This is a genomic window from Nostoc cycadae WK-1 (assembly GCF_002897135.1).
In the GTDB taxonomy this organism is placed as follows: Bacteria; Cyanobacteriota; Cyanobacteriia; order Cyanobacteriales; family Nostocaceae; genus Nostoc_B.
The window spans coordinates 242,606-300,276 of record NZ_DF978421.1; the positions used below are offsets into that span (position 1 = coordinate 242,606).

The window sequence follows — 57,671 nt, forward strand, 5'->3', positions numbered from 1 at the left end:
CAGCAAAATTTCCTTGGTGGACTACTAGTAAACGGTAATCTCTCCGTAGAAAAACTGAGTAACCAAGAAAAAGCGCAAGTACAACCCAGCAATGACAACGCGCGAATAGAATTTAACTTACCGCCAAATCAAACCACTATCCAACTACAACAGGAATTACCACCCCTAGCCACACCAAAATTAATCATAGACGGTACTAGCCAACCGAATTACGATGCTTCCCGTTCTGCAACGGCGGAAATTGCCATTCCTCAACCAATAATAGCTATCACCCCCGCCACCAACCAAGAGATATTACGTGGTTTTACGGTAGTTGCTGATAATGTGCAGATTCGCGGTTTAAGTATCTACGGTTTCCGTTTCCTGAACCAAGGCGCAACCTTAACCACACCGCCAGCCGATATTTTTATTTCCCATCGCTTACCGCCTCCTAATACCAAACAGCAACAACCACCAAACAGTAACTTTCCTTTTGGAGACAAAGACATTCCACCCAAAGGCGTGGTAATTGAAAATAACTGGTTAGGCATTACTCCAGATGAGAAAATGCCAGAGAGAACCTCAGCTTTTGGTGTCTACCTTTTCAACAGCACCGCGACAAAAATTCGCCGTAACCGTATTTCTTACCATGAAGGTAGTGCAATTATTACTTCTGTACGTGCTGAAAATACTTTAATAGCAGAAAACATCATTGTTGGAAATGGCATAGCCGGAATGCCTGACGCTGTGAGGTTAGAAGGTATAATTGCCAATTCCCAACTGCAAGGAAATTTGATTTGCGGTAATGATGGGGCTGGTGTTTATTTATTCAAGCCCACAGGTAACGTCAAAATTCATGATAACCGCATCACCTTTAACGGGAGACGTTTGCGCCGCGCCGCAGTTTACTTAATGGGTAACGCAAATCAAGTCAGCGATAACGAAATTCGCCACCAAACAGGGCCGGGAGTAGCAGTGACAGCATTTGGTACTCATGGTACTTTTGGTAGTGCGATCGCTAACATCATTCAAAATAATCAATTTAGCGACTTAGAAGGTTTAAGTATTGACCTCAACACCCAGCAAAGGCTAGACATCAGCGACTTTCAACGGGGAGATGGCCCCAACCCCAAACGCAACAGTCCCAACCGCAGACTCGAAACAGCTAACGGTGCGGTGAATGCACCAGAATTTGCCAGTTCTCAGTTATTGCTAGTGAATGGTCAAGCCTTAATTAGCGGTCAAGCCGACCCTGGTACTCAAGTGCAAATATATCGCGTCCAGGGAGAAGAGAAATATGGCCCCTTGAGTGAACCACTCACAACATTAACCGTCGATGAAAAAGGTAACTTTAGCGGTAGTTTAGCAGGTTTGCGGGCTGGGGATAAGATAAGTGCGATCGCCACCCATCCCAAATACGGTACATCCGAACCAGCCTACAACGCAATCATCACAGACCCATCTCAGGGAAATTACTCTCCCTCTCCCGTAAAAAATTCCCCACCGCCCAAATGTGTCAGCGCACCCCAACCTCCTGAACCACACCCACAACCTGGACCAAAACCAGAACCCATCCGGCTGAAAGTTCCGCGCATCATTCACTTTGCTTTAGATAAAGACTTCATCAGCCAAGAAAGCACTTTAGTGCTAAATCAAGTTGCCCAAGTCTTACAACAATATCCCTTCATTGTCATTGAAATTGAAGGCCATACTGATATTCGCGCCAGTGATGCCTACAACTTAGACCTAGGTAAACGCCGCGCCATGTCCGCTAGAAACTACTTACTCAAACAAGGCATTACCGCCGAAAGAATGACCATTCGCACCTTTGGCGAAAAACAACGCAGAACCTCCGGTAACACCGTCATCGATACAGCCAGAGATAGACGAGTAGAAATAATTTTCCAAGATACCAGAGGGTTAAAAATCATCCTTGAAGAACAAGAAAAAGACTTACAAATAGAACCTACTTCTTAACTCTCATTCCTCCGTGACCTCTGTGCTACGCCAGTGACGCTCGCAGACTCGCTACCGCTTCGCTAACGCTCAAGTCGGGAAACCCGCCCACGCGACTGGCTCCTCTGTGGTTCGTATTTCTTTGTGTCCTTTGCGGTTTATTTATTCAAAATGCTAAAACCCCACCATTCTCACAACCATCTTCTAAAACTAATCCGTAGCGTCACCCTCATCCTCACTACCCTCAGCTATCAAAGCCTAATATTACTCACCCAAACACCAGCCATAGCCCAATTTGCACCCCGCTTATGTGCCACCCCCGGTAAAGACGGCCCCAGCAGCTTAGGTGGCATCATCAATACTTACTACGCTGGTGCGACAAATACAACCGTTGCCGCAGGCTCAACCTCCATTCCTGTCGGCGCAATTAACCCCAACGGTTCTACCACTCCCATTGCTGCTGGTGACTTATTGTTAATTATCCAAATGCAAGGCGCAGATATTGATGCCAGCAACACTGATAGTTACGGTAATGGAGTTTCTGGTGGTGGTAACAATAGTAATGTCTCCCTTGCTCCCGTAACCACAGGCGCTAGTGGGAACCTCAACAATGCCAACTTCACAGCAGGTAATTACGAATACGTTGTCGCTACTGGGCCAATAGCTGGTGGTTCCATCCCCATTCAAGGCACAAATGGCGGAGGATTAATTAATTCCTACAGTAATACCCCATTTGGTACTCAAGGACAAAGAACCTATCAAGTAATTCGTGTACCGCAATATTCTAGTGCCACTATGAGTTCTAGCCTCACCGCCGCGCCGTGGAATGGGGCGACAGGAGGAATTTTAATTTATGACGTTGCAGGCAATTTGAATTTAGCAAGCGCCACTGTAGATGTGAGTGGTATTGGTTTCCGTGGCGGTGCAGGTCGTCAGTTAACTGGTACTACTGGTCTCCTCCGTACAGATTATGTAACTTCATCCACTAGTGATGCCAACGGTTCCAAAGGAGAAGGTACTGCTGGCACACCCCGCTATGTACTTAACTCAGCCACCATCTCAGCTACTGATAATGGTGTTGAAGGCTATCCTGGTGGGAGTTACGGCCGTGGCGCACCTGGTAACGCTGGCGGTGGTAGCACCGATGGTCAACCAATCAACAACAGACACAATTCCGGTGGTGGTGGTGGTAGTAACGGCGGTACTGGTGGTCTAGGCGGTCGTTCGTGGACATCTGGAGTATATGTTGGTGGTTTTGGTGGTGCTAGTTTTCCTGCTAACAGTAATCGGGTTGTTTTAGGTGGCGGCGGTGGTGCTGGTACCACAAATCAGGCAACTAGTGCAACTACAGGTGTTCCGACTAATGGTATTGCTAGTAGTGGCGCTAATGGTGGCGGTATGGTGTTAATTCGCACAGCTAGTGTCAGTGGTAGCGGGACTATCAATGCAAACGGAGCCACTGCTTTTGATGTGCGTCAAGATGGCACTGGTGGCGGTGGTGCTGGTGGTAGCGTGATGGTGACATCTGCAAATAATAACCTTGCGGGTTTAACTGTGAATGCTAGAGGTGGTAATGGTGGCAACGTTAAATACAGCAATGCTGCTGAACCTTTTGGTGGCGCTCATGGCCCTGGCGGTGGCGGCGGTGGCGGGGTTGTTTTTACTAGTGCTGGTGCTAATGTTAACGTTACAGGTGGGCAAAGTGGCACAGCGAAAGACCCCATTGATCCTGTAGACCCTTACTTTGGTGCTACCGCAGGTGCAGGTGGTATCAGCCAAGCTGTTGGCGCTGTCCCTGGGGCAAATTCTGGTGCAGAATGCGTCCCCCAACTGACTATTACTAAAACCACCAGTACACCAGGGCCAATTATCAAGCCAGGTAAGGCAACTTATACCATCACTGTGGCCAATGCGGCTAACCGAGCAACTGCTACCAATATTGATATTACCGATCCTTTGCCGAGCGGTTTTAGTTTTGATGGCTCTGTTACTCCTACTGTGACATTGAATGGCGGTGCAACACGCACTAGTGTGACTAACCCAGCTACTGGCGCAACGACGCTGAATTTTGGCAGCTTCAACATTCCCGGTGGCGCAAGTGTGCAAATTACCTTTACTACAGATGTTGCTGCGACTGTGCCTGATGGAGTGTACAACAATGGTGCTACTGCAACTTATCTTGACCCTACCCGAACAATAGCAAATGGTACAACCAGCGTCACTTACGACCCAGCAACAGTAGGAGAGGAAGTAGCTGTAGGTTCTGCTGCACCAACTCCCATTCTCAGGTTGCGTGGTGTGAAACGAATTACCAATGTTGTGAGAAATGGTTTGCCTTTGAGCGGTGTTAACTTTGGTATTTTTATTGATGATCCTAATGACCAAAACGATAACGCTCCAGGTTGGTCTCAACTTTCCCCAGTAGGCATTATTAATCTGAGTTCGCAATTCACCTTACAAAGTGGCGATGAAGTTGAATATACAATTTACTTTCTAGCAGACGGCAACCAAGCAATACAAAATGCAAGATTCTGTGACCCTATCCCCACTGGGACAACATTTCTCAGCAACAGCTTTGGTTCAGCTAGTGGAATTTTAGTAAATCTAGCTAATACCACTACATCCAGAACTAATGCTGCTGATGGCGATAATGGTAGCTTTTTCTCGCCTTTAGCTCCTTTAAGTGCTAATAATGTATGTCCTAATCAAACTAATCCCACAGGTGCAGTAGTTGTGAATTTTGGTACTCTCAACTATACAGCAGGTAGTAATTTCGGGTTTGTACGCTTCCGTGTCCGAGTAGATTAATAGAATAAATCTACCTACATCCTGTATCCCGTCAAAATTTCTACTGATGGAGATAGGATTTACTACAGATTTGAATTATGGGAGTAATTTCCGTCTGTGTCTTTACAATTTATTAATGTCCCCTCTGCTAATTCTCAACCTCCGGTTGGCTTAATTGTCGCTTTGCACGGTTGGGGTGCGAATGCTGAGGATGTCGCATCTTTATTGCCTTATTTTCAATTACCGAATTACCAGTTTGTTTTTCCCAATGCACCTTATCCCCATCCTTATTCTTCTGTGGGTAAGGCGTGGTATGAGTTGCGAAATGAGAATATGTATCTGGGTTTAGCTGAAAGTCGGCAATTACTCACTGACTTTTTGGAATCTTTAGAAAGCAGCACTGGTGTACCTTTATCGCGGACGATTTTGTGTGGGTTTTCTCAAGGTGGGGCGATGACTTTAGAAGTGGGGTTAAAGTTACCTTTAGCTGGTTTAACGGTAATGAGTGGCTATTTACATCCTGATGCTGTACCGACGGGTAAAAAGGAAATTCCGCCGACTTTGGTTATGCACGGTACTCAAGATGAAGTTGTGCCATTACAAGCAGCCATCAGAACCCGGGAAACTTTGCAGTCTCTGGGTTTTGCCTTAGATTACCTGGAATTTGAGGCGGGACATGAAATTAATCTGCAAATGTTAGAGGCGTTACGAAATTTTGTTTTAAAGACAATTGGGTAGCCTTAAATACAATTTTTTTACAATTATGGTAAAAATCATGCAAATTTTTACGAAACAAATGCCGTCTAATGAGTAATATAGATTGGGTGGTTGCGTCAAGCGCAACTTTACCCAAGCTGGATGCAAATGCTGCATAAGGGAGGGGCGAGCATTATGAAGACTGTAGGCATTTCCAGAACAGAAATTGCTGCCATGACCGCAGCAGATGTGGAAGACTTAGCTACGCGTCTGGAACTTGATAATTATAGCAATGCTTTTGAAGGTTTGAACGATTGGCATCTACTCCGAGCGATCGCCTTTCAGCGTCCAGAATTAGTGGAACCCTATATCTACCTCTTAGATTTAGAACCTTACGATGAAGCTTAGATGAAGTATTAAGTATAAAGTATGAAGTATGAAATTAATTTCAGGCTTCATCTTTTTTTTCTGATGTCTAATCTTCAATCTCCAAGTGAAAATCGCAACAAAAGGGTTCTTATTTGTGTAGGCGGCGGTATCGCCGCCTATAAAGTTTGTGAGGTTGTTTCGACGCTGTTTAAAAGCGGGGTAGAAGTTCGCGTAATTCTCACCCGTTCAGCGCAAGAGTTTATTACACCTTTAACTTTAGCGACTCTCTCCCGTCACCCTGCCTATACAGATGATGATTTTTGGCAACCAACTCACTCTCGTCCGTTGCACATTGAGTTGGGAGAATGGGCTGATTTAATCGTAATTGCGCCTTTAACAGCGAATACATTAGCTAAGTTAACCTACGGAATGGCTGATAATTTGCTGACGAATACGGTGTTAGCTTCAACTTGTCCTGTATTGTTAGCGCCTGCAATGAATACGGATATGTGGGAACAGTTGACGGTGCAACGCAATTGGCAGCAATTGTTAACAGATAGCCGTTATCATGGGATGAGTACAGCATCGGGGTTACTGGCGTGCGATCGCATCGGTGCTGGTAGAATGGCGGAACCATTAGAAATTGTCACTCGCATTCAATCTTTATTACATACTGGCGGTAAGCGAGATTTAGTCGGTAAACACATATTAATTAGTGCTGGGGGAACGCGAGAGTATCTCGACCCAGTAAGATTTATTGGTAATCCTTCTACGGGTAAAATGGGTTTGGCTTTAGCACAAGCCGCCTTGCATCGTGGCGCAAATGTGACTTTAGTGCATGGTGTAGCTAATTGGGATGTACCTTTGGGTGTGCAAGCTATACCTGTAATTTCAGCGGAGGAAATGCAGCAGGTAATGTTGGAATACTTACCAAATGCTGATGTGATTGTGATGTCGGCAGCTGTGGCTGATGTCAAGCCTAAATATTATAGTACCGAGAAATTGCCCAAGCGATCGCTCCCCCAAGCTTTACCTCTAGAACCTGTACCTGATATCGTTGCCCAACTAGGACAACTCAAACAACCACATCAATTATTAATTGGCTTCGCTGCACAGACTGGAGATATCATTACTCCAGCAAAGGAGAAGTTGCAGACGAAGAAATTAGATGTGATTGTTGCTAATCCCATCGATCAGCCTGATAGTGGTTTTGGAAGTAATAATAATCAAGCCATATTTTTAGATGGGCATAATCATCAATTAGAAATTGCCCATTGTTCTAAATTAGAAATGGCGCATCATCTGTTTAATTTTGTGATGAGTCGAAATGCTTGATGATGTTTCTCCAATCAATAATGGAGAAGAAGAATTTTTATGCCTCACGCAAAGGCGCGAAGAGTTAGAGAAGGTTTGCTTGTTTAGTAGACAGTTATTTCTTCGCGTGAATTACTTGCAAACTCCCGCCTGCATATAATTGTTTCTTCTCTATTTTGAAGCCAATTTCCTGTAATAACTCTGGTAAATCGGTTTTGATTAACTCCCAAGCTGTTTCTGTTTCAAACAATAGTAAAAAAACTGAGACACCAGGCCAAAATATGGGATTATTCGGAGCATGAAAATCTACTAATGTAAACACACCGCCTGGTTTCAGCACTCGATATACTTCTTGAATAATTTGTCGTAATTGTTCAGCGTGCATTTCATGTAAAGCCGCACTAGTATGTACCACATCAAAAGAATTCTCGGCAAAGGGCATATTTTCAGCAAAAGCTTCTATATATGAGGCTTCTGGGACATTTTGCTTTGCCCTTTGCAAAGATTTTGGTGAGGCATCTAATCCTGTTACATTTTGTGAATATTTCACTAAAAATTGTGTAGATTGCCCACTACCACAACATAAATCTAATACCTGAGTATCTGAATTAATTGTTAAGCCTTGTAAGGCAAGTTGGCGAAAACGGGTTTCACCACCGACGCTGATAGCAGCTACGCGGGAAATAGCATCATACAACCATTGATAGCGGTAACTTAAATCACGTAAAATTGTGGCCATTGCATCTTTCCTGACTATTAAGCTTTATATTTAATAAAGATATATTGTTAACATTAGTAAAAAATCTGAAAAGGTTGGGGGAAAATAACTGCTATGGGTCGTGTAGGCGTTTTATTACTCAATCTCGGTGGCCCCGATAAGTTAGAGGATGTCGGGCCATTTTTGTACAATTTATTTTCTGATCCCGAAATCATTCGCCTACCATTTCGCTGGTTGCAAAGACCCCTAGCGTGGTTCATTGCCTCGCGGCGTGTGAAAACTTCTCAAGAAAATTATAAACAAATTGGTGGTGGTTCTCCCTTACGGCGAATTACAGAAGCGCAAGGAGAAGCTTTAAAAGAACAGTTGAGTGATTTAGGGCAAGAAGCTAACATCTACGTAGGTATGCGTTATTGGCATCCTTATACAGAAGAAGCGATCGCCCTGCTAACTCAAGATGATATCGATAAACTGGTCATTCTGCCTCTTTATCCACAATTTTCCATTAGTACTAGTGGTTCTAGTTTCCGGTTATTAGAAAAACTTTGGCAAGAAGACCCAAAACTACAACGTCTTGAATACACTGTTATTCCTTCCTGGTACAAACAACCAAATTACCTACGAGCGATGGCGGATCTTATCGTTCAGGAAATAGACCAATGTCCTAATCCTGATGAGGTACATATCTTCTTTAGCGCTCACGGTGTACCTAAAAGCTACGTTGAAGAAGCAGGCGACCCCTATCAGCAAGAAATTGAGGAATGCACATATTTAATTATGCAGACCCTCAATCGTCCTAATGCTCACACTTTGGCTTATCAAAGCCGTGTCGGCCCGGTAGAATGGCTGCAACCCTATACTGAAGATGCGCTGAAAGAATTAGGCGTACAAGGCGTTAAAGATATCGTGGTTGTACCCATCAGTTTTGTCTCCGAACACATCGAGACACTGCAAGAAATTGACATTGAATATCGAGAAATTGCGGAAGAAGCCGGAATTCACAACTTCCGTCGCGCACCTGCACCGAATACTCATCCAGTGTTTATTAGAGCCTTGGCTGATTTAGTTGTTGAAGCACTGGAACAACCTAATTTCAAGCTGTCACAAGCAGCCCAGATGAAAAAAAGGGTGAAGATGTACCCACCAGAAAGTTGGGAATGGGGTATGACTACCAGTGCAGAAGTCTGGAATGGTCGAATTGCCATGTTAGGGTTTATTGCTTTAATTATTGAGTTAGTGACGGGTCATGGCTTATTACACATGATTGGACTGTTGCAATAAAACAGGGGCCAGGGGCTAGAGACTAGGGACGATAAAGTAGTATTTTTTCAGTAAATTTCACAATGAATTTATGAAAGTCTTTTAATCCCTAAACCCCATTCCCTACTCACCACTCTCTACTTACTATGTTTAAAACATTAGTTTTCTACGGTTCCTACAGGAGCGATCGCCAAGGCATCAAAGCTGCTAGATTTATCATTGATCAACTCCAGCAAAGAAATCATGAGGTAATTTTTGTCGATGCTATGGAGTATGACTTTGGCATCTTAGATAGGATGTACAAGGAGTATGCTCAAGGTCAGGCTCCGGCAAAAATGGCAGAATTGGCAGAACATATCCGCACAGCCGACGGTTTTGTCGTGATTACTGGAGAATACAATCATTCCATTCAGCCAGGATTGAGTAATCTGATGGATCATTATCTTGAAGAATACTATTTCCGTCCAGCGGGTATTGTCTCCTACTCAGCTGGTGGCTTTGGCGGTGTACGCGCCGCTATACAGTTACGCTCGTTTCTAGCAGAGATGGGAATGGTTACTATTTCCACCATGTTTGCTATCTCCAAAATTGGCGACTCTTTAGATGAATCAGGTACTCCACAAGAAGCGAGTTTGACTAAGCGAGTTGGTCAATTTTTAAAGGAATTGGAGTGGTACGAAGAAGCATTGCAACGCCAACGAAAAGAAAAAGGCACTCCGTTCTAATCCAGTTATTTTAACTATCTATTTTCAAACCAAGCTTCTAAATCAGTAGTGGTTGTAAAATCTAGCAAAGCCTCGCCTAAATCTTCTAACTCCGCAGATGATAAGCCTTGAATTTGTGCTTGCAATTGCGGTTTAACTTCACCTAGACGGGAGTTAAGTTGGCGTAAAATCAGCTTTGCTTCACCTTGCTGTATTCCTTGTCTCATCCAACTGGTAACGATTTGCATAACTCTTTCCTCCTGCTGTGGTTCAATACTAGCAAGTTGCTCTTGAAATATTCTTTCTTCTTGAGCATTCAAATCGAGATATGTATCAATAAACCCTGATATCAATTGTACTTGTGCTGGGTTGAGTTCTAAGTTCGCCAGCAATTGTAAGGACGTTAGTTTTACTATTGGGCGTTCTTGAATATTCATCCGCATTTTAGCTATCAAAGCACTAGCAACAGGATTTCTTTGATTGAGAAAGTCTTGCCATCTTAATTGATTTAATTGCACAACGTCATAATTAAATTCCAGCACCTTTTTGTTGGGAAAATCAATACGGTATGAATTTGGTTCTGGTGTCAGTGGTGTGTCATGGGAATAAATGACTATAGGATATATAGGTAGAGCATATTTTTCATGCAGTCGAGCGAAGTAGGTAAACATTCGCTGATTAAAATTAGTTTGTGAATAAGATTGATGTTCAGTGTGGATGATGAATAAAGTATTTTGATTTCTAAATGTAACTTTAGCGGCTACATCGAGTATTTTACGCTCTCCCTCAGTCACATCTGTAAATACTTCTTGTGGTAAAAACTCGATAGAATCTCGCTCCCAATAAGCACTGACATCGGGAAAAAATAACTCGATAAATTCAGGGAAGAAGTTAGAAAGAAGTTCTTTAAATAAACGATCATGGTCAATCATCGAGAAATTCAGTCCTGAGTACAAACCATTGCTACTTTAATTACCTGACGCGCTTTCATCTCCTGAAAAACTTGTTCTAAATCCTTTAAAGGTCGCCTTTCACTGATGAGTAATTCTAAAGGTATTTTGCGACTGGCTATCATTGCAAGTGCCGATCGCACATATTTAGGTGTGTTGTGAAATACGCCTTTTAATGTGAGTTCGCTGTAGTGCAATTGTTCTGTATTCACGGTAATGGTCGTATCTCTGGGACAGCCGCCGAATAAGTTGACTGTTGCACCCGGACGGGCGCAGGCGATCGCAGTTTCCCATACACTAGGTACACCAGTGGCTTCAATCACCACATCTGCACCCCAGCCTTGGGTAAGTTCTTTCACCACACCAGGAATATCAGTCATTTGATGATAGTTAAATGTCTGTGTTGCGCCGAGTTTTTGACCAATTTCTAGCCTGTGGTCATTTCCGCCCCAGAGTATTACTTCAGCTGTATCAGCTAATGCGGCGACAAACATTAAACCAATCGCCCCATCTCCCAACACAACTACTTTATCTTTGGGTTTGATATGGGAACGGGCGACACCATGTAATACACAAGCTAATGGTTCTGTCATCGCCGCCAACTCTAAGGGCAATTCATCAGGAAGATGCAATAAATTATGCTTGACTATGGGTGCAGGAATTTTGAGATATTCGGCAAATGTGCCATTATTCCAAGTTAAATTCGGACATAGGGAATACTCTTGACGTTGACAAAAAAAGCATTTTATGCAGGGGGCAGAGTTATTCGCCACGACGCGATCGCCTACTTGCCAATCGTTGACACCTGCACCCACCGCTACAATCACTCCAGCGGCTTCATGACCAAACAATGTGGGTGGTTTCAACATCTTGGCATGACCACCACGCCGCCACACTTTCAAATCTGTACCGCAAGTTGTCGCTGCACCCACTTGAATGACAACTTCACCAGCTGCTGGTGTGGGGTCAGCGACTTGCTCTAACCGTAAATCTTCCTGGCCATAAAGTAATGCTGCTAACAAGGCTTGTGACCCAATTCAAAAGCTCCACCTGATTTTATCAGGTGGAGACTTACATACTAAAATAGCCAAGCTTGTTTTACTTTTGAATTCTGACTTTTGAATTCTTTTGCAGCCACAAGACTTAAGTATTGATTTTTGGTGGTGTCAGCACTCCTGTATTCCGGGTTTCTCCATTATTTAAGCGATTAACTGTTAACAGCGGTACTTCTTGTCGGCACGACAGGCAAAACCAATATAGTTCACCATGACGGACATGACGCAGTAGGGAACCACCGCAACATGGGCAATTGTTGGCTCGCATACTCATTCCAATGTCCTCCTTAAAATAAGATTGATGTTAAAACGCAGGTAAAAAGGTTGTAAATTATTGCCGAACTTTAGCGGCATGGATGTAACCGTTGAGGTTGATGCGATTTTTTATAATTTGTTTGTAGACTGCTTCGTAACCGTCTACCATTTGAGTAACGCTAAATTTGTTTTTGACGTGTTCTCTACAAGTGTGGCGATTTAGTTTCAAAGCTGCGGGAATCATGGCTGCCATTTCTTCATAGTTTTGGCAGATAAAACCTGTTTGACCTTGAACAATAACCTCCGGTACAGAACCTAAATTTATGGCAATTACTGGTGTACCAGTGGCCATTGATTCGATCATCACCAAACCAAAAGGTTCTTGCCAAGAAATAGGGAAAAGAGTAATTGCAGCATTGCCGAGAAGTTCAGCTTTTGCGGTGTGGTTAATTTCACCGAGATATTCAATTTGCTGACCATCTATTTGAGGGGCAATCTCTTGTTCAAAAAACTTCGAGTCGGCTACATCAACTTTTCCGGCCATTTTTAAGCGCCAGCCAGTTTGCTTCGCAATTGCGATCGCTTGGTGTGGCCCTTTTTCGGGAGAAAAACGTCCCAAGAATGCCAAGTATGGCGGTTCTTTTGGTTGGGCTATAAACGGATAATCTGTAAGCTGAATTCCGTTATAGACGGTGGCAATATAATTTAAATTAATTTGCCTTTGGGCGTTACTAATGCTGACGTACGCTTGCTTTTGGTGATGACTGTATACGTTAATGTTATCTTTTGTAAAATTGCCGTGCAGAGTATGCACACTGGGAGTTGAAACCAAACTCGCCAAGGCTAATGCCGCAATTCCCACATGAGAATGAATGATATCGAATTCCGCAGCTTGTTGATAAGCTTGGCTCAGTTCTAACATTTCATACACTGCATACTCTTTGACATCACTGTCTAAACGTAAAGCGCGTGGATAAATTGCTGCTAAACGAGCCAGAGTTTGTGAATCACCAGAAGCAAATAAAGTTACTTCATGGCCGCGACGCACTAATTCATCGGTCAAGCGACTCACTACCAGTTCAATTCCCCCATAATTTGGAGGTGGAACTTGTTCCCATAAGGGGGCTACCTGAGCGATTTTCATAAGTTGTTTTGGTTCGGACTCTAAGAAAGTCTTTTTGTAAAGATTAGTAAAATCTTTTCTAGAAGACAAAGCATTTTTACTGACTCTTTTAAGATTTCAATTAACTTAACTGACTCTGAAGAGTGCAACATTAGTTAACAGTAACGTCCAAGTCTACCAATACATTTAAGACCATTTACTATGTTGTAGACACTAAGTGCCTACCCCTATAAAATATAGCTCACCTTCATTGAATTTCATCTATCTTGGGGATCAGAATTAACTAGACTATTTTGTAGCGGAACTTACAAAAATGCAGATTTTGTAGCTGTAAATACTAAAAATCATAGCCGGGATCAATTTTAGAGAAATGTCAAACTGTGCAAAAATAGGCAATTGCGAGGATCATTAACATAAAGATTAAATAATACTAAAATTTTGATAATTGAGAATATCACGCATTAATTCGATAAATAACTAAATGAAAATTGTTACTTGGAATGTTAATTCGATTCGCACTCGTCTAGAACAGGTGATCAATTGGTTGAGTGAGAATCCTGTAGATGTGCTTTGTTTGCAAGAGACTAAAGTCATAGATGCCGACTTTCCGCGATCGCCCTTTACAGAATTAGGTTATCACGTCTATATATCAGGACAAAAAGCATATAACGGTGTAGCTCTAATCTCCCGTCAACCACTAACAGAAGTTTCTGCTGGATTTACAGCAATATTGCCTCATTTGGAACCAGAATGGGATGAGCAAAAACGCGTAATTACAGGTGTGATTGATGGCATTCGGATTGTAAATTTATATGTGCCTAACGGTTCCGCAATTGGTAGTGAAAAATATGAATTTAAGTTACGCTGGTTGACTGTGCTGCGAGAGTATTTACAATATTTACTCAAATCACATCCAGCCATTTGCATCTGCGGTGACTTTAATATTGCTCTAGAGTCGATAGATATTCACGACAAAGTAAATCCAGAAAACCACATTATGGCATCCCAGGCAGAACGCCAAGCCTTACGAGATATTCTGGAATTAGGCTTTGCCGATGCTTTTCGCAAATTTACTACTGAAGGTGGTCATTATAGTTGGTGGGATTATCGCACAGCTGCCTTTCGCCGCAACTTGGGTTGGCGAATTGACCATCACTATCTCACACCAGTTTTGTATGAGCGTGCCAAAAGTTGCATCATTGATGTTAACCCCAGAAAATTGACCCAACCCAGCGACCACACACCAGTGATTGTGGAAATTGAGTAAACTAAACAGTTATGCTTCACAGTTCATCTGCACTATACAATTTCTGCCTTGGGCTTTTGCCTGATAGAGTCCTTGATCAGCAGCAGCAATTAAAGTTGCTGGGGATGATTGACTATCAGGAATAATGGTTGCGACACCTAAACTGAGAGTGATGATTTGATTTACCTGAGAATTTGGTTGTTGTAATTGCAATGCACGGATATTATTTTGAATTTCTGTAGCAACGGCGATCGCACCTTCAGTATCTGTATTGGGCAAAATGATGGCAAATTCTTCACCACCATACCGAGCAACTAAATCCGCAGGGCGTTTAACAGTCATTGAAATTGCCTGGGCTACCTGTCTGAGAACATCATCTCCTGCTAGGTGTCCATAGGTATCGTTATACAACTTAAAACAATCGACATCACACAAAATTAAGGATAAACAGGCTTGTTCCCTGGCTAATCTTTGCCACTCGGTGTTGAGTGTGTCGTCAAAGCAGCGCCGATTTGCCACTTGGGTTAAACCATCGGAAGCAGCAAGGCGCTGTAATTCTTGGTTTGCTTGTTGTAATTGATGGTATAGTTCCGACTGGTGAATAGCGATCGCCGCTTGTCCGGCTAACTGGTTAAATAAATTAACCTCTGACTGGTACCATTTTCTGGTACTACTACATTGATGAGCAATTAATAATCCCCATAAACGCTCTTGTTGCAAAATCGGCACAACCAAGTTTGCCTGAATTTGTAAACTCTGTAAAAGTTCAATATGACAAGGTGATAGTCCTGCGGTTTCAATATTTTCAATGGCTCTTGTATTGCCCTGTTGGTAGTAATCTGCGCGGGTAGACTGAAAGCATGTATCCATCACATTAAATCCGAGAATGGATATGCAGCCTGGTGCTAAAGACTCTACAGCCACTAAACCACTCCAGTCTGGCTCAAACTGATAGATTACCACTCGGTCTACAGCAAATAGTTGTCGGACTTCATCGGCTGTGGTTTGCAAAATCTCATCTAATTCTAAAGATTGCCTGATGCGCTGGGTGACAGCCGCAACAATGCGCTCAGATTCACTTTGGTGTTGCACTTGTTGCTGGATTGGTTGCTCGGTTGCCGATGCTAAAGTTAAAGCGATCGCCTCAAAATGTGGAGTGTGAGTCACAGGTACAGGATGAGGTTGAGCGATTAAATAGCCTTGAGCAAAGGTTGCACCTTTTTCTCGTAGCCAGTTCAGTTCTTCAATGGACTCAATTCCTTCAGCAACGGTATGGATGTTTAACTTGTGGGCAATCTCGATAATTTTCTCGGTAATTGAGGCTTTGTACAAATCTTGATGCACATCTCGAATCAACTCTATGTCCAACTTGATAAAGTCGGGACGCAACTGGTGCAATAAGTTTAAACCGGAATAACCAGAACCAAGGTCATCCAGGGCAACTAAAAACCCCCTATCTCGATAGTATTGCAGCACTGCCTGGAGATGGGCTAAATCTTGAGGACTGTCTGACTCTACAACTTCAAAGACAACCTGATCGTGAGCAATACCTGCTTGATCAATTGCTTCGACTGTACTACGTAGACAAGAAGCGGGGTCATAAAGTGCTGTTGGTGTAAAATTGACGAAGATTTTACCGTTGACTTGATAACGGCTAAACTGAGCTATTGTACTCAAACGAGCGAGTCGGTCGAGTTGTGGTAACAGTCCGGCTTCCGTAGCTAATTCCAAGATTGGCCCTGGTGATAATAAATTACCTTCTTCATCTAGCCCTCGTAATAGCGATTCATAACCATAAATTTCGGATGTATTTTGAATTGAGACGATGGGTTGAAAGTGTGTAGTAAATCGTTCCTTTGCCAGCATATTTACTAGCCACTCAGATTGATTGAATGTAATGAAGCGTTGCAATGAAGCAATATCACTAAAATCCTGGAGTTGTGGTTGAAGTTCGCCACGAATAAACAGGACTTGCGTTTCTTTTAATTCTCTAGGTGCTAAAAGTTGAGCTAAGTTGTAGGCAATTTCTTGAGCTTGTCCGGGTTGACACTTTAAACTTAGCCCTGGACGCTCTTGCATCAGTTCATAATCTAGGGAAAATTGTTGTAGGTAAGCAGTAACTTTTGTGAGGGTATGGGGAATAGGAAACCAGAGAAAAAGTCTGCCTGCTTCCCTCTTTTGGCAGCGTGCAAGATGGCGACAAGCACAAGTCTTGGAAGTAGGAGATTTCTTGCTCATAGGTAATACTTTGCTGATCCGACTTATTTTAATGTTCCCAATAGTCTGAAAGTAAAAGATAAATTGCTCTTCAACTACATGAAGATTTGGTGATTTTCAGGTAATATCTTTTAGTTAAAAAAGTTCTTCGGTGCAGACAAGTTAATAGGGAACAAAAAGTTAGACGAAATTCAATTCTAAATTGTAACTACTTAATTCTGTTTGGATAATTTAACGGCAAAGTAATTGTGAATGTACTACCAGCACCAGCTTGACTGTTGATACTGATTTGGCCTTGATGTGCTTCTACACACTTTTTCACAATGACTAATCCTAGCCCTGTACCGGGAATGGATTGTACATTGGAAGCTCGGTAAAATGATTCAAAAAGTCGGGCTTGATCGGCTTTCGGGATACCAATTCCGTGGTCTTGAATGCGGAAAATAGCTACTTTGTCAATTAGGTCGCAAGTTAAATCAAATAAGATATTACCACCTGTGGGAGAGTATTTCACAGCGTTATTGAGTAAATTCGTAAATATGTAACGTAACATTTGCTCATCCATGCACGCCTCTGTGCGATCGCTATGACATTTAAAAATAATTTCTGCGCCTCTAGGATTAATGGTGGTAAATTCGGCAAGCAATTCTTGACAAAATTCTTGCAAATTTAGAAAACTAGGATGACACTCCAATTTACCTGCATCCGATTTACCCATAAACAGCACATCTTCCATAAGTTGTTTCATGGATTGCACTGCACTATTAATTCTTTTTAAATATGTCTTTCTTTTCTCTATAGTTAAATTTTCTCCTTGCAGTTCAATCAATTCAACTGATGATTGAATCACGCTTAAAGGATTACGAAATTCATGAGAAACGGTCGAAATAAATAGAGATTTAAGTTGATTAACTTCTCGCTCTTTATGCAATGCTTGTTCAAGTAATTGCGCTTGTCTTCGTTCGCTGAGATCCCAAAAAACAACTACTACACCATTTATCTGTCCAGGCTGCCGCATAATGGGAGAAGCACTATCACCAATGGGAACTCTAGAACCATTTTTCGTAATCAGTGATGTAAAGTCATTTAAATATATCACCTGTCGCTCTCTGAGAACTTTTGCTACAGGGTTTTCTAAAGAAGTTTCTGTAACTTCATCAACTAGCTGAAAAATTTTAGATACATCTTTCCCCAAAGCATCTGCTTGCTTCCAACCAGTTAGCGCCTCTGCTGCTGGGTTGACAAATGTCACAATTCCTTGTTCATTTGTGGCAATAACAGCATCACTCATTGAGTTTAAAAGTGTAGCTAATCGGTCTCGATTTTCGCGTAAATCCCGTTCTAATGCGTGTTTTAATAAGCCAATTTCAATGGCTATCCGCAAATCTTTCGGAGTGAAGGGTTTAATGACATATCCAAATGGTTGCGTAGTTTTCGCACGTTGTACTGTATTATCATCGCCATAAGCAGTCAGAAATATTACTGGGATATCTAACTGCTCACGAATCTGAGATGCTGCTGTAATGCCATCCATCTCACCTTTTAAGATGACATCCATTAAAACTAATTCAGGTTTGCCTTCTAAGGCTTTAGCAATGGCAACTTGTCCGGAAGAAGCTGTTCCAATTACTGTATATCCTAGTTGATTCAGTTGGTTAGCAATGGTTCTGGCAACTATAACTTCATCTTCTACGACTAAAATTCTCGCTTGCTCCATTGGAAATATTACTACAAAATGAACTGGGGAAATTTGATTGTAAACTTTGTACCATGATGACGTTCTAAAGTCATGCTGCCTTCAAGCTGTTCTGTAACTAAGTCATAAACTAAAGATAAACCTAAAGAACTACTATTATTCCAATCTAAATCATTTGGTATCCCAACACCATTGTCTTGAATAGACATTTCGATATGATCATTAATATTCTGTAATGTAATAGTTATACTTCCCTTTTCCTCATTGGGAAAAGCATGTTTTAGACAGTTAGAAATTAATTCGTTAATAATCAAACCACAAGCGATCGCTTGATCAACATTCAGGCTAACTGCGGCAATATTAGTTTTTAAGTCAATTCTTTCTAATCCGATTTGGTAAGAAATTAAAATACTAGTTGCTAAAGTCTGGATATAGTCAACTACATCTAATTCCCCAATATTCGGTGATGTATATAAATTTTTGTGAATTAATGAGATAGAATCAATCCGATTTTGACTATCTTGAAAAACTCTAATTACTTCTGGGTCTTTGAGAGTTTGAGATTGGAGTTGTAATAAACTTGAGACAATTTGCAAGTTATTCTTGACGCGATGATGTACTTCTTTCAAAAGAATTTCTTTTTCAGCTAAGGCGCTTCTCAATTGCTTTTCGGCTTTTTGTCGTTCGACTAATTCGGTTTGAGCTTGTTGAAAGATACTAGATTTTTGAATAGCGATCGCAATTGTCACTGAAAGTTGATCAAGCAAGTCTAATTGATTTTCTTCCCATTCTCGTGGACGAGAACATTGATGCGCCACCAGTAAACCCCAAAGGCGAGAGCCAATGTTTTCGCCACCTAATTCTAATAAAATAGGTACAACTAAATTAGCTTTGACTTCAAATTGTTCTAATAGATGAATATGACAATTTGTAAGTCCAGCTTGGTAGATATCGGCGATCGCGCGTTTTCGCCCTTGATGATAATCTACTTCTCTCCCTGTCTGAAAACAAGTATCTTCTATTTGTACACCTAAAGATACTGTCCAGCCAGATTCTACTGATTCTGCTACGACTTTACCACTCATATCAGGGGCAAATTGATAAACAATCACTCGCTCTACTTGCAGCAAATGTCTTACTTCTTGAACTGTAGCGTTAAGAATATCTTGCAAATTTAAAGATTGATGAATTCTCTGCACCACAGTTCGCATTAATTGTTCTCTTTCTAACTGAGTTTTTAATGCCCTCTCAGTTTGCTTGCGATATGTGATATCCTGCCCGATACCCATGATTTGATTATTAGGAAGTCTAATATTAGTCCAAGATGTATCAACAATTCGACCATCTCTCACTTTATTTTTAAAATCATCCCAAGTTTGGTCTGCTGACTGCACAAAATTCATTACATATTGACGGTCTTCAGCATTAGGATATATTGATGTGAGCAAATCACAACTTGGAAAATCTTCCAGCTTCCACCCAATAATTTTCTCCCATTCTTGATTCACCCATTCTAATTGACCTGCTGGATTAATCAAGGCAATCATTAATGGAATGCGCTCGAAAATACTTTGCAGAAATTCATTTTGCTCTTTGAGGTGTGTTTCTGTATTCTTGTGTTCGGTGATATCAGACAATACAGATAAAATAGCTGACTCACCATTAAATATTAAATGCTGAAGTGAAGCAATAGCCCAAAATGTACTTCCGTCTGCTCTTTTGAGCATAATTTCATAATTATGTAATGAGCCTTGCTTCTCTAGTTCTGTTAATAGATTTTGAGACTCATTTATATCATGATAGATATCTGTAACTGGACAATTTATTATATCCACTGACTCGCAACGAAATGCTTTGAAGAACTCTTGATTAGCATTTAAAATTAACCCATCAGATAATCTAGAAATCATTAAAGGGGCAGGAATTCTTTCTGAAACTGCTCGAAACATTGCTTCACTTGCTAGAAGATTGCCCTCTATTGCTTTACGCTCAGTGATGTCTTGGATATAAACTAAATGAGAGTTTTTATGCTCATATTCTATAGCATGGGTTACGGTTTCAACATCAATATATTTGCCATTTTGACAACAATGCCGACATTGATGATGAAAATTTAAATTATACTGATAATTAGATAAGTTTTCTAATAAAGCAGGCAAATGTTCTACATGGTATAAGTCAGTAATTTGCATTTGCAGAAATTGTACTTTTGAATAACCATATTTACTAATTGCTGCTTCATTGACATTGAGAAATTTGAGAGTTTCTCTATCGTATATCCAAATCGGACAAGGATTATTAGTAAATAGGAATTCATTATTCATATGTTTATTAATATTTTTTAGACTAAATTAGTTACATTCATAAATTGCTGTTTTAAACGTTTTATCTGAAAAATATTCTGTTTTCTATTCTTAATAAAAATAAACAAGAGAACACAGAGATGAGTAAAAATTTCTCTCTGTGTTGGTAGAGTTTGTTTTATCTTGGTCTTCCCAACGTAGTGATGTAGATAACAGCCTCATCAATAGGAATACCTAAAACTTCGTTTACTTGGTCGTCAAAGAAGCCACCAATACCACTAACACCTAAATTAAGATTAACTGCGGCTAAATTTAAGCGTTGACCTAAATGCCCAGCATCCATGTGTAAATAACGATAAACGCGATCGCCGTACTGAGCAATGGCAGCTTTGAGATCTGCGGTATGAAAAACAACTGCGGCGGCATCTCTGCCTAAATCTTGGCCCAAACACAGAAAGTGTAACTCGCGCCGGAAGTTTTTAAACCGAATTTGGCGTAATTCTTGAGCTTTGGGTGCGTAATAATAACAGCCAGATTCCAAACCTTTGACACCACTTACAGCAATAAATGTTTCAATTAAGTTGAGGTCAAAGTAATCGGGAGTCCGGTCAAGGTGTTGCTCAATGTAATTTTGGGGTTGGTAAGTGAAATCAAGTAAAGCTTTGAGTTCATCAAAGGTTAAATCATCACCACTGTAAGCACGGGTAGAACGGCGTTTATGGATGGTTAATTCCAAGTTGAAGAGATTTTCACCCCAGTCTATTGGTGTGGTAGCGGTGGGAATTTTCAGACAGAAGGGAAAATTATATTTATCTTCCAAAGACTTTTCTTGTTTGACGGCGGGTAAATTCAGTTTGCCTGTGACACCTGGCTGAATTTGGGTGTGACGATGGAAATATTTCAGCAATTCGCCGTCAGGGACATGGGGATAGTTAGTTTCTGTAGCTGAAGGTAAAGCCGTACATCCTGTAGACAAATTTTGTTTGATATCTAATAAGTCTGCCAGAGCGAGGACAGCGATCGCACCTTCTTGTTGTGGGTCAATATATAACAAATCATTGACCGCATCATCGATAAAACCACCAATCAAGTGTGGGCGATAATCAGTAATAGCGCTCGCTAACTCAATATTCCCCAAAAGATGCCCTGTATCGAGAAAAATTCGCCGATAAGCTCTATCTTCATAGCGCCAAGCTGAACGATAAAAAACCCCAGTCACCACAATTGCCAATTGGGTACCTTCTAAAGCGGGGTGCCAGAAACAAGCATCTTGTAAAGCTTGCCACACATCATTCTCCCAATACAACATCAGTGAATGAGTGCGACACTGATAGTTATAAAGTCCTGCTGGTAAGAACGGCGTACCGCGAGATACTATATACACCTCAGCCGGATATAACCCGCCAGCGCTGGGTGCGGAACGCAAATACACCGCACTTCCCATAGAAGGCATTCTTGCCGTTAATCCGTAGCTGCGAAACAGTAACCGAGATAGCCTTTGCCACCATTGAGCATCTTCTTGTTGAGCCGCAAGGGGTTCTAATGATTCTTGCAGGTAAGGTTTAAGATCAAAAGCCGAGCCAATTTTATACTCTTTAAAAGGTACTGGCTGTTTAGCCCAGTCTAGCCTTTGGTTTTTTGAGGCTAGGGTATCAGGGTCATATTTAGTACGTTCGTGGTAGTGCTGTGCAATAGATTGGTGTATTTCTGGCATAGTACTTTCAATACCCTAGGGCTTTCTTTTTTGATCTTGGCATTCATCTGGCTCATTATTTCGTGTTAATCGGTACAATCCTCTTAAAGAGTCAACAGTCAAGTTCTTAATTTCTAGTTTCTTGGGGTCTATGGATGCGCCGCCAACGAATAACGCCGTAAACACCCGCAGCCAAAATCAACAAATAAGGTGTGTAAACTATTAACCATATACCCAACTTTAATAAACCAATGGTAAACCCGCCTAAAGATTGGGTTGACTTGTTCCAAGTTTCCTGAATTTGTGAACCTACCGCACGTTGGGGACTAGCACTAGATACAGCTGCTTCGAGGTTAAGGGTAATGGTGGAATAGGAAACTTGATTTTGTAAGTTTTTGAGTTGAGCGTCAATTTGTTCGATAGATTGCCGGACTTGACTAAGTTCTTGAGCCACACTTAACACATCTCGTACGGAGCCAGCCCGATCCATAATTTTTTGTAAATTAGCTTCGGTTTTACGCAGATTAGTTAATCTAGCTTGGAAATCTACCAAGCGATCGCCTACATCTTCTGCTGTAATACTACGACTTTCTATTGTACCTAATTTAGCTAGTTCTTCTAATGTTGGTTCCAATAAGTTTTGGGGAACTCGCAGTTGGATAGATGCGGTATGACGTGAATTTTCTTGAGTGGGTTGGCGTTCGTTTAACCCAATTAAATCACCTTGTTGTTTGGCAATAATTTGTGCAACGGCATCAATACTCTGCTCAACAGAGTTCACAACTATTTTCATCGCTGCTTTTTTGATTAATTGGGGACGCGCACGGGGTACTGGTGCAGCTTCTACTTTTTGGGCAACATTACCTGTAAGATCAGCGGCTGGTGCAGCTTGGTTTTGCTCTGCCAGTGGCGGCAATGATTTGGTAGATAAATTATTTTGTGCAGCACAACTAGTGAAAACAACTCCTCCTAGCAAAGCACTCATAAATAAGGCAGATTTGCGGGGTAATGGCAGAGAAAAATTCATAATCTCACCGGGGATGGATGGAATTAATCTCAGTATTGCCGAGGAAAGTTTTTAAGTTAGATATTGTTGCGATTTATGTAACAACTATTTTGTCAAATTTGTGTATGTGAGATAAATCACAGGAACCACCAGATTACTGAAATAGACTCAAAGTTGCGGTGTAAAAAAATACCCATCTTAAAAAATATGAATTTAATAGAGCTACTTTTAGTTTTGGCGACAGTAGTTGGAGTCGGGGATAGCAATATAATTCGCGTCAAAAGCGATACAGGACAAATTCAGACAGTCAAACTGGCTTGTGTTAATTTACCGAATGCAAGACAAAAATCTGATAGTTCAGCCGCAACGCAGAAACTCAAACAACTATTACCAACGGGTAATGCGGTAGTGATTAGAAGAGTTACAGAAGATGAAAGCGATCGCATTACTGGCGAAATATTTGTCGATAATCAGTCAGTCAATCTCCGCTTAGTTGCCGAAGGTAATGCTGTTGTTGATCAAGATTCTATCGACAACTGCCAAGAAACTAAAACTCAATATTTAATCGCTCAAGCCAATGCTAAAAATAAACGACTAGGAATATGGCAGCAAATTAATCCAGGCACAAATAAACAAGTCCCAAGATAATCATCGATAACAGAGAAATTTTGATGTTTCTTAGCTTATCTTTAGTTACACAATTTAAGGTAAGATCAAAAACCTGCCTATAAATAATTGTGATGCTTGCTGACAGGAGATGCTTCTATGGCCCGGATGTACTATGACGAAGATGCCAATTTAGACCTTTTGGCTGGAAAAACTATTGCTATTATCGGCTATGGTTCCCAAGGTCATGCTCATGCCCTGAATTTAAAAGATAGCGGTTTGAATGTGATTGTCGGGCTATATCCAGGAAGCAAGTCAGCACAAAAAGCCGAAGCCGCTGGCTTAACCGTGAAAAATGTTGCAGATGCAGCTAAAGCAGCTGACTTCATCATGATTTTGTTACCCGATGAAGTACAAAAAACAGTTTACAAAAACGAAATTGAACCTAATTTAGAAGCTGGAAATGTAGTGGCTTTTGCCCACGGTTTTAATATTCATTTTGGGCAAGTTGTCCCACCTGCTGAAGTAGATGTGGTGATGGTAGCGCCCAAAGGCCCTGGTCATTTAGTGCGCCGGACTTATGAACAAGGACAAGGCGTACCAGCGTTGTTTGCTGTTTATCAAAATGCTAGTGGTCAGGCACGCGATCGCGCAATGGCTTACGCTAGAGGTATCGGTGGCACACGCGCGGGCATTCTCGAAACCACTTTCCGCGAAGAAACTGAAACCGATTTGTTTGGAGAACAAGCAGTATTATGTGGCGGTTTGAGCGCCTTAATCAAAGCTGGTTTTGAAACCTTAGTCGAAGCTGGTTATCAACCAGAATTAGCTTATTTTGAATGTCTGCACGAAGTTAAATTGATTGTTGACTTGGTTGTAGAAGGTGGTTTGGCCACAATGCGCGATAGCATTTCCAACACCGCAGAATATGGCGACTATACCCGTGGCCCCAGAGTTGTCAACGAACAAACCAAAGCGGAAATGCGGAAAATTCTCCGCGAAATTCAATCAGGACAATTTGCTCGTGAATTCGTTTTAGAGAACCAATCCGGTAAACCAGGATTTACGGCAATGCGTCGTCAAGAAGCCGAACACCCCATTGAAGTAGTCGGTAAAGACCTACGGGCAATGTTTAGCTGGTTGAAAAAAGTTTAATTCAGTTTCACATCGGCAATTTTTCATGGTAGAGACGCAATTAACAGCGTCTCTCTACCTACAGCAGATTGCAAGTCAAACAAAAGCATAAACTCAAAGCTTTTCAGCCTTGTTCACTGCTGTAAATCCAAGATTCTGACAAATTCAATCATCTAACAAACTCATCAAGGCTTGCATTTCTGGGTCTTGTGCCTCAGATAGCTGACGGCGCAAATTTAATATTTGATTGTTTAATGCTTCAGATGTATAAAGCATCTGTGATTCCTGGGCGATTTTTAATTGACTTTCCTTAATTCTGATTTTTCTAAGCAGGTCATCAACAGCATAGATTGAATCATAATCTTGAGAAATCATAGCCTTCAATTTATGGAAAATTTCAGTAGTCAAGCTAAACTTTGCATTGCCTGAAATTATACATGTTTTGGCAGCAGGCTGATCATGAGGTTGATTAAATTTAATGAACTTTGCATCTTCTCTAGAGCGATCGCCTCAACACTGATAAAATCAGAATTACAGAATATCTCGCATTCCACGTATAGGTTTTTACATAAACTTTACACAAACTTCCCTCGTAGAGATATAGCAACGAAAAACTAGGGTGTTGTTTGTCTGGCTGCGATTTACCCTCATCAGCAATATGATTTGTGTGATTTACTTAAGTAAATTCCTACAAGTATTTGTAAAAAATACATGAATTTACTAGAACACTGTTGCTTTTTTTCAAAGCCATTATTTATATTAACTATAGACTGTTAATCATTACTTTATTATTCATCAAAGTTTCATCTTTTAAAGCTCGAAGTCCACGTAGCTCTATAAATTTTATTCCTCAAATCACCTCAATTCCTGTATCTAACTTCAGCTTGAAATAGGGATATGGTCAATATTGCAGAGGGGCAATATTTTGCATCTCTAAAATAATTGCTATTTTGCAAGTATTGTTGAAATTAGCAAAGTTTCAACTAAATTCTTGTTGCCAAAATTATAAAGTCCAACAAAAAAGAGAAGAATATGCAAGACATTCTAGAATATATTAAACAACAAGAAAAAAAATTCTCCCAATTACCTTTTTTTCAATTCCTAACAAATAGCAACATTGACCCTCATCAGCGATTAGTTTGGTTCCCTTGTCTGGCACACTTTGCCATGAGTTTTAAAGATTTGAATAATGACATACTTCAAGATAGCATGAGTGATCATCCGCTACAAAAATTGATTAATCAACACGCAATTGAAGATGGTAGTCACTGGAAATGGTATCTCAAAGATTTAGAATCACTAGAGATTGATCAGGTAATGCGATTCAGTGACTTTCTCAAGTTTGTTTGGAGTGAGAAAACAATTAAAACTCGCCGTCTTTCTAATAATTTAGTAGCAATGTGTCGTTATGAAACTGACATAGCACTAAAAATAGTAATTATTGCAACAATTGAAGCTACAGGAAGTACTGCACAGCGGGCAATGGCACAGGTCGGTGAAGAATTAAGAGCCAAAACCAATAAAAAGTATTTCTATGTTAGTCCACACCATTTGAATGTTGAAAATGCACATCTGCAATTTGCATTAGAAAATAATAATAGTGAAAGTTGCCTGGTCAATATTGAATTGAATGCAGAGCAGAAAGCTAAAGCATTAGTGTTAATTGACTATGTTTTTGATAGCTTTACTGAATGTATGGATGGGTTAATGCAATTTGCCAGTCAACATAAATTTAAAGAATTGGTCGCTAGACCTAAATATGCTCTACATAGATAGAATTTGCTGTTTAGACTATTTTGATTTTTTGTTTGTGCCATTTTTTAAGGCTTGCGCTAATTGCTCTGTACTCAAGGAACTTAACAGAGTCATATTAAGTGGAGCTTGACTAATATATTGAGTATATGCTGGCTGCAAATAGGGGCGGTATTCATCATTGTTTAAGAGATTAGTTTCCATAAAAGCTACACTTAGGGCTTTCAAGTAAGAATACACTGGAGCAGGATCTGGCCCTAATAAGCCAGATGGTACAGGCAAAACATTATTTTCTGGAGTTGACTCTTGTAAAGCGGAAAAATGGGTAGCATTCTCAATTAACACTAAATATTTGTTAGGTTCAGCCAGCCAAGTAAAAGGGCGAATTTGTTCTGGAATTGCGGGGGCGAAAATATCTTGGCTACCTGTGACTAACATCGCGGGAACTTTGATTTGACTGATACCAGTTTCACCCAAGACAGAACTGTTAATGGGATTAATGGCCATAACAGCCTTAATCCGCGGATCTTGTAGTGCATAATCTGTTGGTGGCAACTCAGCTGCTTGGCATTGCAACAATAGAGATAAATTCAATGATCTATTGGGATAACAATCCCGACGTAGCTGGGCAAAGTTCAGTTTTGCTCCTGCTAAAGTTAAAACTGTGTAGCCACCAAATGAATGTCCAATCAGTCCAACTTGCTGAAAGTTGAGTTTCCCTTTGAGGCTAGAATTGAATGTTTCTAAACGTTGGAGTTCATCAAGTACAAACTTGACATCTAATGGTCTGTCAATAAATTCTCTAGGTTGTGGTGGCCCTGCTAAACCGGCAAAGTATTGCTGAAAGCGTTCGGCATTACTACCAGGATGTTCCAATACAGCGACGGCAAAGCCATAGGAAACCAAATGTTGCGCTAAATAAGCTAAGGCATAGCGGTCTGAAGCTAAACCATGAGAAATCACAATTAAGGGAAAAGGTGTTGGGGATTTGGTTTGTGGTACATAAACATCTACTGGCAGACGACGATCGCGTTTAGCGTCATTTAACTCAAAGTAAAGTTTTTGGAACTGCAATTTTCCTGGCTGGCGTAAATCTGGCTTTTGGGAAAAATCTATGTTTGCGTCGCTAGTTTGGGCGATCGCTTGTTTTTGCAAAAATGCCACAGCGGCATCTCTGTCTTTAAGTAATTCCGATAAATTATTGACAATCTTAATTCCTTCTTCAAAGTTTAATTTAATAGTTGGCGAAGGAAATTTACGTATAATGTTGACAACAGTCAAACCCTCTTTAGAGTCGGCTGCCGCTAAAATAAACGCAGCCCGCAGGGCATAAAAACCATTTTGACGAGATTCGGTGAGGATTAATTCTCCTAAACGTTTGACTACTTGTTCTCCTATAGGTGAATAAGTAAACTGTGATACTAAAGTGGGTGTAGCACTAAATCGTTGTTGTAGTAATTCTCGTAGTTGTGCCAGTTGTTGAGGTGTAGCACGCTGGGCATAAGTATCCAACTCTCCAGTAATTTTACCTTCTTTGGCAAAGGCTTCTAACGCATCAGTAGATAAAGAAAATTCTCCAAAAGGAGGATAAAATAAGCTAATGCGCTCGGCTCCCCAGCTAGGAGTAGCTGATAAAACTGTGGATAACAGCCCTAAACTTAGGTATTTCAGCAATTTTTTCATAAGTTATTGATAAATCCAGAATTATCAAGGTTATATGGGGATGCGATCGTTAATATAGAAGGTTTTGCAGGACAAAAGTTAAACCTCAAAAGAAATAATACTTCGGTAGTATTTCTGTCTTAGATATTGGCGTTATGTTCACCCTGACTCATACCGTTTTACTTTAAATTTGATACAAATAGACCGCAGGGGAGCCAGCGCGTTGGGGAGACACTGCGTTGCGGAGGTTCCCTCCGTTGTAGCAAGTGTCGGCGGGTTTCCCGACTTGTAGCGACTGGCGTGGGCAGGGAGCAGGGGGAAAGAATGAAAAACCCATAAATTTGTATCATTTTTCGTGAAATGGTATCAGAAGTCAGTTATCTGGCAGTTCAGACCAATTAATCGGATGAACTACTAGTTTCTAGAACAGCACATTTGCAAATTCCATTCGTCGGGGCTAGGTGTAAGATATGTGTCTGTGGGAAGACTTTTGTGAAAAAACTATGTTTGCAGTCAAGCGATCGCACTGACTCTACTTGTCATCAAGACAGCTATAACAAAATCTCTAGGCACAAACACTAGATTAAGAAAGCACCTAAATCAAACTTTTTGCAGCCTGTCTGAAATGACCATCCCTACCCCCCATCTCTACAGACAATCTTTGTGCTTAATTCCTGTGAGTATCATCAAATAGGCGCGATAATAGATATAGAACTCAAGTTAAACTCATGTCTACAGTTTCCTGCTCCAGTTGTGTCGTGCTTCTCAGCCAACAACAGGAACAAAATATTTCTCACCAACAGCAGTGCCAAGATGAGCCAGCCAACCACAGCAAAACTACTGCTAAAAATTCTACAGTGGTAAAAAATGGTCGAGTTGTTGTTGTCTCTGAGTCAGCACAACCCCAGGAGACTAATGAATCCAAAAACCCATAAAACAAGAGTTATAAATTTTGATATTTTTTGATATTAAAACGTTAGTCTTTACTAAAAAACTACAAAACTAAGTTTAATAGCCGTATTTTTGACTAATTCCTTAAATTTACCTTTACTAATTTGCTCTAAAATTACTCTGGGGCTTAAGCTATTACACTGAGACATACGTAAATTACATATCTTTTTTTGCTGGTTGTTAACCGCTTACTATTAACAGTTAACAATCAAAAAACATCATGAGTAATTTTGTAGTTTAAAAGCGTCATAGCTTAAGAAAAATACTTGCTAGAAAAGTAAAGTTTTAGCTCAATTACCTAACTTCAACTACACCAGAGGCAGATAAATGAAAAGCTTATTTCTAGGACTAGGAGCAATTTTAGTTTTTGCTCCTAATGCTTATGCAGCAAGCTTTGTATATAACGAAGCTGTTAACGGCGAATTGTCTGGTGACAGCTTAAACCCAACAGCAGTGAATCTGTTAGATGGATCTAACCAGATTACTGGCTCAACCACTGGTAATCCAAATCTTGACAGAGATTTCTTTACCTTCACTATTCCTGTTGGTTATGAACTTAGTCGAATTAACTTAGCTAACTATGTTGGGCTAGATGGGGTAGGCTCCAATCAAGGATTTTTAGCTGTGCAAACAGGTTCTAGTATTGCACCTACAACTATCACTACTAACACACCGTCATTATTGGGTGCAGCTTTAATTGGTGCAGCACCTGGAAGACAAATTGGAGATAATGTCTTAGATGATTTGGGTGTAGCAGCATCAATTCAAGGAGCTACCTTTGTCGGTTTCCCTAATGGTAAACTAGGCGCTGGTACTTACACTTTCTGGATTCAGGAAACTGTTCAGGGGATACAGAACTATAATCTTGATTTTGTCGTTACCAAAGTTCCAGAGCCATCAACTATTTTAGGTATCGGTGCTGTGATGGGTTTGGGTAGTTTAATCAAAAGGAAGAAGCGTGGGCATAGCGCTACTGTAGATCAATAAAGTATCTCACTAGTGTGAGCATTAATTATCTGACAAATCCCCTAATTTAATTATGGGGATTTTCTGATGATCTGTTCCCTTTTGGCGATCGCAGAATTGATGATGCTGATTTAAATCCTGGGGACTGTTGACTTTAAAATATAACTAGCTAACTCACAAAATCCTGTGGCTTCAGCTGCACTCGTTACGTAAGTGGGTTGATATTGTAGCTGATTTGCATATTTCAGTACGTTAGCTACGCCCACAGAGACGGGAAACTGATGTCGAGCAAATAAACTTTCATCATTAGGGCTATCACCAACGGTCACAACTTGTTCGGGTGAGTAGTCAGGCCAATATGCTTGTAATACTTGCAATAAACCCACAGCCTTATCTTGACCTTGTGGTTTAATGTGACACTGTACTGTACTGTAAGTGAATCCCCAGCCCATTGATTGACAGAGATTACTTAAAGTTTGTAATTCCTGTAAAGTTAAGGCAGCTACATCAAATGTCCAATCTGTGAGGCGAAAGCGATTGTCAGCAGATTCTTGAATTTGAGGAAATTCCCTTTGTAATTCGGCAAAAGCTGCTGCTAATTGTTGGCGATGTAAGCTTAAGTCAGGAATAGAAGTTAAAGCAATGGGTTGTTCAGTACCATTAGGATAGAATATACCGCCATTTTCGGCGATCGCACCTGCAACTGGCATTAAGCTGCTAATTCCACTGACCCAACCAGCCGAACGCCCAGTAACAATTATTACCTTGATACCAGATGCCGTTAAATCTTCTAAAACTTGCAACAAGGCAGTAGAAAATTTACCTTCCTTGGTCAGAGTACCATCCATATCCGTTGCAATCAGACGGATATTACTCCAGCAAGTAGAGGCAGCTTGAGATATTGGACTAAGATTCAAAATATACATTTTAACAGCGGTATATACGTAGTTTATAAAAACCTGTTAAAAATACTAATAATACAGCAAGATGACATTAAGGATTTGGGCATTCTAAACAATGACAATTACAGTTATTGCTACCATGCTAAATCCTATATTTCTGGCGCAGTCTCCACCAGCAAAAACAAAAAAAGTAACTCAAAAACCACCAGCCAACGAACCTCAGCAGTCCCCACCCTTTTTATTAATTACCTCTGGAGGTCTGGCTGTCGTCGTGATTGGTTTGATTATATTTGGCAAAATTCAGATGGATAAATTAGAGAAAAAAATCAAATTTGAAAAATTCCGAGCCAGAGAACTAGAGAAAAAGTTTAAACTGGCGCTAGAAACTATCCGCAAAATGGAAGCTAACCCAGATTTGGTGAACTCACGAGACTTTAACCTAGATTATCTGCGGATGCGGATGTCTGAAGAAGTATTTCATTTTGCTATTCTGAATCAAATTAAAATCAGAGTCAAAGATAAAATTTCTCAAGCTTTGCGTCCCAACCAATCTCAACAAGGAACGGTGGGAATTGCCAATGGTGCAGGGCGACAGGTGGATGAGATTTTTGATGTCGAATATGAGAGTGGTACGCCGCCAAACATTGCGAAGCGGGTGTTGTTTCGTATTCAAATTAAGCTGATGAAGTTACCGACACAAGCTACCTCTACCACAATTAGCCAAATTATTGACTGTATCGAGACTTATCTGAGTCCGATGGACGATGAGGATACATGGCAACCGACAATTCAAGGTCGAATTGCCACTATGCACTGGGATCAAAAGGCTAAACCTACACCGTTACTGGTATTGGAACAATCAAACGATGGCGTAAATGTAACTTTCCGGACTAGCCGCCAAGGAAATGCGCCAAGTCCTCAAGCTAAATAGTTATGGCTGAAGGAGTGTAGGTATTTATAGAGATAGGAGAGGGGAGAAGAGAGTTTTTAAACGCGGAGTGGCGCTGAGGTCAACGCAGAGGTACGCTGAGTTTTTGCTATGGACTTTATGATTTTTCGCTCCATGCTCCAGAATCGTAGCTGACGACGGCGCTTTGGGAGTCACGGGCTAAAAGACCATCCTCCATTTCGACAATGCGATCGGCTATGTCTAAAATCCGATTGTCGTGTGTCACTAACAAAATGGAAGTACCTTGTTCTTTAGCTAAACGCTGCATGATTTCGACGACATCACGTCCTGATTGTTTATCTAAGGCTGCGGTTGGTTCGTCCGCTAATACTAATGGCGGATTGTTAACTAGGGCGCGAGCGATCGCAATTCTTTGTTTTTGTCCACCAGAAAGATTATCTGGGTAGTAATTTACTCGGTTCTTTAAGCCAACAGCAGTTAGCATAGTTTCGGCTGTGGCGATCGCATCATGTTGACCAACTTTTTCGTTCAATTCCACGGCCATTTGCACATTTTGCCTTGCAGTTAAAAATCCTAGCAAGTTGTGCGCCTGAAAAATATAGCCAATGTTCCGCCGGATTTGCACTAATTGATTTTGGCTAGAACCGTATAGTTCTACACCCAAAAATTTTAAACTACCTTCTTGGACAGATCTTAAACCACCAATCAAACTTAGTAATGTTGTTTTGCCTGACCCAGAAGGCCCAGTCATAATTACAATTTCTCCCGGATAAATCTCCAGGTTAATATCAAATAAAATTTGTCTTTTTAGTGAACCTTTACCATAGTAATGATTTAGGTCTTTAATAGCAATTACAGGTTCTTGTCTCATAATAAATCCTGTGTTAGAAGGTAGTAATTTATTTCCGTAACTCTAGAGCCTGTCTGCAAATTATGATGACAGTTTAAGCATTAAATATATACTATAGAGATAATAAAAACTGATTAATTACTACTGTATTGATCAAAATTATTTAAAAGATGTCAGCCGGGTCAGCGGAACGTAATTTACGGACGGCGATCGCGCCAGAAATGAAACACATGATCATTGTTAATATCAATACATTAGTTGCTCTACCAAAAGTCATAAATATTGGTAAAAGAGTAGCTTCTTTAGCTTTTTGGTACATTAATATGGTGAAAAATAACCCAGGAAGATACCCTAAACAAGCTAATAAAAGTGCTTCTTGTAAAATCACTATCAATAAATATTTTTGTGTATATCCTATGGCTTTTAAGGTAGCGTATTCTGATAAATGGTCAGAAACTTCTGTGTAAAGAATTTGGTAAACAATTACGGTTCCCACAATAAAACCCATAATTGTACCTAAGCTGAAAATAAAACCAATTGCTGTGCTACTTGCCCAATAGTGACGTTCAAAATCGATAAAATCTTGTTTAGTCAATACATTTACATCTTGAGGTAAATATTGACGTAAATCTTTAGCCACAGTTTCTACATCTGTGCCTGGCTTAACTTTGATTACCCCAATATCAATTAATCCTTGCTGACGGGTGTTAAAGATACGTAAAAAGTTAACATCACTGGTGATTAAATTACCATCTGCACCAAAAGATGTTCCTAAAGTAAACAGCCCTACTACTTTAATTTTGCGTCTTCTTAACTCTGCTTTGACTGTTTTACCTTTTTCAAAATCATCTGCGATCGGCCCATATTCTTGTCGGGAAGAACGGTCAAACAAAACTACATCAGGCAACTTTAATTTATCTAAATTTTCTTGCACTCCTGGCAAATTAAATAAATTAAACTCTGGATTAATGCCAAATACAAGTAATGAGCGTGACCGACCTGTAACTGGATTTTTCCAAGCCGTGTAATCTAAATAGATAGAATGTACAGATTGTACGCTTGGTAAATCTAAAGCTTTATACAACCGCCGTTGAGAAAAGCTTTTCATGGACAATATTGCGTTCGACTGGCGGTTAATTAAAATAATGTCGCCATTTAAACTACTATGTAACTGAACGTTACTATAATAGAGTGCATCTCGGAATCCGAGTTGGGTAAACATTAAAATATCAGCAAAAGCAATTCCAGCTAAAGCTACGGCTAACCGCGTTTTATCTCGCGTCATTTGTAGCCAAGCTAGAGGTATTTTTTGAATCATTTTCTCAGATAAATAGAAAGTAAGTAGGTGGGTGATTACTCATTAGTTATTTGTAGGGGTATTAGGCATTTTATTTATGCTCCCCAACTTACTTATTGTTTCTCTGAATTAGAACCTGATGGGTTGTTAATATCCACAAGCACTTTGGCGTTGGTTAAGCCAGAAACCTTGTTGCTATCTTCTGGTGAGAGGGCAATTTTAACTTCTATCACTCTGGCATCTACATCAGCAGCCGGATCAGTATTGAGGACATCTTTTTTGCCGACTTTTCTGCCAATTTCCGCCACTGTTCCTTTTAATTCGCCTTCAAAAGCGCCATTATCACTGCTGACAGAAACACTTTGACCAATACGCACCTTACTAATGCTGTCTTCAGGAACTTCAGCAATAACCATCATTTGTTCAGTTTGTCCAATTTCAGCAATACCATTGACGCTGATGGCTTCACCGGACTTGGTGTAAATTTTGAGAATTTCACCAGAAGTAGGTGCTTGGACGTAGCTTAATCGCAGTTCTGCATCGGCTTGTCTAACAGTAGCGATCGCATTACTCACTTGTGCTTGCGCCATCTGCACATTCGTCGGATCAACTTCTATCAGTCTCTTGAGTCTGGCTCGTTCTTCGTCGAGTTGTCTTCCTAAAGTAGCTATAGTTTGATCACGGGTGACTCTAGCTTCAATCAACTGCTGTTGTAACGTTGTTAAAGTCTTGACTTGATTTGCTCTGGCTTCTGCAACTTGTTGACGCAAAGTGGCTACTGCTTGTCGGAGAGTTGCTTGACTTTCAACTACTTGCTGTTTAGCGGTGACTGCACTTAATCGTCGTCTATCCCTTTCTTGCTGAGAGATAGCACCTTGTCCGTACAGAAAATCATAACGTCCAGCATCAACTTGAGCATTACGTTGTTCGGCTTGTATACGTGTCAAGGTAGCTCTTAAGGTATCACCTTGACCTCGCAATTCGGCTTCTAGTCGCTCGACTGTCGCCTGTTGCGCCATTTTTTCGGCACTCAACTGCGCTGCAATTCTGGTAATTGTGGCTTGTTGAGCATCCCTTTCGCCGCGTAATTGAGCTTCTAGTCGAGCAATTACCGCTTGTTGCGCTTGAATATCTCTGGGTGAACCAGCCCGAACTTGCGCTAAATTAGCACGAGCTTCTAGTAATTTGGCTTTTGCTTCTTCTACACTGGCTAACTGAGTTTCGTGGTTATCTAAAAGTGCAATTACTTGCCCTTTCCTCACTCGTTCTCCTTCTCGGACAAACAGCTGCTTTACTCGTGATGCAGATTGCAATCCCGCAGCAGGCGCAGAAAGTTTGATAACTTCGCCTCGCGGTTCTAAACGCCCCACAGCACTAATGCTGTTAGCAACTGGTTTGACAGGTACAGATAAGCTAAGTTTTTTCAACTGCTCAACTTTAGCTGTAGTTAGTAACCCCGCAGCGATTACTATTGGTAAGGCTACAGCAATGCCCCACCAAATCTTAGGTTGTTCTGGATCAAGTATTTGTTGCCTTGATCTTGGCTTTTCAGTCACCCTTGACATGGTTGTTGCCTATTTATTTAAAAATGTGCTGATGGATATAAAAAAGTATTAGACGCAATAGAGACTTGATAAATTGCCTCTACTAAATACCCTCGGAAACTTGATTCTTATGAATACTTAGCGCCACAGCTTTTGGATCATGGCGCTACTAGTAGCTAGTTATTCAATAGATGCAAGAATCAAGATAATTACTAATTCATCACTAAAAAACTATTGAGAATCCACCGCTTTGAAAAGCAACCCCGGTTCAGTTGGAAACTCAATCTTTATCAGAAACTTAATTATGAACTAGCAATTACGAATTTTCAATCAATTTTTTCAAATAGAGCATCCCTAACATTACAGTTTCCTTAAACTTGTAGTCAACCAATTATTAGGCTTATTAACTCTTCACTCATTTGGATATTTGCTCCAAAGATGTTAAGGCTATGGTTAGACTCCATCAAACTATCGTTAACTGAATTCTACATTTATCAGTTAAGGGAAAACGTAACAGAACCTACAGATGGGGAAGGGGAAGAGGCAGAGAGTAAGGGAGCAGGGAGTTGGGGATAATTAACTATTGACTCAATTTGGCAAGTCAAATAAGACTGTGGTCATATAATTATCTGCCCATTCTTGACCAAAGGCTTTTTCGAGGACGCGGCGGGTTTTATCGTTTTGCTGCTGCTTGGTGCAGTAGTTGTGTTGTCCGGCGATAATTTGCAGGGTTTGTTCGGGGGAAACAGGACTAGCGGCGATCGCTTGGGTACAATGTACTTCTAAAAAGTTTTGCACACGCGCCAGAAACATCGCTTCTTCTTCTGGTGAACTGGGACGCACAAAAATACAAAACTCAGAAAAGATATGACCCCATTCTGGTAACTCTCTCGGTTGGGAAAAGTCCAAGGCTGGGAGTGCTGCAAGTTGATTTGTATAGGATGCTGGCAAAGTGCGGTCTAAGTGAACAGGAGATAGATCGGCGATCGCTGCACTAATCTGGCCTCTACCACCAACTAAATCGCACCCAAACATCGGTAGGTCATATTCTGGCCGCGGAAACATCACGCAGTGCAGAATATCCAGCATATTTCCCACCTTTGCCAGTTCCAAGTGCATTTTCCGAAACTGCGGTGTTTGATAGCAGCGATTTTCAATTGTCAGTTTCTCACCCTCTAATCGACCTTCCACATATCCCAACTCTGCTGGCAAATGGTAAGGCGATAGTTGCAAATGCTTGTGCCAAGCAGCCTCAATGCTATCAGCTAACTGACGAATGAGGGGATGTTGTTGTTCACGTAATGAGGGAGTAGAAGTAAATGACATATTCTTGTGAGAAATGCTATCTAAAGTCAGTCTACAGTCAGCTGCACCACTTCAGTTTAACCGCGCAACATTAAGCAAACTGTTACGCCTAGTTACGTAAAGTTATAAGACGTTGACTTTTCAAAGTAATTAGTTATTTTGTAGTCTTAGTTACAGAATGATTGTTGCTTTAACCCATTAGGGAGGCTTGCAGCTATGAAAATTGATACTCAAAGACCAAATTGTGCTGTACCAGCAGTCAGACAGAATCTAGACTGGTTAAGCAACGCCTATAGCAAAAGTTCAACCAAACAATGCCAATCTGACCTATGGGTGCGTCTTTTAGAACTTCCTAGCCCCTACAGTTTTGATGAAGCATTGTTACTCTGCCAAGTTTCCGCTGATGAGTGGTTAGCTTGGGTACCAGATCATGGCGAAGTGAAATTGCATAGTAGTCAATGGTCAATGATCAATAGTTATTAGTTATCTGATATCTTGCAGCATTCTCAATAACTGTAGTGGGCAGAGAATTTTCACCTTGCCCACCTGAGTTTAATTGCCATAAAGTATTTATTGCCAAAAATCAGTGACCTCATACCCCAGTTCTGCTAACATCTGCCTGAGCAAAGGTAAACTGAGACCGATGACATTGCTGTGACAACCTGCAATTTGCTCAATAAACAAACTACCAAAACCTTCTAATGCAAAAGCACCAGCGCATTTGAGGGGTTCGCCAGTAGCTACATAAGCTTGGATAGCGCGATCGCTCATTTTGGCAAAATATACCTTTGTTACCTGACACTTGACTAAAGTCCGGTTTTGTGAAGTGTCAATTAACACATGGCCAGTGTATAAATCGCCAATATTACCTTGCATTAATTGCCAACGAGCGATCGCTTCTGCTGCATCTGCTGGTTTACCATAAATCTCCCCATCAATCGCCAAAACTGAATCACAACCCATAATCAAAGCTGATGGAAACTGGGGTGCGATAGTTTCTGCTTTACGTTGAGCTAGAACTTGCACTAACTCAGCAGGTTCACTCAGTTGGATTTGTGACTCATCAAAATCACTCGGTTTAACTATTGGTTCAATCCCAACAGTTTGCAGCAAGCGACGACGGGCTGGAGAAGCCGAAGCCAGTATAAATTGAAGAATGTTCATTGTCATTTGTCAATGGTCAAAAGTCAATTGTCACACACTGGCTTTTCTCTTCTGCCTTTTGACTTGAAAGCGCTGATTCAAAATACTAATCCCTAGCCTCTCGTCCCTACTCCATTCATGGTTATGAATTTTGTCGTCGGGACTGCCTTTTGATTAATACACTGTGAAAGAATCGACAACATTTTCCATAGTCCGTTTAACCTTCGCCCAACGTTTTTCCGGAATTGAGGCGTTGAAAGTAAACAACTTGCCACGACTAACAGCAACACTAGCGATGTTATGTCTTTGCTGATTATTCGGTAGTTTCACTAAATACTCTAATATATAGTAGACTTTACCTTCATCGTCTTTTTCTCGTGCATCAACTAATTCGGCTGTACGACCAGAATCTGAAGGTGCAAGGGCTGCTTTTCCCAACTTATACCCAACTTCTGTGGGAGCGCCCAGTTCTTTTAAAGTTTTACCTTCTGAAACAGGACTAATCACCACCGAGACATTTTCGGATATTTCGATCAAATCATGGAAGACTACATCAGGGCCATTAGCAACTTTAACAGGTAGCCAGCCGTTAGGGTATGAAAATTGATAGCCATCAGCAGTATCGACATAGCTTTTAAATCCAGCCGCAGCAGCTACACCAGGATTACTCAAGCTGAAGCTCAAAATTAATAAAAAAATAATTGCAATTTGTTTCCACATTGTTAAAAATTCCTTTGGGCTGGAAGCAACAAAAGTTAAGCATTATGTATCGTTTTTATTGTCCCACCAACTGGGTCGTAGCGGATAAGGCATCACAAGGAGAGATTTAGTTATATATGCTGACAACTATCGAATTGCGCTGGTTTTACCCTAGTCAGATCCCAATAGAGATTGAAGAATGGTTTCCCCAAAACTGTTCACCAGAAAAGCGAGAAGACTTTTACCTTTACGTGCCACAATGCGATTATTTGGGAATTAAACTGCGTCAAGAACGCTTAGAAGTCAAGTGGCGTAAAGCAGAATTAGGTGTACTGCGTTTTGGTGAATTAATAGAAGGTAAGGCCGAAAAGTGGGGTAAGTGGATATGCAACGATTCCACAGGAGAAAGTTTTCAGCCTGCAATGGTGTTTGCTAATTCTGTTTGGGTGAATGTTCAAAAAGTGCGCCGTTTGCAATCATATAAAATTTTACCAGACTCTTCCATACAGGCGGTTGCTATCAATGAAAGTATTGATAACGGTTGTAGTATGGAAATTACGCAACTGCGAATTCAGGAGCAAACTTGGTGGAGCCTTGCATTGGAAGCTGCCGGAGAATATACTCATCTGCAAGAAAATCTCCATTTACTGGCAAGTTGTGTATTTAATAACTATCGAGGGATAAAACTCATAGCTGCAAATTCTTATGCTTATCCCCATTGGCTAGATTTGATTTTGGTGAACTATAGCTAATACACTTAGTCTTGACAAGGCTTTGATAAATCAACACTGTCCTAAACTAAATGATTAGTACAGGTCGGTGTAAATAAATAGACCATCTGTAATTGCTAAAAGGCTAGTGGTGTAAATATTCTTTATTTTTCCGTTGGACTCCTTCAGAGTGACACTCCTGCGTCGCTAACACCACTTGCTTCTCCTAATCAGAGACGCTACGCGTAGCTTGCTTCCCCGTAGGAGTACAAGTCGGGAAACCCGCCGACACTTGCTACAACGGAGGGAACCTCCGCAACGCAGTGGCTCACTTTTGACTTTTGCCTTGTTGTACTAGGGCTATAAAAATTACCCTTTAATTTTTCACAAAGGACTAATAACCAATGACCAATGACTATTAACTAAACAATCTGCAAAACCACAAGTGTCATATCATCAGTATTTTGCCTATCAGAACCGATGAACTGCTGAACTTGGTCAAATAGATAATCAACAATTTCTTCTGGCCCGTTGCAATAGCGACAAGCAGCGCTAAAAGCTGCTACAAAATTTTCTTCATCGAAGCGATCGCCACTAGCAGCCGCCGCATCAGTCAAGCCATCCGTATAATAAATTACTGTATCTCCAGGCTCTAACTGTGCCTGGGCATCTTCATATTGGCTGTTAGCATCCAAACCAATCAGCATTCCTAGAGTATCTAGACGACTAACTGTTTTTGTTGCTGCGTGCCACCACAAGGGAGGATTGTGTGCTGCATTACTGTATGACAAAATCCGATTTCTGGGATTGTACTCAGAATAAAACAGCGTCACAAAGCGATGGGAATTTTCCAAATCCGCATACATAACTCGATTCAAATTTTGCAAAATCCCAGACGGCGAATTGCCATGCAACACTTCACCCCTCAGCATCCCCCGCATCATTGTCATAATTAACCCGGCTGGGACACCTTTCCCCATCACATCTCCAATGACAAAACCCCAACGACTTGTTTCAGAAGAGACTCTGCTAATTAACTGCAATTGATTATGATTGGTGGGAATAAAGTCGTAATAATCGCCACCGACTCGATTAGCAGGTTTACAACGTGCTGCTAGGGATACACCAGGAATATTTGGGCATTGACGGGGTAATAGCCGTCGTTGAATTTCTGCCCCAATTTCTAATTCTTGGTCTAGGCGTTCTTTTTTCCTCAGTTCTACCGCTAGTTCATCATTTTCAATTGCTACAGCTGTTTGGTCTGCAACCAAGCGCACTAGCTTTTGTCTGGTTTCTGTCCAACTATAGTCTGGGTCACGGCTTAAGACGTAGAGCCAGCCTCGTTCTGTATGCTTAACTAAAATTGCCGTGCCAAATATTTGGACATCTGGCCCCAAATAGCGGTGCATCTGATCATCTAAGATACCCGTGGAACTGGCTAGAGGGGTACTATTGGGCAGCAATGTAATTTGACTGCTGGCTGTTTCTAAGGCTTTGCGGATATTTTTGCGCTGGCGACTATCCTGCCAGTGTAATTGCTCTAATCTAACTTGACCGTTAGGTTTGTAGAGAAATAAGGCACTACCATCGGCATCTGTCACCCTGGTTGCCATCAAAGGAATCAGTTCTAAAAACTGATTCAAATTATTGAAGCTTCTGAGGGCAAATCCTAAAGAACTCAGCAAATCTTGAATTTTATTTTGTTCTCGGTGCAACCTGGCGACAAGTTCTTTCAGTGCCACGACTGGTGTGACATCGGTCGCGGCACTATTATTACCATCAGTAGGTTGAAAAGGCACTTGAGACACAGGCACAGATACTATCCAATTAAGATTAGTAGATTGTAGATTGCTTAATAACTTTACTTTGGCAAAATATTGCTAAATCATATTGAGACAAGATCCCTCAATTTAGCAAGAGTAGAAAGACGTAGGGTGTAGCTAGAAAAAAATATAGCATTTGCTGATTCTATTTCTAACTAAATACAGATACAGAAATTTCATGTATTTTTACGTAAAAGCTGATTAGTATAAATCAGTAACTACCTCCATTGTGCGGAAGCTTTTCATGAGCGCAGAACTTAATTAGCAAATCATACATCATGAAACAAAAAATTAATTAATTAATTAATTTTTCCGAATTTTCCGATTTTTTATTGTCTTGGAGAAATAGCCAGATACGGAAATAAACGGTAACTTAAATTTTTCAGTTAAAACTTGAATTTTTCTTTGTTCTTTGGGCAATTTTCTAACTTATAATTTATCTCCAGAGAATATTCATGAATTTTTAAGGAAAGTCACTTCATATCTGCTCCTAAGTTAGATAACTCTGTTTGGGTTATGAGAATAACACGCCTTTGCTTATTCACCAACTAATTAGGCTTAGTTTTTATTTTTTCCAGTATTTATAGCAGTTATCAATTAGGTTTACAAGGTTATTGCCAAGAGTGCAATCCTTACACGTAAGTAGGTAGAGGTAAATAATTATCGTTAGTATGAAGTATATACTGAGTAGGAAGAGGCAAAAAGCATAATTTATCAGGGTTTTGTCCTATTTAGGAGTTACACAAAATATTTCTCCGTGACCGCTGCACTTCTATGGCTCTTTATTCCGTAACTCATACTTAAGTTCTGTCTTAGTCAAAAAAAACCTACACTGCACGCTGCTGTCAGTGTAGGCTAGGATTTTAGCCACTCAATAGAGCCTCGACAAACTCGTAGCTAGAAAACGGCCGTAAGTCTTCAATTCCTTCGCCTGCACCAATAAAACGAATTGGTAAACCTAACTGCTGCACAACAGCCAGCGCGACACCGCCCTTGGCTGTACCATCCAATTTGGTTAAAACTACACCACTGAGTTGGGCTGCTTGGGAAAATACTTCTGCTTGACGCAAGCCATTTTGACCAAGGGTGGCATCTAAAACCAACAAAGATTCGATTTTGGCATTCGGGGCTTTTTTGTCGATAATCCGGCGAACCTTACTCAGTTCATCCATTAAGTTCTTTTTATTTTGCAATCGCCCAGCGGTATCAACTAATAATAATTCTGTTTCGCGGGCTTGGGCTGCGGCGATCGCATCAAATACAACGGCGGCAGGGTCTGTATTTTTACCAGGGTTGGCAATTACTTCTACACCGCTTCTGGTTCCCCAAACTTTCACCTGTTCTACAGCCGCCGCCCGGAAAGTATCTGCGGCTCCAATCAAACATCTATAGCCAGATTTTTGGGCTAAATGAGCAATTTTGCCGATAGTTGTGGTTTTCCCTGCCCCGTTGACACCAGTAATTAACCAAATATTTAGGTGATCTTTTTCTGGGGCAAAGCTGGGTTTGTCAGATTTACGGATTGGCTCATCTAACATATCCCGCAGAAGTTGTTTTAAGTAAGCGATCGCTTCTTCGGGCGGCGTAACTTCTTCACGCAATTTTTTCTGTAAAGCACTAATAATATGATCTGTGGCTTCTACGCCTACATCGGCTTGTAAAAGTACAGATTCAATTTCTGTTACGGCCGCTTGGTTAAGTGGCCCTTGTCCGACAATCGCTTTAAGTTGATTGAGAATGTTACGCCGGGTTTTGTCTAATCCTTGCCGTAACTTTTTTAACCAAGTTATTTCTTCAATCGAAATATCTTCTGCTCGTCTACCTTGAGCCGCCAATAATTCCGCTGACCAGACAAATCCTTCATCAAATGCCAAGTCTGTAATTTCTGTGGCAGTTGCTTCACTAACAGTAGCCGGTTGCGTCAATTCCGGTTCTGCTACTTCAATGGCGCTGGCTATCAATCGCTCTTGCTTGGCTTGTCGTTCTGCTGCTGCTCGTTCTAAAAAAGACAATGCAGCTGTCTCGGTTGGCTGTGTTTCTATAGATGTCGGTTCTTCAGCATTAAGTGTAATTTCTGCCTCTGTTACAGGTACTTCTTCAATAGTTGCTTCTAGTTGTGGAGCTTCTATAATTACCGCAGATTCTGGGACGGGAGTCTCTACTTCTTCCGTAACTGCGGCTACCGTTTCCGGTGTTGCTGATGGTGTTGGGGCAGTTTCTTCAGTTTCCGATTGTTGTTTTTGCTGAATATTTTTATAAGCAGCTTTCGCAAACGCCAACAAATCTGCTGCCGATTCTGGTGTAGTTGTTGGGTTAGTATCGGATGTTTCTGTTGCCTCTGGTTGGGTTACAGGTGCTGGAGTATTTTCCGCCTGTTGGTTTTCAGAGGGGGTATCAGAAGAATCGTTATATTGACGACGAAACCAATTAAAAGCCATTGCCGCTAACGGTATGAGTTGTTATGTAAGTTAGGAGTTATGAGTTAGTAAGTTATGAGTTTAATTGAATTTGTTACTCTTCCCTATGGTGAAAACCTCCGGGATATCCTCACCTCTCAATGTCGGGTTACTGGTAGGGGGTAATTCCCCCGCAAGCAACTGACTTTTCCACACCTTCAACTCACAACTTAGCATTCATAACGGTTCCACAGTTAGGATAAAACACTGGGCAATTTTTTTTGTTCGGTGAATCGGCGCAGAACTCCATTGATAAATCTATGACCTTCATCTCCGCTGTAGCGTTTGGCTAACACCACAGCTTCGTTAATCGCCACGCTGTCAGGCAGGTTTAAAAATCCCATTTCTGCCACAGCGATGCGGAGAATATCGCGGTCAATTTGAGCTAGGCGATTAACTTGCCAATCTACCAAAGCGGCGGATATTTGTTCATCGATAAAGATACGATGTTCATTGACTGTTTTGACAATTTGAATGGCATATCTGCCGACTTCTCTGTCTTGATTTGCCAGTTGAATCAATTCTGGGAACTCAACTGCGGCACCGAGTTGATTAATGGCAGTTTGGGTGTAAGTGATCGCTTCTTGCAGCATAGTCCTCGCGGTATTCATGTCTGAAGCACGAGTTTGACTGGTTAAGAGGCGATCGTTACTGCGTTGCAATTCAGCAGCAGCGTTATCTAAAGTATCTTGAACTTCTGCTCTCAGGGTTCGCACAGTGGCTAATACCAATTTGGGCAGATGTTCCTCGGTTAATTTTTTTGGGTTGACTGGTAGCTGGCTGAGACTTAACAGCGCCAGTTCACGAGCAATTTGTTGAGGTTTGCGGTCTTGCATGGAAGTGAGTGCCTAAGCAGTAAATTAGGGGTTAAGAGTGAATTGATTTTCACAAAGCTAGACATTCATAATATCTATTTACTTGTGTCTTTGCCGGATAAATTTTATATTTCCTCGACGGAAATTACTGAATGCTTTGGTTCTTTAGTTGAAGCTGGCAGGTTTTGTTCTTTACCCAAAACTAAAGGCGGTAAGGGAGTATTCGGTGCCACAATCCCACCAGAGACAATCACCTTAAAAGCATCTTCAATCGACATTGACAGGTTAATAACATCTTCCTCTGGAACTACGGCATACCATCCGGTAGTGGGATTGGGTGTAGTTGGAATGAAAACACTCAACATTGGGCGGGACATCTTGGCTTGGATTTCAGTACCCATAGCACCTGTGACAAAAGCGATCGCCCAAATTCCCTGTCTGGGATATTCTAATAAAACTACACGGCGAAACTTGCCATTAGAGTCTTTGAGTAGAGTTTCTAAAAGCTGCTTCAGGGTCTTATATACTTGTCCCGCTAAAGGAATCGCCTGTAACACTCGCTCACCAACATCGAGTAACCAACGCCCAGCAATATTTCGCGCCATTAACCCAATTAACAAAATACTTAACAGCGGTACTGCTAGTCCAACCGCTAAATTCAGTATATTTACTAGAATTGGGTGCAGTCCATCAAAGGGATTGAGTTGTTTGGGAACTTGGGTAAGAAAGTCGATTACCCAATTGGCGATCGTGATTGTTAGCCAGATGGTGGTTGCTAGGGGGATAACTACTAACAATCCAGCTATCAGGTCATTTTTAAAATCCTGCTTGAGGCGATCGATTACCAAACTTCGTTTCTCCTTTTTTAGGCTAGTAAAACTCTGATGATAGGAATTAATACCAGCAGATGATCAGCTTGGGAAGGTTTTATTGACTACATTTTTGACCGTATTCTATTTGAGAAAGCGGTCAATAGATGCCTGTTACTTTGATAATAGGCTGTTACTACAAGAAAAGTATTTATTTTTCGCTAGTTAGAGATATATATCGCAAGATATAGCTAACTACTGAAAGTTTTTCCATCTGCGAGGATGTTACTTTTCTTTGTACAGCTTGTAAATGATTGTTGCAAATATTTTAATTATTACTGATCCTACCGCGACAAACCAAAATCTGCCGATTATTCTGAAAGCTAGGTATAACAACTAAAAACGTGCTTTTAACTAGTTTAGAACTAACTAGGAAGTCAAAGGTATTTTTCTGAAAAACTTTTGTTATAAATTTTAATAAAATTCTGCGTTGAGAAACTATCAAGCCTGAAGACTAAAGCATAAAAATAACTTTTACACTTCAGACTTCAGACTTTGCTCTTCATCCTTCTCCAGCAATTTGTGTAGCCACAACCTTGTTGTTTTCACTTTGAGATATGATATTTTCTACACTAGGTGTAGGCAGATACTTCATTTCCCATACTTTCAGTAAAATTAAGTATTCATAAAAAGCCTGTAATGTACACCAAGCCATTCCAGCGCGACCATCTAAGCAGCCACCTAAAAGAAAATACATATATAAAAAGCGTAAAAAAGGTCTAGCTGGTAAACGTAAAGATAAATCTTTTAAAGCACGTCGTCTTTCTACTTCAGTTTTGCCAAAAAATAAATCTCGCCATTCAACTTTGCCATTTTCTAGTTGATTTAGTGTCTCTTGAGCTTCATCTGTAGAATAACGATTGTGTTTTTCAATCCAACGACTCAAGCCTTTGCCACAGGTGTAATGTGGGTAAGTTTCTTTTAAAAAGCTAGTAGCCCCTTCGCAAACTTCCCGTTCGGTGTGACCGTAGTCTGTAAACCAGACTTTACCGTGGCGGAAAAGACGCATCTGATAACGGGGATATTGGGTGCTATAGCGAATCCAACGATTCATAAACATCACCCGTTCAGCGACGTAGTAACCAATGTAGTTTGGGTTTTGCATCGCCTGGGTGCATTCAGCAAATAGTTCTGGTGTCATACGCTCGTCAGCTTCCAGAATGTAAACCCACTCGTATTTTGGAGGTATAGACTCTAACATCCAAGTGCGTTGACGACCGTGGCTTTCAAAAGCGTGTTGGACAACACGAATGGGATAGCGACTAGCGATTTCCACAGTGCGATCGCTACTGCATGAGTCCACAACTATAATGTCATCGGATAGCATTGCCGACTCGATACAAGGTGCAATATCTAGTTCTTCGTTATATGTCAGTATGTAAATTGAGAACATGTGCAGATTTTATAGCGATTTTACTAACAGTTAATTACTCAAAAGCATGAAGTATGAAGTATGAAGTATGAATTTTATCGTTCAGCCTTCAGACTTCATCCTTGCTTTACCGTGCAGCAGCTTTACGTCCACCAGTTTGTAAAGCGCCACCACCTCTTAATCCTGTCCAGCCGATAATAATGTACCCAATCGACAACAACAGACTGCTCATACTAATCCGTAATCCAGATTTCCAAGCATTGTCTCTAGCTTGTTTTTCCGCATCTTCCTTGCGCTGACGAATTTGGCTCAATCGCTGATTAGCCAGTCCTTGAGGATCGGTTTGTTGGGCAATAAATTTGTCCAGTTCTTGAGGATTAGCTTTAAACTTCTGGAGTAAGTCTTTCTGTGATTGTGGCAATTGAGGATTAGCCAGAGCTTGTTTATACTTTTGATCGTCTTTCAGTAATTCCGAAAACTGCGCTCTGGCTTGGGCGCGGAGTTGTTCTAACTGAGCTTTTCCCTGATCTGTATTAAGTTGCGCTTGGAATTGATTTACTTGGTTTTTCAGTTGGGCTTCTGCCTGATCGGCTTCTTGACCAATTTGAGTGACAGTTTGCGCTTTGGCTTGATTAACATTATTCAAGTGTAACGGGAAAATCAACAAGAAAATTAGTCCCAAAACACTGGATAGAATGAAAGCTGGGAATCTTAAGTCAATCCCTTTGGCACCACCTTCACTAGCACCATCAATCCAATAGCCAATCAACAGGGAACCTAAGCCCACCATAGGCACGATACCTCGGTCAACTAGGGCTGTTGCTAAATTAATTTGCCAGCCGCGATCGGTTGGTTGGAAGGGGAGCAATAAAATTAAAAAGTCCAGCAAAAAGGACAAAATTAAAACTGCCCCAATTACTTTGAGTCCAAGGGCTGCGTTCCCGGAAGTAAAACGATTAGTCATATTCTCCAAACTTATAGTGAATCAGCGTGATTGTCCTATTTAAAGTTACTGGAATATTGTTCCTGTAACTCTGCCTGTTCAATAAAACTATCTCTTATATAGAAAAGGCAAATGTAATACTAGTTATTACCTGTAGGTTTGAAACTACACCACGGTAGCACTAGTTAACCTGTGTGTCTTCAGAAAATACTTGGTGTTTGAAGATACGAGATTAGCTGATATGAGTAAAAAAACAACGTTGATTTTCAGCTATCTATGAATCTCTCAACCAGTCTGACTGCTGAACAATTTCTTCCCAAATTGACAGATCCTCTGGTCGGTCAACGTCAGCCAATGCAGGTAAGTAGGTATGTGAAACACCAATTTTTTCGGCAATAGCCACAGTTTGTTGTAATACCTGAGCAGTTCCCCAATCGATGTTAGCGAATAATTCTGGAATGAAGCGATGCACACCAATTAAGTAATAACCACCATCGATAGCTGGCCCAATTACCAAATCAACAGTTTGTAATTGTTGGAAAGCGGTTGCCAAAATTTGGGAATTTAGTCCAGGGCAATCGGTGCCAATGATAATCCCATATTCTGCCCGCTTTTGGAAAGCATCAAACAGCGATCGCGCCATCCGTGAACCTAAATCACCTTCACCTTGTGATTTATAAAGTAGTTCCGAACCTAACCAATCTTGCATTAATTGCAAATTTCCACCAGTAAACCGCACTTCTACAGAAATACCAATAGCTTTTTGTAATTCTTGGGTTTGTAACAAAGTGTATTCAGTCATTTGCTGTTGCAGATTAGCAGCACCAATACTACCCAAAGCTGGTATTAAGCGAGTTTTAGTCTTTCCTGCTTCTGGATAGCGTGTAAAAATAATTAAGTGCTGTTTTTGAACTTCTGATAATTTCAGCACGCAATAACCTTAATTTTTACCGACTAAAATATCTTAATAGCAATATTTACCACTGTCGTTAGCTGTAGAATGTTCTGCGCCTTTACGCATTGTCCCTAACAGTGTAGAAGCATACACACAACGCCTAACTTTTCCAGCATATTTACTATAGAAAGTGATCTGCCCCAAAACTTTCACATTCCCCCGATGATCAAACTGAACTTGACTTATTCCGTTAGACTGTTGCAATGTTGTCTCAGTTTCATATAGTTGCACGTTCCTATCTAAATTATTCCAGTTAGCTTCCGAGGAATTTACATTAGAAGGGTGAATTGCCCATTTGACAATGCCATTTTGTTGACTAAAACTAGCTTGCCAAGTTAATTTTTCTTTAGCAGCTTGGCTTTGAGCTTGCCGCATAGCCCGATAAACTTCATCTTGGGCAGCATTAAGACGCTGAATATCTATAAAAGCCAACCACTGTGGTATTGCCACAGCAACTAATAAACCAATAATAATAAGAGTTACTAATATTTCTGGTAGTGTAAATCCGCTAATAGATTCACACTTATAATTTTTAGTATGAAAGATAAAATGCACTATATGCTTATTCAAAACTTCATGCACCCAAAAAAGTTAACAAGTAAAGCAAATAATTTTTACTTCAAATTTTCACCATTAACTTATTTGTGAAAATAGCCTTTTTTCCACAGATAAAAAGGGCTAATTAAACTACTTAAAAATAGTTGCATTTCACAGGCTGTAACTAAATCTGTTTTGATTTTGGTTTGGTATTTAAATAAATGTAAAATTATTTTTCGGATATCGTTTAACATGTAAGCTAATAATACCACTGGTCTTATCCAAGGTTGAACATTAATCATTCTCGTAACACAACGACTAAATCCAATCCCGCGGAAGAAGGGAATTAAATAATCTCTGGTTAATCGAGAAGCGCTAATTTTATGGTAAATTTCCATTTCTGGGTTATACCAAATTTCCCAGCCAAATTTTTGCAGATAAGATAACATTTCTAAATCTTCACCTGTTACCATATTTTCAGCAGTTCTACCAGTCAAAATAAAATTATTTGGGACACTTTCTAACCAAGCTTGTTGTCGGATAACAAGCCCGGCGGATGGTGGAAGTAATTTTTTTGCTGGTTCATATAGTAAGGGTAAATTACCTCGTTCTGTAATTGCTAAAAAAGCAGCAATACGCTGAAAATTTTCTGGGGGATCTATTTCCCATAAAGGATGTATTTGACTAGCATAAGCACCAGCTTTTGGATAATGCTGACCAAAAGTATAAGCTGTGGCTACCCAATTTAAATCTGGATAGTTATCATCATCTAAAAAACCGATTAATTTACCTTTAGCTTCTTTAACAGCAAGCTTTCTAGCGAAGGCTGCACCCTGTTTTGATTCAAAACAATATCTTAAAGGATAAGGTTTTTTCCAAGTTTCTTGATAGGTTTGTACAAGTTTTGCTGTATAGTCGTTGCTATTATTATCTACAACAATAATTTCCCATTGAAAGTTTTCAGTATTAACCTGGTTGTGTAGTTTTTCTAGCAAATCAGGTAAACGTTTGGCTCCATTATAAGTGGGTATCGCCACAGTAAATTCAATAGACATTTTCTTTTGTATAGGTTTTGATTTAATTACAAGCACTATCCTTAGCGCTTCGCATTCCACCAAGAAGTGTTTCTATAATCACGCATCGTTTTAGTCCATTAGTCTGTGTAATGTTGCTAGAGCTAGATGCAACTACTATTTTTATGGGTACTGTAGCATCTACAGGTAAAGTACCATTATTATCAAACGTAATTTTTCTAACTGTTGTAGTAATTAGGCTCACACTACTAGTACCCTGATTTGCATTATTCAGATTACTTCCTATCGATATTTGCCCTGTTTTTAAGCCTAAATCACTGAAGGTTTTATCTTTGGAAAAGTCAGGAGTTTCAGAATCAGGGTGAAAGGCTAGTTCTGGTAGGTTATTACTGTTTCTAAAACTGACACTATATTTGAGTTTTTTGTTTTTAGCTTCTTGTCGTGCTTTTTGCAATACTGTTAAAACAGCTTCATTAGCTTTACCTACTCTTTGTCTGTTAATAAAAGCATTCCAAGAGGGGATGGCGATTGTAGCTAAAATGCCAACCATAAGAACTACTGCTATGACTTCTACTAAAGAAAATCCAGCATTTTCTTGAGAACTATATTGATACGTGTAATGCTTAGTTATTAAGCATTGTTTGGAAGAGTCAATAACTCTACTTTTTGTAGATTTTTGTCCAGATTTGCAGACTATTAATTTTTTCATAATTATGCTCCAGTTTACTCAATACCAAGGAAGCCACGACCTTTAATCTGAATATTTGCAGTTGGAAAATAAGCAGATTGCTGAGAACTATATTGAGCGCCAGTTTGAATTCTGGCTAGAGCATTACCTCTGATATAAACTCTTGCTATGTATTTACTTGCATTTACACAAGCATAGAAACTGCCAGTTCTAAAGGTAGTAGGAACATTTGTTTTTGTATAGTCTGGAACTTGTTGCTCACCTGCTGCTATATTACAAGCTGCTAGGGTTGGTGTTCCACTTGTAGTTTGGTCAATATAATCAGCTAAGGTAGTTAACTTATTGACGTTTAAATCGTAACTGGCTGAATGTTTTCTCCAGTTACCTAACTTCCTCTTTAAATCTCCCTCTAAAGATAGATCAAATGGCATAAAACCAGTACTCGGTAACAACCGATATTTGACTGTTTTTGTAGTACTATTAACAGTCTCTGAACGACTGAAAGAACCAGTAACATCCCGAATACCATCCCGAATTTCCCACCTCTCAATACGGGTAGTAGTAGAATTCCAGGTAGCACTATTATCTTTAACTAAGTAATAAGCTACCAAAGAATACAGCATATAATCTTGGTCGTTACAACCACCCCCGCCAGTACTTGGCAGGTTATATAAGCAACCTGCTCTACCAGTACTAGTGCTAGAAGTTTGGACAATTTGGTCTTTATTTAAAAAGTAGCGCTTCCAAAAAACCAGTACAGGTACTTTATCGGGGTTTGAAGCTGTTCCACTTGGTAATTGTCCTAAAATTCCGTTGATTGTGATTGTTTCTCCGTTTACTGTTGTTGTTTTCCCATATATTCCATCAGCATCATAGATATATACTGCTTGTTCCATGTCTTGGGCAATATATGCTAATGCTGCCTGTACTTCTTGTTCTGAGGTAGATTTTGCCTGCTCTTTGCGATCTGTATTCATCACATCAATCATGAAACCCATCAAAGGTGTGATGACAAGAAATGCCAAAATCAAGGCTACCAATAACTCGACTAATGTAAAGCCTTTTTGTGACTGCAAATGCTGCGATTTTTGCAGCTGAATTTTGAGAAGAAATCTGAGGAAATTTTTCATTTGGCAGTTTTCTCCTGAATTATTAAGCCGTTATTCATAGCTGATTTACTGACAACCTCCAAAACGAGAGCAATAATCGTCAAATTTGGTTTGTTGAGAAGCAACTTCTGTCACAATTTCCATTAATGGTGTTTGACGATCGCCTAAACCACCAGTAAAAGTTCTCGCTTTAGAATTATTGGCTTTCATTGTTTTTAAGCTACCCGTGCCAGTAAAGGCATCTGACCTGTAAACCCGCACGCCTAAAAGGTATCCTTTGGTAGCATCATCATTGGCAGCACTAAGAGTAGTAGCTGTGGTACTCCGAAAGGCTTGAATGACAAAATCTCTATTACTAGTACTCGTACAACCACCACCATCCCGATCTATGCAGTACAAACTAGTTGTGGTTGTAGTTGGGGCGGAGCCATTCTGACAGTAGCCATTTGTAGGACTGGTGCAGGTAGGCAAAGTTGAACTAGGTGCTGCTACTCCAGAGAACGTACTCCGTTGTGAGTTAAAAGTCTTGTTGGTCGAATTAACTTCATTCAACAGCACTACTTGGTTAGGAACATTAATTGAGCCAGCCTTAATCCCATCAATGTAGGCTCTGGCTGATTGGCTGGCTAATTCAACACGTCTTGCTTGAACACGAGTAGCAAATGATATAACCAGTGCAGGTGCGATCGCAGTCATTAAAATAGCAACGATCAGCAATGCTATTAAAGACTCGATGATTGTAAAACCACCTTCACTAGATTGAGTAGATTTTAGTTTGATTGCGATGTTTGCCACTGTTATTTTTTGACTGAGTTGCTTATGTCTAATCATGATGAATCACCCAACTTTCAAGCAGCCTTTTTAAGGATAAGGAGTACTTGGACAAGAAGGACGATAACTAGCTGGAACTGCATAACTTGAACCTTGAGCCGCACACAACAAAGTTTTTACCCAGTCATCATCCCTACCAACTTCGCGGAAATATTCTGCTGGTGGCCCTGCTTGTGGCACAGTAAATCTTTGAGCAAATAAGTCAGGTAACTGAGACAACAACGCTACATCAAAACCCCAATCTCTAGTTGGTGGTGTGTAGTAAGCCGTGGTACCTTGTGGAGTTCCTTTGTTAGTCCAATATGTCATGTAGGGGAAATCAAAGAAACTGCGGTTATTAGTTGCACTACCACTCGCTATTGCATCAGCCGTTGTGATACTGGCAAAAGGTGCTGTAGCATAACTGCTGCGTTTGAATTGAATAAAGCTACCCCTAATCTTGGCAGCACGCAGAGGACTCGTAGAATCACCAGAATCACCCCAGTACTCTAGAAAGCGAACAAAATTCTGTAAACCAGCTGATTCTTCTTCTGGGCGGCTAGGACTATTACCAGAAACAAAACTGGAATTAAATGTATAGTCACTAGTCACTTTTTGTACCCATTGTTGTTGAATACCAGGTGTTTTTCCTCCTTGAGTCAAGGCATTACTGGGGGTACCTAATGGACTATAGATATGTAGCACTGGTACTAATGAAGGTTGTAGAGTACCAAATGGTCGTGACTGTAAGAAGAGTGGTTTATCAACTGCGTAATAGTCGCTACCTGTAGGAGCAGTGTTACTATTGCTGGTTTTAAACCATAACGCTGATTTATTAGTAACTGAGCGCGGTTTATTAGTACTGCTAAAAGTACTGTATGGATACTTTTGGACTTTTCCAGTACTATCAATGCCTATTGGTACTGGCAGCTTGGTACTAGCTGCTGTAGCATCAGTAATTACAGCACCAGTATCATCTAGTAGCTGATTACTGCTGTTTCTGACGAAAGCTACTCTACGAGCGTAGCTTTGGTATTGTGTAAGAGCCGATTGAGCAGTTGTACCAGCTTGATGTGTGTTTGTAATGTCAAGAGCAACATTAAAAGTTAAATCTGAAACTTTTAATGCACCAGTCGTACCAGGTTTAATATACCAGTCTCCATCTCCACAGGTTATTGCTGGTACTTTGACACAAACCTCCATGAGATATTCGTTAAAGTCTGTGCGGCGCTGAACTGGTGTAACACCATTGGCAAGGTAAGAAGTTTTGAAACTAGTACTTGGATATCCAGTAGTAGAATCTGCCCAGTTAGCACTAGTCACAAAATTGTTAACTAACTGTGTATCTGGGATACTGTTGGTATTATCTCGTATGTCGTAGTCACCATGATTACGGAAACCGTCTTGGAAATCTCCAGATAAAAGGGTAAGAGAATCAGCCAAGATAGTTGATGGTCGCCACACGTCACCATCACCAGCACTACTAGGACATCCACCTCTTCCTGGGCGGCAAGCAAAATGGGTATTGAATGTTGCTCGGTTGTAGAAGTTGCTAGAGTCAGTCTCGCTATAGTCAGAAAACTCTTCAACCGCAGTTCCATCAGACTTTTGATGCAGATTGAAATTACCTTTAACGTAAACTGGTGTGTTACTGACTAAAATTAAGCCCTTTTCTGAAGGATCATAAGTTGTACTATTGGTTCCACCTCGTGCTAAGTTGCTGCCATTGATCAGTCGAATACCATTGGGACGACGGGTGGGATCGAGCTTGAAGTCAGTTTGACTAAATAAGAGCGCTTTATCTGTTGAAGCACTTGAGTCAATGGTTTTGTAACTTAAATCAGGGAGAGAGTCATCACGAGTAGCATAAATAATGCCACTCTTGGGCAATAAATACTCAGTTGTAGCAATGGTTGTATTCGCCAGCCGACCTAAGTTAATTTCGGTAACACGAACCTCTAATGGTTGACGTTGTTCTAAGTCCAAGCTGTATTCGCCTTGGGTACCAGTTTGGTAAGCAGTACGATTTTGTAAAGCCTTTACTTCTCTGGCATCTAAAAAAGCTGCTTCTCTAATTGCGCCATGAGGAAGAGAAGGAGATGTAGCTGGTGTTGCACCACTCAAAATAGAAAGTGAACACAAAGCAGTATCAACAGCGGAATAATCTTCCATTGTGAAATTAGTAAAAGCATTACTATTGCTTGTGTATTTTTCCATTGCCCTTCTCAAAGGTTCATTAGCAATACGTCCATTAGGAAAAACTAATCTTGCCTGTCGTTTGAGTATTGTGAGATTGGCACTACTAATGGTGCGCCCAGGAAAAGCATAAACAATACCGTTATTGGACTTACCAGCAGTTGTACTTTGATCAGCAGGTGAAGGATATTTCCAGGTTGCAGTTAAAGTTGATAGGTTTTGAGCAGTAATATTATTTGTTGGATCAAAGTAGCTACTCACACAAGCTATCGGAGTTTGGGCAGTCCCAGCACTGCTTTTGAAGTGATAAACTGCTGTAGCCCGCATAAGTAAGTCGCCTTTTCTGGTTTCTCCCGTCCCTCCTGTCATCGGCATGGTATCAGGCCAAACTACTACGTTAGTTTGTGCTGTACCTGCATCTTTAAACCCAGCAGGCGTAGGCATTTTGCCTCCACCACTACCAACAAAGTTTGCATCTAGCTGAGGATTTGACAAAAATGAGCGCGTGCTACGGGCAAAAGAAGCTGTACCAGAAGCAACAACACCATCATCATCAACATAGATACCTGCACCTGTAATTACACGCAAACCACCTACATTGGATAAAGGATTGGCAGAGTTATCTTCAACAGCTTTTTGTTCCCAGAAATCATTACGGTCTGTTACACCTAAGTTAAGCTGCGGTTGTACTTGCGAAGCACGAGTACGGGCTATGGTGTTGGGGTTATCCCACTTAGTTGTACCATTATCTACAGGCTGACGAGCTTGACCTGTAACATATTGACCAGCACTATTTTTCCAGTATGCTGGCAGGTTGTTGCCAATTAAAACGCGATCGCCTGAATAGTTTTCTTTACCGTCGTCTTTTTGTTGTTCTGGTTCTGTTGCTGGTAATTTGTCAAGGCTGAGAGTCAACCCTGTATTAGTAGTGGTAATCTCTCTCCACGCAGCAGGTACTTCAATTTCTGTAGTACCAGGAAAAACATTACTAGCTGTATAAGTACCAAGTGCTTGTGTATCACTCGGTATGGCACTGCTAACTTCCGCAAAAGGAACACGGCGAGTACGGTTTCTTAAATACAACTCAATTTCATCGCCCAAAATACCGTAAGCACTAGCAACATCTAAACCAGTACTTTGGTCAATCCTAGTAACAACATTAGTTTTAACTTCACCAGGATAACGAGCAACACCTTGAACAGCTGTTTTTAACCCTGAAACTGTAGTTTGTGTTGCACAACTAGTACAAAGACCAAGAGCCGTTTCTTTCATTAAATTGATGCGCTTGTTATAAGCCGCATCATTATGTCCTAAAGTTTGACCACCATTTTCTGTTGTTGATTTATGGTTAGTACTTCCAGCAATTTTGATTTTGACGGCTGGACTAGACTGATCTCCTGTCCACGGATTTGTTTTATAACCGCGAAATAAGTGAACACTTATTGGCTCTTTATTAGTGGTTTGCGAAACGTTTCCTGTTCCTAAATTTCCGCCAATTGTAATTTTGGCATTGTCGGGTTCATAGTAACAGGAGTTCTTACTACTGACTTGCCGAAAAACAATATCTACACCACTGAATTGTCCACCAGCTAATAAATTACCGTTGGTGTGAACAGAACCATTCAACAGTAAATCAGAACCTGGAGAAATTTCTAAGTCATTTTCAAACCAGACCGCTTTATTATTAACAGGAATACGCTCTCTATCTTGTTGATACTCTAATGCAGAAAAGCCGCGATTTCCCTTTTCGTATTTTGTTGTATCAAGGCTGCCCAGACTATCAATAGGTACATTAACTGTGTAAACAAAAAAGCTTTTTGCTAAATTTCCCCCTGACTTGTACCAACTAGCATCACCTACTAAGCTGGCACTTGTACCAATAGCATCTGCACAGGCTCCACCTACTTGGCTTTTGTCCATAGGTGGTGTTCTAGCATCTAAGGATTTTCTGGCTCTATTAAATAAGTTGCTTGTATTACGTGGCGGACTACGAAAATAAATAGAATAAATAGTAAAGCTATCAAATTTACCATTATTGTCTGTATCAATAGGAAATTTCCAGGCAGTAGTTAAAGTTTCGTTAGTTTCCAGCGTTGAACTAGTTTGAATACCTGTTGTTCCATTAAAGTCCGCAGCCAATTTCAAACGTGTTTCATCACCAAAGTCATATCTAGTATTACTTTTAATAACATCATATAACGCTACATCTGTAGGAGTTGAGCGTGGTAGTGAAGGGTCATTTAATAACTGTTCTAATTTTGACGTTGCGCGATCAACTGCTGGCATAGAAGCGTTAAGAACAGCCT

At 40.6% G+C, this 57,671-nt stretch carries 48 protein-coding genes (1 of these 48 cut by a window edge); 16 read left to right on the forward strand and 32 right to left on the reverse strand.

Annotated features, from left to right (window positions below; genetic code table 11):
- From NCWK1_RS00945 to coaBC, 5 genes are all read left to right on the forward strand, one after another.
- Positions 1 to 1,956: OmpA family protein (locus NCWK1_RS00945; protein WP_103123395.1), on the forward strand; the 1,956-nt coding region annotated here is incomplete at its 5' end.
- A 150-nt stretch (positions 1,957 to 2,106) separates the two neighbouring features.
- Positions 2,107 to 4,743, forward strand: a complete 2,637-nt coding sequence (locus tag NCWK1_RS00950; protein WP_103123396.1) for a beta strand repeat-containing protein — start codon at positions 2,107 to 2,109, stop codon at positions 4,741 to 4,743.
- A 96-nt stretch (positions 4,744 to 4,839) separates the two neighbouring features.
- Positions 4,840 to 5,460, forward strand: coding sequence for an alpha/beta hydrolase (locus NCWK1_RS00955; RefSeq protein WP_096582191.1), 621 nt, complete (start codon positions 4,840 to 4,842; stop codon positions 5,458 to 5,460).
- A gap of 153 nt (positions 5,461 to 5,613) precedes the next feature.
- Entirely contained in the window at positions 5,614 to 5,826 is a 213-nt protein-coding gene (gene isiD, locus NCWK1_RS00960; RefSeq protein WP_096582189.1) for a protein IsiD, read from the forward strand.
- Positions 5,827 to 5,889: 63 nt separating this feature from the next.
- Positions 5,890 to 7,122: a bifunctional phosphopantothenoylcysteine decarboxylase/phosphopantothenate--cysteine ligase CoaBC gene (gene coaBC, locus NCWK1_RS00965; protein WP_103123397.1), complete on the forward strand. Its 1,233-nt coding sequence runs from the start codon at positions 5,890 to 5,892 to the stop codon at positions 7,120 to 7,122.
- A 94-nt stretch (positions 7,123 to 7,216) separates the two neighbouring features.
- Here coaBC and NCWK1_RS00970 read toward each other — a convergent pair whose 3' ends face one another.
- Positions 7,217 to 7,840: a class I SAM-dependent methyltransferase gene (locus NCWK1_RS00970; RefSeq protein WP_103123398.1), complete on the reverse strand. Its 624-nt coding sequence runs from the start codon at positions 7,838 to 7,840 to the stop codon at positions 7,217 to 7,219.
- Between the two features lie 93 nt (positions 7,841 to 7,933).
- Between NCWK1_RS00970 and hemH the strand changes: the two genes are divergently transcribed.
- Together hemH and NCWK1_RS00980 are read left to right on the forward strand one after the other, a co-directional pair.
- On the forward strand, positions 7,934 to 9,100 hold the full coding sequence (gene hemH / locus NCWK1_RS00975; RefSeq protein WP_103123399.1) for a ferrochelatase: 1,167 nt from the start codon (positions 7,934 to 7,936) through the stop codon (positions 9,098 to 9,100).
- Between the two features lie 125 nt (positions 9,101 to 9,225).
- Positions 9,226 to 9,804, forward strand: a complete 579-nt coding sequence (locus tag NCWK1_RS00980) for an NADPH-dependent FMN reductase (protein WP_103123400.1) — start codon at positions 9,226 to 9,228, stop codon at positions 9,802 to 9,804.
- Between the two features lie 14 nt (positions 9,805 to 9,818).
- Here NCWK1_RS00980 and NCWK1_RS00985 read toward each other — a convergent pair whose 3' ends face one another.
- From NCWK1_RS00985 to NCWK1_RS01000, 4 genes are all read right to left on the reverse strand, one after another.
- Positions 9,819 to 10,715, reverse strand: coding sequence for a DUF4351 domain-containing protein (locus NCWK1_RS00985; protein ID WP_103123401.1), 897 nt, complete (start codon positions 10,713 to 10,715; stop codon positions 9,819 to 9,821).
- An 8-nt stretch (positions 10,716 to 10,723) separates the two neighbouring features.
- Positions 10,724 to 11,755 (reverse strand): zinc-dependent alcohol dehydrogenase, encoded by a 1,032-nt coding sequence (locus tag NCWK1_RS00990; protein ID WP_103123402.1) that lies wholly within the window; start codon positions 11,753 to 11,755, stop codon positions 10,724 to 10,726.
- 121 nt (positions 11,756 to 11,876) lie between these two features.
- Positions 11,877 to 12,062, reverse strand: a complete 186-nt coding sequence (locus tag NCWK1_RS00995; protein ID WP_096582175.1) for a hypothetical protein — start codon at positions 12,060 to 12,062, stop codon at positions 11,877 to 11,879.
- A gap of 57 nt (positions 12,063 to 12,119) precedes the next feature.
- The gene (locus NCWK1_RS01000) at positions 12,120 to 13,187 is read right to left on the reverse strand and encodes a glycosyltransferase family 4 protein (protein WP_103123403.1); all 1,068 of its coding nucleotides are present in this window, start codon (positions 13,185 to 13,187) and stop codon (positions 12,120 to 12,122) included.
- 460 nt (positions 13,188 to 13,647) lie between these two features.
- On the opposite strand from NCWK1_RS01000, the gene xth reads away from it, so the two are divergent.
- A complete protein-coding gene (gene xth, locus NCWK1_RS01005; RefSeq protein WP_103123404.1) occupies positions 13,648 to 14,433 on the forward strand; it encodes an exodeoxyribonuclease III in 786 nt (261 codons plus the stop codon).
- A 9-nt stretch (positions 14,434 to 14,442) separates the two neighbouring features.
- On the opposite strand, the gene NCWK1_RS01010 is transcribed toward xth, so the two are convergent.
- The 5 genes from NCWK1_RS01010 to NCWK1_RS01030 all read right to left on the reverse strand — a co-directional run bounded on the left by NCWK1_RS01010 (position 14,443) and on the right by NCWK1_RS01030 (position 23,348).
- Positions 14,443 to 16,650 (reverse strand): EAL domain-containing protein, encoded by a 2,208-nt coding sequence (locus NCWK1_RS01010; RefSeq protein ID WP_103123405.1) that lies wholly within the window; start codon positions 16,648 to 16,650, stop codon positions 14,443 to 14,445.
- Between the two features lie 187 nt (positions 16,651 to 16,837).
- On the reverse strand, positions 16,838 to 18,346 hold the full coding sequence (locus tag NCWK1_RS01015) for a hybrid sensor histidine kinase/response regulator (protein WP_103123406.1): 1,509 nt from the start codon (positions 18,344 to 18,346) through the stop codon (positions 16,838 to 16,840).
- 11 nt (positions 18,347 to 18,357) lie between these two features.
- The gene (locus NCWK1_RS01020) at positions 18,358 to 20,649 is read right to left on the reverse strand and encodes a PAS domain S-box protein (protein WP_103123407.1); all 2,292 of its coding nucleotides are present in this window, start codon (positions 20,647 to 20,649) and stop codon (positions 18,358 to 18,360) included.
- Positions 20,650 to 20,806: 157 nt separating this feature from the next.
- The gene (locus tag NCWK1_RS01025; RefSeq protein ID WP_103123408.1) at positions 20,807 to 22,342 is read right to left on the reverse strand and encodes a SagB/ThcOx family dehydrogenase; all 1,536 of its coding nucleotides are present in this window, start codon (positions 22,340 to 22,342) and stop codon (positions 20,807 to 20,809) included.
- 106 nt (positions 22,343 to 22,448) lie between these two features.
- The gene (locus NCWK1_RS01030) at positions 22,449 to 23,348 is read right to left on the reverse strand and encodes a DUF4349 domain-containing protein (RefSeq protein WP_103123409.1); all 900 of its coding nucleotides are present in this window, start codon (positions 23,346 to 23,348) and stop codon (positions 22,449 to 22,451) included.
- A 186-nt stretch (positions 23,349 to 23,534) separates the two neighbouring features.
- Between NCWK1_RS01030 and NCWK1_RS01035 the strand changes: the two genes are divergently transcribed.
- Together NCWK1_RS01035 and ilvC are read left to right on the forward strand one after the other, a co-directional pair.
- Positions 23,535 to 23,975, forward strand: a complete 441-nt coding sequence (locus tag NCWK1_RS01035; protein WP_096582159.1) for a thermonuclease family protein — start codon at positions 23,535 to 23,537, stop codon at positions 23,973 to 23,975.
- Between the two features lie 117 nt (positions 23,976 to 24,092).
- Positions 24,093 to 25,088, forward strand: a complete 996-nt coding sequence (gene ilvC, locus NCWK1_RS01040) for a ketol-acid reductoisomerase (protein WP_096582157.1) — start codon at positions 24,093 to 24,095, stop codon at positions 25,086 to 25,088.
- A gap of 144 nt (positions 25,089 to 25,232) precedes the next feature.
- Here ilvC and NCWK1_RS01045 read toward each other — a convergent pair whose 3' ends face one another.
- Complete coding sequence (locus NCWK1_RS01045) at positions 25,233 to 25,442, reverse strand: hypothetical protein (protein WP_096582155.1); 210 nt, start codon at positions 25,440 to 25,442, stop codon at positions 25,233 to 25,235.
- 657 nt (positions 25,443 to 26,099) lie between these two features.
- Between NCWK1_RS01045 and NCWK1_RS01050 the strand changes: the two genes are divergently transcribed.
- The gene (locus tag NCWK1_RS01050) at positions 26,100 to 26,843 is read left to right on the forward strand and encodes a hypothetical protein (RefSeq protein WP_096582153.1); all 744 of its coding nucleotides are present in this window, start codon (positions 26,100 to 26,102) and stop codon (positions 26,841 to 26,843) included.
- Between the two features lie 15 nt (positions 26,844 to 26,858).
- On the opposite strand, the gene NCWK1_RS01055 is transcribed toward NCWK1_RS01050, so the two are convergent.
- Positions 26,859 to 28,502 carry an alpha/beta hydrolase gene (locus tag NCWK1_RS01055; protein ID WP_103123410.1) on the reverse strand — a complete coding sequence of 548 codons (1,644 nt, stop codon included), beginning with the start codon at positions 28,500 to 28,502 and terminating at the stop codon, positions 26,859 to 26,861.
- A 707-nt stretch (positions 28,503 to 29,209) separates the two neighbouring features.
- On the opposite strand from NCWK1_RS01055, the gene NCWK1_RS01060 reads away from it, so the two are divergent.
- Together NCWK1_RS01060 and NCWK1_RS01065 are read left to right on the forward strand one after the other, a co-directional pair.
- On the forward strand, positions 29,210 to 29,416 hold the full coding sequence (locus tag NCWK1_RS01060) for a hypothetical protein (RefSeq protein ID WP_103123411.1): 207 nt from the start codon (positions 29,210 to 29,212) through the stop codon (positions 29,414 to 29,416).
- Between the two features lie 343 nt (positions 29,417 to 29,759).
- Positions 29,760 to 30,419, forward strand: a complete 660-nt coding sequence (locus tag NCWK1_RS01065; RefSeq protein ID WP_103123412.1) for a PEP-CTERM sorting domain-containing protein — start codon at positions 29,760 to 29,762, stop codon at positions 30,417 to 30,419.
- A 110-nt stretch (positions 30,420 to 30,529) separates the two neighbouring features.
- Here NCWK1_RS01065 and NCWK1_RS01070 read toward each other — a convergent pair whose 3' ends face one another.
- On the reverse strand, positions 30,530 to 31,324 hold the full coding sequence (locus NCWK1_RS01070; RefSeq protein WP_103123413.1) for an HAD family hydrolase: 795 nt from the start codon (positions 31,322 to 31,324) through the stop codon (positions 30,530 to 30,532).
- Positions 31,325 to 31,439: 115 nt separating this feature from the next.
- Between NCWK1_RS01070 and NCWK1_RS01075 the strand changes: the two genes are divergently transcribed.
- A complete protein-coding gene (locus NCWK1_RS01075) occupies positions 31,440 to 32,231 on the forward strand; it encodes a hypothetical protein (RefSeq protein WP_187308028.1) in 792 nt (263 codons plus the stop codon).
- Positions 32,232 to 32,346: 115 nt separating this feature from the next.
- Here NCWK1_RS01075 and NCWK1_RS01080 read toward each other — a convergent pair whose 3' ends face one another.
- From NCWK1_RS01080 to NCWK1_RS01095, 4 genes are all read right to left on the reverse strand, one after another.
- Positions 32,347 to 33,081: a DevA family ABC transporter ATP-binding protein gene (locus NCWK1_RS01080; RefSeq protein WP_103123414.1), complete on the reverse strand. Its 735-nt coding sequence runs from the start codon at positions 33,079 to 33,081 to the stop codon at positions 32,347 to 32,349.
- A gap of 142 nt (positions 33,082 to 33,223) precedes the next feature.
- Positions 33,224 to 34,378 carry an ABC transporter permease DevC gene (gene devC / locus NCWK1_RS01085; RefSeq protein ID WP_096582141.1) on the reverse strand — a complete coding sequence of 385 codons (1,155 nt, stop codon included), beginning with the start codon at positions 34,376 to 34,378 and terminating at the stop codon, positions 33,224 to 33,226.
- 92 nt (positions 34,379 to 34,470) lie between these two features.
- Complete coding sequence (locus NCWK1_RS01090) at positions 34,471 to 35,922, reverse strand: HlyD family efflux transporter periplasmic adaptor subunit (RefSeq protein ID WP_103123415.1); 1,452 nt, start codon at positions 35,920 to 35,922, stop codon at positions 34,471 to 34,473.
- A gap of 567 nt (positions 35,923 to 36,489) precedes the next feature.
- Positions 36,490 to 37,227, reverse strand: a complete 738-nt coding sequence (locus tag NCWK1_RS01095) for a phycocyanobilin:ferredoxin oxidoreductase (RefSeq protein WP_103123416.1) — start codon at positions 37,225 to 37,227, stop codon at positions 36,490 to 36,492.
- Positions 37,228 to 37,422: 195 nt separating this feature from the next.
- Here NCWK1_RS01095 and NCWK1_RS01100 point away from each other — a divergent pair, with 195 nt between their 5' ends.
- A complete protein-coding gene (locus NCWK1_RS01100) occupies positions 37,423 to 37,689 on the forward strand; it encodes a hypothetical protein (protein ID WP_103123417.1) in 267 nt (88 codons plus the stop codon).
- A gap of 87 nt (positions 37,690 to 37,776) precedes the next feature.
- Here NCWK1_RS01100 and NCWK1_RS01105 read toward each other — a convergent pair whose 3' ends face one another.
- Together NCWK1_RS01105 and psbP are read right to left on the reverse strand one after the other, a co-directional pair.
- A complete protein-coding gene (locus NCWK1_RS01105) occupies positions 37,777 to 38,370 on the reverse strand; it encodes a Maf family protein (RefSeq protein ID WP_103123552.1) in 594 nt (197 codons plus the stop codon).
- Between the two features lie 153 nt (positions 38,371 to 38,523).
- Positions 38,524 to 39,069, reverse strand: coding sequence for a photosystem II reaction center PsbP (gene psbP, locus NCWK1_RS01110; RefSeq protein ID WP_096582131.1), 546 nt, complete (start codon positions 39,067 to 39,069; stop codon positions 38,524 to 38,526).
- Positions 39,070 to 39,185: 116 nt separating this feature from the next.
- Between psbP and NCWK1_RS01115 the strand changes: the two genes are divergently transcribed.
- On the forward strand, positions 39,186 to 39,800 hold the full coding sequence (locus tag NCWK1_RS01115) for a hypothetical protein (RefSeq protein WP_103123418.1): 615 nt from the start codon (positions 39,186 to 39,188) through the stop codon (positions 39,798 to 39,800).
- A gap of 380 nt (positions 39,801 to 40,180) precedes the next feature.
- Here NCWK1_RS01115 and NCWK1_RS01120 read toward each other — a convergent pair whose 3' ends face one another.
- The 13 genes from NCWK1_RS01120 to hpsA all read right to left on the reverse strand — a co-directional run.
- Positions 40,181 to 41,572: a PP2C family protein-serine/threonine phosphatase gene (locus NCWK1_RS01120; protein WP_103123419.1), complete on the reverse strand. Its 1,392-nt coding sequence runs from the start codon at positions 41,570 to 41,572 to the stop codon at positions 40,181 to 40,183.
- An 872-nt stretch (positions 41,573 to 42,444) separates the two neighbouring features.
- The gene (gene ftsY / locus NCWK1_RS01125; protein ID WP_103123420.1) at positions 42,445 to 44,019 is read right to left on the reverse strand and encodes a signal recognition particle-docking protein FtsY; all 1,575 of its coding nucleotides are present in this window, start codon (positions 44,017 to 44,019) and stop codon (positions 42,445 to 42,447) included.
- 212 nt (positions 44,020 to 44,231) lie between these two features.
- Positions 44,232 to 44,873, reverse strand: coding sequence for a transcription antitermination factor NusB (nusB, locus tag NCWK1_RS01130; protein ID WP_096582123.1), 642 nt, complete (start codon positions 44,871 to 44,873; stop codon positions 44,232 to 44,234).
- Between the two features lie 104 nt (positions 44,874 to 44,977).
- Positions 44,978 to 45,700, reverse strand: a complete 723-nt coding sequence (locus tag NCWK1_RS01135) for a DUF502 domain-containing protein (protein WP_422730828.1) — start codon at positions 45,698 to 45,700, stop codon at positions 44,978 to 44,980.
- 523 nt (positions 45,701 to 46,223) lie between these two features.
- A complete protein-coding gene (locus NCWK1_RS01140) occupies positions 46,224 to 47,114 on the reverse strand; it encodes a glycosyltransferase family 2 protein (protein ID WP_096582119.1) in 891 nt (296 codons plus the stop codon).
- A gap of 106 nt (positions 47,115 to 47,220) precedes the next feature.
- Complete coding sequence (hpsJ-B, locus tag NCWK1_RS01145; RefSeq protein ID WP_096582117.1) at positions 47,221 to 48,057, reverse strand: hormogonium polysaccharide biosynthesis protein HpsJ; 837 nt, start codon at positions 48,055 to 48,057, stop codon at positions 47,221 to 47,223.
- Positions 48,058 to 48,310: 253 nt separating this feature from the next.
- Entirely contained in the window at positions 48,311 to 48,967 is a 657-nt protein-coding gene (locus NCWK1_RS01150; protein ID WP_103123421.1) for a TIGR04282 family arsenosugar biosynthesis glycosyltransferase, read from the reverse strand.
- A gap of 33 nt (positions 48,968 to 49,000) precedes the next feature.
- A complete protein-coding gene (locus tag NCWK1_RS01155) occupies positions 49,001 to 49,561 on the reverse strand; it encodes a GspH/FimT family pseudopilin (protein WP_245894798.1) in 561 nt (186 codons plus the stop codon).
- A gap of 68 nt (positions 49,562 to 49,629) precedes the next feature.
- A complete protein-coding gene (gene hpsE, locus NCWK1_RS01160) occupies positions 49,630 to 50,583 on the reverse strand; it encodes a hormogonium polysaccharide biosynthesis glycosyltransferase HpsE (protein ID WP_103123423.1) in 954 nt (317 codons plus the stop codon).
- Between the two features lie 22 nt (positions 50,584 to 50,605).
- Positions 50,606 to 51,271, reverse strand: coding sequence for a pilus assembly FimT family protein (locus NCWK1_RS01165; protein ID WP_103123424.1), 666 nt, complete (start codon positions 51,269 to 51,271; stop codon positions 50,606 to 50,608).
- 14 nt (positions 51,272 to 51,285) lie between these two features.
- Positions 51,286 to 52,380, reverse strand: a complete 1,095-nt coding sequence (gene hpsC / locus NCWK1_RS01170; RefSeq protein ID WP_103123425.1) for a hormogonium polysaccharide secretion pseudopilin HpsC — start codon at positions 52,378 to 52,380, stop codon at positions 51,286 to 51,288.
- 45 nt (positions 52,381 to 52,425) lie between these two features.
- Complete coding sequence (gene hpsB, locus NCWK1_RS01175) at positions 52,426 to 53,190, reverse strand: hormogonium polysaccharide secretion pseudopilin HpsB (RefSeq protein ID WP_187308018.1); 765 nt, start codon at positions 53,188 to 53,190, stop codon at positions 52,426 to 52,428.
- 30 nt (positions 53,191 to 53,220) lie between these two features.
- Positions 53,221 to 57,671 carry the 3' portion of a hormogonium polysaccharide biosynthesis protein HpsA gene (hpsA, locus tag NCWK1_RS01180; protein ID WP_103123426.1) on the reverse strand. 262 nt of this gene lie beyond the right edge of the window, so only the last 4,451 of its 4,713 coding nucleotides appear in the window; its start codon lies beyond the right edge, outside the window; its stop codon occupies positions 53,221 to 53,223.

Bases quoted from the DNA above. Each gene is read 5' to 3' on its own strand.
- NCWK1_RS00950 (WP_103123396.1), top strand. From the start codon at position 2,107: ATGCTAAAACCCCACCATTCTCACAACCATCTTCTAAAACTAATCCGT.
- isiD (WP_096582189.1), top strand. From the start codon at position 5,614: ATGAAGACTGTAGGCATTTCCAGAACAGAAATTGCTGCCATGACCGCA.
- coaBC (WP_103123397.1), top strand. From the start codon at position 5,890: ATGTCTAATCTTCAATCTCCAAGTGAAAATCGCAACAAAAGGGTTCTT.
- NCWK1_RS00970 (WP_103123398.1), bottom strand. From the start codon at position 7,840: ATGGCCACAATTTTACGTGATTTAAGTTACCGCTATCAATGGTTGTAT.
- hemH (WP_103123399.1), top strand. From the start codon at position 7,934: ATGGGTCGTGTAGGCGTTTTATTACTCAATCTCGGTGGCCCCGATAAG.
- NCWK1_RS00980 (WP_103123400.1), top strand. From the start codon at position 9,226: ATGTTTAAAACATTAGTTTTCTACGGTTCCTACAGGAGCGATCGCCAA.
- NCWK1_RS00985 (WP_103123401.1), bottom strand. From the start codon at position 10,715: ATGATTGACCATGATCGTTTATTTAAAGAACTTCTTTCTAACTTCTTC.
- NCWK1_RS00995 (WP_096582175.1), bottom strand. From the start codon at position 12,062: ATGAGTATGCGAGCCAACAATTGCCCATGTTGCGGTGGTTCCCTACTG.
- NCWK1_RS01000 (WP_103123403.1), bottom strand. From the start codon at position 13,187: ATGAAAATCGCTCAGGTAGCCCCCTTATGGGAACAAGTTCCACCTCCA.
- xth (WP_103123404.1), top strand. From the start codon at position 13,648: ATGAAAATTGTTACTTGGAATGTTAATTCGATTCGCACTCGTCTAGAA.
- NCWK1_RS01010 (WP_103123405.1), bottom strand. From the start codon at position 16,650: ATGAGCAAGAAATCTCCTACTTCCAAGACTTGTGCTTGTCGCCATCTT.
- NCWK1_RS01015 (WP_103123406.1), bottom strand. From the start codon at position 18,346: ATGGAGCAAGCGAGAATTTTAGTCGTAGAAGATGAAGTTATAGTTGCC.
- NCWK1_RS01020 (WP_103123407.1), bottom strand. From the start codon at position 20,649: ATGAATAATGAATTCCTATTTACTAATAATCCTTGTCCGATTTGGATA.
- NCWK1_RS01025 (WP_103123408.1), bottom strand. From the start codon at position 22,342: ATGCCAGAAATACACCAATCTATTGCACAGCACTACCACGAACGTACT.
- NCWK1_RS01030 (WP_103123409.1), bottom strand. From the start codon at position 23,348: ATGAATTTTTCTCTGCCATTACCCCGCAAATCTGCCTTATTTATGAGT.
- NCWK1_RS01035 (WP_096582159.1), top strand. From the start codon at position 23,535: ATGAATTTAATAGAGCTACTTTTAGTTTTGGCGACAGTAGTTGGAGTC.
- ilvC (WP_096582157.1), top strand. From the start codon at position 24,093: ATGGCCCGGATGTACTATGACGAAGATGCCAATTTAGACCTTTTGGCT.
- NCWK1_RS01045 (WP_096582155.1), bottom strand. From the start codon at position 25,442: ATGATTTCTCAAGATTATGATTCAATCTATGCTGTTGATGACCTGCTT.
- NCWK1_RS01050 (WP_096582153.1), top strand. From the start codon at position 26,100: ATGCAAGACATTCTAGAATATATTAAACAACAAGAAAAAAAATTCTCC.
- NCWK1_RS01055 (WP_103123410.1), bottom strand. From the start codon at position 28,502: ATGAAAAAATTGCTGAAATACCTAAGTTTAGGGCTGTTATCCACAGTT.
- NCWK1_RS01060 (WP_103123411.1), top strand. From the start codon at position 29,210: ATGTCTACAGTTTCCTGCTCCAGTTGTGTCGTGCTTCTCAGCCAACAA.
- NCWK1_RS01065 (WP_103123412.1), top strand. From the start codon at position 29,760: ATGAAAAGCTTATTTCTAGGACTAGGAGCAATTTTAGTTTTTGCTCCT.
- NCWK1_RS01070 (WP_103123413.1), bottom strand. From the start codon at position 31,324: ATGTATATTTTGAATCTTAGTCCAATATCTCAAGCTGCCTCTACTTGC.
- NCWK1_RS01075 (WP_187308028.1), top strand. From the start codon at position 31,440: ATGCTAAATCCTATATTTCTGGCGCAGTCTCCACCAGCAAAAACAAAA.
- NCWK1_RS01080 (WP_103123414.1), bottom strand. From the start codon at position 33,081: ATGAGACAAGAACCTGTAATTGCTATTAAAGACCTAAATCATTACTAT.
- devC (WP_096582141.1), bottom strand. From the start codon at position 34,378: ATGATTCAAAAAATACCTCTAGCTTGGCTACAAATGACGCGAGATAAA.
- NCWK1_RS01090 (WP_103123415.1), bottom strand. From the start codon at position 35,922: ATGTCAAGGGTGACTGAAAAGCCAAGATCAAGGCAACAAATACTTGAT.
- NCWK1_RS01095 (WP_103123416.1), bottom strand. From the start codon at position 37,227: ATGTCATTTACTTCTACTCCCTCATTACGTGAACAACAACATCCCCTC.
- NCWK1_RS01100 (WP_103123417.1), top strand. From the start codon at position 37,423: ATGAAAATTGATACTCAAAGACCAAATTGTGCTGTACCAGCAGTCAGA.
- NCWK1_RS01105 (WP_103123552.1), bottom strand. From the start codon at position 38,370: ATGAACATTCTTCAATTTATACTGGCTTCGGCTTCTCCAGCCCGTCGT.
- psbP (WP_096582131.1), bottom strand. From the start codon at position 39,069: ATGTGGAAACAAATTGCAATTATTTTTTTATTAATTTTGAGCTTCAGC.
- NCWK1_RS01115 (WP_103123418.1), top strand. From the start codon at position 39,186: ATGCTGACAACTATCGAATTGCGCTGGTTTTACCCTAGTCAGATCCCA.
- ftsY (WP_103123420.1), bottom strand. From the start codon at position 44,019: ATGGCTTTTAATTGGTTTCGTCGTCAATATAACGATTCTTCTGATACC.
- nusB (WP_096582123.1), bottom strand. From the start codon at position 44,873: ATGCAAGACCGCAAACCTCAACAAATTGCTCGTGAACTGGCGCTGTTA.
- NCWK1_RS01140 (WP_096582119.1), bottom strand. From the start codon at position 47,114: ATGTTCTCAATTTACATACTGACATATAACGAAGAACTAGATATTGCA.
- hpsJ-B (WP_096582117.1), bottom strand. From the start codon at position 48,057: ATGACTAATCGTTTTACTTCCGGGAACGCAGCCCTTGGACTCAAAGTA.
- hpsE (WP_103123423.1), bottom strand. From the start codon at position 50,583: ATGTCTATTGAATTTACTGTGGCGATACCCACTTATAATGGAGCCAAA.
- NCWK1_RS01165 (WP_103123424.1), bottom strand. From the start codon at position 51,271: ATGAAAAAATTAATAGTCTGCAAATCTGGACAAAAATCTACAAAAAGT.
- hpsC (WP_103123425.1), bottom strand. From the start codon at position 52,380: ATGAAAAATTTCCTCAGATTTCTTCTCAAAATTCAGCTGCAAAAATCG.
- hpsB (WP_187308018.1), bottom strand. From the start codon at position 53,190: ATGATTAGACATAAGCAACTCAGTCAAAAAATAACAGTGGCAAACATC.